The organism is Kitasatospora sp. NPDC059577 (assembly GCF_042735475.1).
Taxonomy (GTDB): Bacteria; Actinomycetota; Actinomycetes; order Streptomycetales; family Streptomycetaceae; genus Kitasatospora.
Genome location: NZ_JBHWBZ010000001.1, coordinates 59,653 through 115,631, shown reverse-complemented (window position 1 = coordinate 115,631; position 55,979 = coordinate 59,653). Strand labels below are relative to the sequence as shown.

At 70.9% G+C, this 55,979-nt stretch carries 52 protein-coding genes (2 of these 52 only partly in view); 15 read left to right on the top strand and 37 right to left on the bottom strand.

The window, feature by feature from the left end:
- A protein-coding gene (locus ACFV0O_RS00575) for a DEAD/DEAH box helicase (protein ID WP_380334278.1) crosses the window boundary here: on the bottom strand, positions 1–1,128 show its beginning. The gene continues 3,123 nt to the left of window position 1, outside the view; only the first 1,128 of its 4,251 coding nucleotides appear in the window; its start codon is at positions 1,126–1,128; its stop codon lies off the left edge, out of view.
- A gap of 328 nt (positions 1,129–1,456) precedes the next feature.
- Between ACFV0O_RS00575 and ACFV0O_RS00570 the strand changes: the two genes are divergently transcribed.
- Positions 1,457–1,837, top strand: coding sequence for a VOC family protein (locus ACFV0O_RS00570; protein ID WP_380334275.1), 381 nt, complete (start codon positions 1,457–1,459; stop codon positions 1,835–1,837).
- Positions 1,838–2,039: 202 nt separating this feature from the next.
- Here ACFV0O_RS00570 and ACFV0O_RS00565 read toward each other — a convergent pair whose 3' ends face one another.
- A complete protein-coding gene (locus tag ACFV0O_RS00565) occupies positions 2,040–3,428 on the bottom strand; it encodes a HEAT repeat domain-containing protein (RefSeq protein WP_380334272.1) in 1,389 nt (462 codons plus the stop codon).
- Between the two features lie 146 nt (positions 3,429–3,574).
- Entirely contained in the window at positions 3,575–4,063 is a 489-nt protein-coding gene (locus tag ACFV0O_RS00560; RefSeq protein WP_380334269.1) for a DUF6228 family protein, read from the bottom strand.
- Positions 4,064–4,276: 213 nt separating this feature from the next.
- On the opposite strand from ACFV0O_RS00560, the gene ACFV0O_RS00555 reads away from it, so the two are divergent.
- Positions 4,277–5,485 carry a damage-control phosphatase ARMT1 family protein gene (locus tag ACFV0O_RS00555; protein ID WP_380334266.1) on the top strand — a complete coding sequence of 403 codons (1,209 nt, stop codon included), beginning with the start codon at positions 4,277–4,279 and terminating at the stop codon, positions 5,483–5,485.
- Positions 5,486–5,514: 29 nt separating this feature from the next.
- On the opposite strand, the gene ACFV0O_RS00550 is transcribed toward ACFV0O_RS00555, so the two are convergent.
- Both ACFV0O_RS00550 and ACFV0O_RS00545 read right to left on the bottom strand, forming a co-directional pair.
- Positions 5,515–5,874, bottom strand: a complete 360-nt coding sequence (locus tag ACFV0O_RS00550) for a DoxX family protein (protein ID WP_380334264.1) — start codon at positions 5,872–5,874, stop codon at positions 5,515–5,517.
- Positions 5,875–5,898: 24 nt separating this feature from the next.
- On the bottom strand, positions 5,899–6,456 hold the full coding sequence (locus ACFV0O_RS00545) for a cupin domain-containing protein (RefSeq protein WP_380334261.1): 558 nt from the start codon (positions 6,454–6,456) through the stop codon (positions 5,899–5,901).
- Positions 6,457–6,536: 80 nt separating this feature from the next.
- Here ACFV0O_RS00545 and ACFV0O_RS00540 point away from each other — a divergent pair, with 80 nt between their 5' ends.
- Complete coding sequence (locus ACFV0O_RS00540) at positions 6,537–7,388, top strand: LysR family transcriptional regulator (RefSeq protein WP_380334258.1); 852 nt, start codon at positions 6,537–6,539, stop codon at positions 7,386–7,388.
- 126 nt (positions 7,389–7,514) lie between these two features.
- Here ACFV0O_RS00540 and ACFV0O_RS00535 read toward each other — a convergent pair whose 3' ends face one another.
- From ACFV0O_RS00535 to ACFV0O_RS00515, 5 genes are all read right to left on the bottom strand, one after another.
- The gene (locus ACFV0O_RS00535; RefSeq protein WP_380334255.1) at positions 7,515–8,639 is read right to left on the bottom strand and encodes a DUF4185 domain-containing protein; all 1,125 of its coding nucleotides are present in this window, start codon (positions 8,637–8,639) and stop codon (positions 7,515–7,517) included.
- A 323-nt stretch (positions 8,640–8,962) separates the two neighbouring features.
- Positions 8,963–9,955, bottom strand: coding sequence for an asparaginase (locus tag ACFV0O_RS00530; RefSeq protein ID WP_380334252.1), 993 nt, complete (start codon positions 9,953–9,955; stop codon positions 8,963–8,965).
- A 234-nt stretch (positions 9,956–10,189) separates the two neighbouring features.
- Complete coding sequence (locus tag ACFV0O_RS00525; RefSeq protein ID WP_380334249.1) at positions 10,190–12,274, bottom strand: transglycosylase domain-containing protein; 2,085 nt, start codon at positions 12,272–12,274, stop codon at positions 10,190–10,192.
- A gap of 898 nt (positions 12,275–13,172) precedes the next feature.
- Positions 13,173–14,078: a LysR family transcriptional regulator gene (locus ACFV0O_RS00520; protein WP_380334247.1), complete on the bottom strand. Its 906-nt coding sequence runs from the start codon at positions 14,076–14,078 to the stop codon at positions 13,173–13,175.
- A gap of 80 nt (positions 14,079–14,158) precedes the next feature.
- A complete protein-coding gene (locus ACFV0O_RS00515; protein WP_380334244.1) occupies positions 14,159–14,572 on the bottom strand; it encodes a hypothetical protein in 414 nt (137 codons plus the stop codon).
- 234 nt (positions 14,573–14,806) lie between these two features.
- On the opposite strand from ACFV0O_RS00515, the gene ACFV0O_RS00510 reads away from it, so the two are divergent.
- The gene (locus ACFV0O_RS00510; protein ID WP_380334241.1) at positions 14,807–15,559 is read left to right on the top strand and encodes a flavodoxin family protein; all 753 of its coding nucleotides are present in this window, start codon (positions 14,807–14,809) and stop codon (positions 15,557–15,559) included.
- A 98-nt stretch (positions 15,560–15,657) separates the two neighbouring features.
- Here ACFV0O_RS00510 and ACFV0O_RS00505 read toward each other — a convergent pair whose 3' ends face one another.
- Positions 15,658–16,314: a TetR/AcrR family transcriptional regulator C-terminal domain-containing protein gene (locus ACFV0O_RS00505; RefSeq protein ID WP_380334239.1), complete on the bottom strand. Its 657-nt coding sequence runs from the start codon at positions 16,312–16,314 to the stop codon at positions 15,658–15,660.
- A 109-nt stretch (positions 16,315–16,423) separates the two neighbouring features.
- On the opposite strand from ACFV0O_RS00505, the gene ACFV0O_RS00500 reads away from it, so the two are divergent.
- Entirely contained in the window at positions 16,424–16,864 is a 441-nt protein-coding gene (locus tag ACFV0O_RS00500) for an ester cyclase (protein ID WP_380334237.1), read from the top strand.
- 566 nt (positions 16,865–17,430) lie between these two features.
- Here the strand turns inward: ACFV0O_RS00500 and ACFV0O_RS00495 are convergent.
- The 4 genes from ACFV0O_RS00495 to ACFV0O_RS00480 are packed head-to-tail and all read right to left on the bottom strand — an operon-like array spanning position 17,431 to position 21,265.
- Positions 17,431–18,066: a PIG-L deacetylase family protein gene (locus ACFV0O_RS00495; protein WP_380334234.1), complete on the bottom strand. Its 636-nt coding sequence runs from the start codon at positions 18,064–18,066 to the stop codon at positions 17,431–17,433.
- The gene (locus ACFV0O_RS00490; RefSeq protein WP_380334231.1) at positions 18,050–18,688 is read right to left on the bottom strand and encodes an HAD family hydrolase; all 639 of its coding nucleotides are present in this window, start codon (positions 18,686–18,688) and stop codon (positions 18,050–18,052) included. The genes ACFV0O_RS00495 and ACFV0O_RS00490 overlap by 17 nt, the downstream gene beginning before the upstream one ends.
- On the bottom strand, positions 18,663–20,285 hold the full coding sequence (locus tag ACFV0O_RS00485; protein WP_380334228.1) for a PEP/pyruvate-binding domain-containing protein: 1,623 nt from the start codon (positions 20,283–20,285) through the stop codon (positions 18,663–18,665). The genes ACFV0O_RS00490 and ACFV0O_RS00485 overlap by 26 nt, the downstream gene beginning before the upstream one ends.
- On the bottom strand, positions 20,282–21,265 hold the full coding sequence (locus ACFV0O_RS00480; RefSeq protein ID WP_380334225.1) for a hypothetical protein: 984 nt from the start codon (positions 21,263–21,265) through the stop codon (positions 20,282–20,284). Before ACFV0O_RS00480 ends, ACFV0O_RS00485 begins: the two co-directional genes overlap by 4 nt.
- Before the next feature lie 148 nt (positions 21,266–21,413).
- On the opposite strand from ACFV0O_RS00480, the gene ACFV0O_RS00475 reads away from it, so the two are divergent.
- On the top strand, positions 21,414–21,908 hold the full coding sequence (locus ACFV0O_RS00475; RefSeq protein ID WP_380334223.1) for an NUDIX domain-containing protein: 495 nt from the start codon (positions 21,414–21,416) through the stop codon (positions 21,906–21,908).
- A gap of 8 nt (positions 21,909–21,916) precedes the next feature.
- Here the strand turns inward: ACFV0O_RS00475 and ACFV0O_RS00470 are convergent, their stop codons facing one another.
- The 9 genes from ACFV0O_RS00470 to ACFV0O_RS00430 form a co-directional block, all read right to left on the bottom strand.
- The gene (locus tag ACFV0O_RS00470) at positions 21,917–22,582 is read right to left on the bottom strand and encodes a PolC-type DNA polymerase III (protein WP_380334220.1); all 666 of its coding nucleotides are present in this window, start codon (positions 22,580–22,582) and stop codon (positions 21,917–21,919) included.
- A complete protein-coding gene (locus ACFV0O_RS00465; RefSeq protein ID WP_380334217.1) occupies positions 22,570–23,661 on the bottom strand; it encodes an aminotransferase class I/II-fold pyridoxal phosphate-dependent enzyme in 1,092 nt (363 codons plus the stop codon). Before ACFV0O_RS00465 ends, ACFV0O_RS00470 begins: the two co-directional genes overlap by 13 nt.
- Positions 23,654–24,706 carry a radical SAM protein gene (locus ACFV0O_RS00460; RefSeq protein WP_380334214.1) on the bottom strand — a complete coding sequence of 351 codons (1,053 nt, stop codon included), beginning with the start codon at positions 24,704–24,706 and terminating at the stop codon, positions 23,654–23,656. Before ACFV0O_RS00460 ends, ACFV0O_RS00465 begins: the two co-directional genes overlap by 8 nt.
- Entirely contained in the window at positions 24,703–25,374 is a 672-nt protein-coding gene (locus ACFV0O_RS00455) for a thymidylate kinase (RefSeq protein WP_380334211.1), read from the bottom strand. The genes ACFV0O_RS00460 and ACFV0O_RS00455 overlap by 4 nt, the downstream gene beginning before the upstream one ends.
- Complete coding sequence (folE, locus tag ACFV0O_RS00450; RefSeq protein ID WP_380334208.1) at positions 25,371–25,994, bottom strand: GTP cyclohydrolase I; 624 nt, start codon at positions 25,992–25,994, stop codon at positions 25,371–25,373. The genes ACFV0O_RS00455 and folE overlap by 4 nt, the downstream gene beginning before the upstream one ends.
- A gap of 88 nt (positions 25,995–26,082) precedes the next feature.
- Positions 26,083–27,189, bottom strand: a complete 1,107-nt coding sequence (locus tag ACFV0O_RS00445) for a glycosyltransferase family 4 protein (RefSeq protein WP_380334205.1) — start codon at positions 27,187–27,189, stop codon at positions 26,083–26,085.
- Positions 27,186–27,704, bottom strand: a complete 519-nt coding sequence (locus tag ACFV0O_RS00440; RefSeq protein ID WP_380334202.1) for a phosphoribosyltransferase — start codon at positions 27,702–27,704, stop codon at positions 27,186–27,188. Before ACFV0O_RS00440 ends, ACFV0O_RS00445 begins: the two co-directional genes overlap by 4 nt.
- Entirely contained in the window at positions 27,694–28,419 is a 726-nt protein-coding gene (locus ACFV0O_RS00435) for a 7-carboxy-7-deazaguanine synthase QueE (protein WP_380334199.1), read from the bottom strand. The genes ACFV0O_RS00440 and ACFV0O_RS00435 overlap by 11 nt, the downstream gene beginning before the upstream one ends.
- Positions 28,416–29,180, bottom strand: a complete 765-nt coding sequence (locus ACFV0O_RS00430) for a 6-carboxytetrahydropterin synthase (RefSeq protein WP_380334196.1) — start codon at positions 29,178–29,180, stop codon at positions 28,416–28,418. The genes ACFV0O_RS00435 and ACFV0O_RS00430 overlap by 4 nt, the downstream gene beginning before the upstream one ends.
- Positions 29,181–29,314: 134 nt before the next feature.
- On the opposite strand from ACFV0O_RS00430, the gene ACFV0O_RS00425 reads away from it, so the two are divergent.
- Entirely contained in the window at positions 29,315–30,598 is a 1,284-nt protein-coding gene (locus tag ACFV0O_RS00425) for a helix-turn-helix transcriptional regulator (RefSeq protein ID WP_380334194.1), read from the top strand.
- On the opposite strand, the gene ACFV0O_RS00420 is transcribed toward ACFV0O_RS00425, so the two are convergent.
- From ACFV0O_RS00420 to ACFV0O_RS00410, 3 genes are all read right to left on the bottom strand, one after another.
- Positions 30,581–31,216: an HAD family hydrolase gene (locus ACFV0O_RS00420; protein WP_380334191.1), complete on the bottom strand. Its 636-nt coding sequence runs from the start codon at positions 31,214–31,216 to the stop codon at positions 30,581–30,583. The genes ACFV0O_RS00425 and ACFV0O_RS00420 overlap by 18 nt on opposite strands.
- A gap of 229 nt (positions 31,217–31,445) precedes the next feature.
- Positions 31,446–31,598, bottom strand: a complete 153-nt coding sequence (locus ACFV0O_RS00415; RefSeq protein WP_380334188.1) for a hypothetical protein — start codon at positions 31,596–31,598, stop codon at positions 31,446–31,448.
- Positions 31,599–31,731: 133 nt separating this feature from the next.
- Positions 31,732–34,098, bottom strand: coding sequence for a glycosyl hydrolase family 28-related protein (locus ACFV0O_RS00410; protein ID WP_380334185.1), 2,367 nt, complete (start codon positions 34,096–34,098; stop codon positions 31,732–31,734).
- Positions 34,099–34,540: 442 nt separating this feature from the next.
- Here ACFV0O_RS00410 and ACFV0O_RS00405 point away from each other — a divergent pair, with 442 nt between their 5' ends.
- The 4 genes from ACFV0O_RS00405 (at position 34,541) to ACFV0O_RS00390 (ending at position 38,037) form a co-directional block, all read left to right on the top strand.
- A complete protein-coding gene (locus tag ACFV0O_RS00405; protein WP_380334183.1) occupies positions 34,541–34,990 on the top strand; it encodes a hypothetical protein in 450 nt (149 codons plus the stop codon).
- 159 nt (positions 34,991–35,149) lie between these two features.
- Entirely contained in the window at positions 35,150–36,250 is a 1,101-nt protein-coding gene (locus ACFV0O_RS00400; RefSeq protein ID WP_380334181.1) for a hypothetical protein, read from the top strand.
- Between the two features lie 192 nt (positions 36,251–36,442).
- Complete coding sequence (locus tag ACFV0O_RS00395; RefSeq protein ID WP_380334178.1) at positions 36,443–37,303, top strand: DUF3592 domain-containing protein; 861 nt, start codon at positions 36,443–36,445, stop codon at positions 37,301–37,303.
- A gap of 191 nt (positions 37,304–37,494) precedes the next feature.
- Positions 37,495–38,037 (top strand): hypothetical protein, encoded by a 543-nt coding sequence (locus tag ACFV0O_RS00390; protein WP_380334175.1) that lies wholly within the window; start codon positions 37,495–37,497, stop codon positions 38,035–38,037.
- Between the two features lie 127 nt (positions 38,038–38,164).
- Here the strand turns inward: ACFV0O_RS00390 and ACFV0O_RS00385 are convergent, their stop codons facing one another.
- The 3 genes from ACFV0O_RS00385 to ACFV0O_RS00375 form a co-directional block, all read right to left on the bottom strand.
- Positions 38,165–39,514 (bottom strand): nucleotidyl transferase AbiEii/AbiGii toxin family protein, encoded by a 1,350-nt coding sequence (locus tag ACFV0O_RS00385; protein ID WP_380334172.1) that lies wholly within the window; start codon positions 39,512–39,514, stop codon positions 38,165–38,167.
- Positions 39,511–40,278: a hypothetical protein gene (locus ACFV0O_RS00380; RefSeq protein WP_380334170.1), complete on the bottom strand. Its 768-nt coding sequence runs from the start codon at positions 40,276–40,278 to the stop codon at positions 39,511–39,513. The genes ACFV0O_RS00385 and ACFV0O_RS00380 overlap by 4 nt, the downstream gene beginning before the upstream one ends.
- A 153-nt stretch (positions 40,279–40,431) precedes the next feature.
- Positions 40,432–40,743: a hypothetical protein gene (locus tag ACFV0O_RS00375; RefSeq protein WP_380334167.1), complete on the bottom strand. Its 312-nt coding sequence runs from the start codon at positions 40,741–40,743 to the stop codon at positions 40,432–40,434.
- Between the two features lie 264 nt (positions 40,744–41,007).
- Between ACFV0O_RS00375 and ACFV0O_RS00370 the strand changes: the two genes are divergently transcribed.
- From ACFV0O_RS00370 to ACFV0O_RS00360, 3 genes are all read left to right on the top strand, one after another.
- Positions 41,008–41,769 (top strand): alpha/beta fold hydrolase, encoded by a 762-nt coding sequence (locus ACFV0O_RS00370; protein ID WP_380334164.1) that lies wholly within the window; start codon positions 41,008–41,010, stop codon positions 41,767–41,769.
- Positions 41,762–42,220, top strand: a complete 459-nt coding sequence (locus ACFV0O_RS00365; protein WP_380334161.1) for a MarR family winged helix-turn-helix transcriptional regulator — start codon at positions 41,762–41,764, stop codon at positions 42,218–42,220. Before ACFV0O_RS00370 ends, ACFV0O_RS00365 begins: the two co-directional genes overlap by 8 nt.
- A gap of 143 nt (positions 42,221–42,363) precedes the next feature.
- Positions 42,364–42,981, top strand: coding sequence for an Imm43 family immunity protein (locus ACFV0O_RS00360; protein ID WP_380334158.1), 618 nt, complete (start codon positions 42,364–42,366; stop codon positions 42,979–42,981).
- A gap of 130 nt (positions 42,982–43,111) precedes the next feature.
- Here ACFV0O_RS00360 and ACFV0O_RS00355 read toward each other — a convergent pair whose 3' ends face one another.
- The 3 genes from ACFV0O_RS00355 to ACFV0O_RS00345 form a co-directional block, all read right to left on the bottom strand.
- Positions 43,112–43,321, bottom strand: a complete 210-nt coding sequence (locus tag ACFV0O_RS00355) for a hypothetical protein (RefSeq protein WP_380334155.1) — start codon at positions 43,319–43,321, stop codon at positions 43,112–43,114.
- A 476-nt stretch (positions 43,322–43,797) separates the two neighbouring features.
- Positions 43,798–44,943 (bottom strand): helix-turn-helix domain-containing protein, encoded by a 1,146-nt coding sequence (locus tag ACFV0O_RS00350; protein WP_380334152.1) that lies wholly within the window; start codon positions 44,941–44,943, stop codon positions 43,798–43,800.
- A 6-nt stretch (positions 44,944–44,949) separates the two neighbouring features.
- Entirely contained in the window at positions 44,950–45,381 is a 432-nt protein-coding gene (locus ACFV0O_RS00345) for an NUDIX domain-containing protein (protein WP_380334149.1), read from the bottom strand.
- Positions 45,382–45,558: 177 nt separating this feature from the next.
- Between ACFV0O_RS00345 and ACFV0O_RS00340 the strand changes: the two genes are divergently transcribed.
- Positions 45,559–46,032, top strand: a complete 474-nt coding sequence (locus ACFV0O_RS00340) for a hypothetical protein (protein WP_380334146.1) — start codon at positions 45,559–45,561, stop codon at positions 46,030–46,032.
- Here the strand turns inward: ACFV0O_RS00340 and ACFV0O_RS00335 are convergent.
- The 4 genes from ACFV0O_RS00335 to ACFV0O_RS00320 form a co-directional block, all read right to left on the bottom strand.
- Positions 46,026–46,712 (bottom strand): hypothetical protein, encoded by a 687-nt coding sequence (locus tag ACFV0O_RS00335; protein ID WP_380334144.1) that lies wholly within the window; start codon positions 46,710–46,712, stop codon positions 46,026–46,028. The two genes, ACFV0O_RS00340 and ACFV0O_RS00335, sit on opposite strands and share 7 nt — an antisense overlap.
- Positions 46,709–50,563, bottom strand: coding sequence for a CHAT domain-containing protein (locus ACFV0O_RS00330; RefSeq protein WP_380334141.1), 3,855 nt, complete (start codon positions 50,561–50,563; stop codon positions 46,709–46,711). Before ACFV0O_RS00330 ends, ACFV0O_RS00335 begins: the two co-directional genes overlap by 4 nt.
- Positions 50,564–51,164: 601 nt before the next feature.
- The gene (locus ACFV0O_RS00325; RefSeq protein ID WP_380334138.1) at positions 51,165–55,409 is read right to left on the bottom strand and encodes a hypothetical protein; all 4,245 of its coding nucleotides are present in this window, start codon (positions 55,407–55,409) and stop codon (positions 51,165–51,167) included.
- Between the two features lie 300 nt (positions 55,410–55,709).
- Positions 55,710–55,979, bottom strand: the 3' portion of a protein-coding gene (locus tag ACFV0O_RS00320) for a peptide deformylase (RefSeq protein WP_380335354.1). It continues 9 nt past the right edge of the window; 270 of the gene's 279 nt are visible here — the last part of the coding sequence; its start codon lies off the right edge, out of view; it ends in the stop codon at positions 55,710–55,712.

The window sequence follows — 55,979 nt, the reverse complement described above, 5'->3', positions numbered from 1 at the left end:
CGGGAGGAAACTGTTCAGGAACGGCTGCGGGGCGGCGGGCTTGGCCTTCGGGTCGCGCGGGAGGCGGACCAGTCGGCTCCGGACCCGGATCACCCGCGGGTCCAGGTGCTCCTCGACGCCGCAGAGGTGGGCGATCTGGGCGGTCAGGGCGACGAGGTCGGCGAGTGCGACCGGACGCGGGCCGGTGTCGTCCGTGCTGTCGTCCACGGTCCCGTCGACGGCGTCGGCAGCAGGCTCGACGGGTGACGGCAGGTGGGCGGGTGACGGCACCTCGGCGGCCGGCCCCGGCACCGCGACCCCGTCCGTCTCCGCCCGCTGCGGACGGCGGGCCGCCGACCACTCCGCGACCCGCCGCACCAGGGGCTCCGTCGCCCCCTGCACGGCAGCCCCGGCGACCTCGCCGAACAGCGCCCCGACCGCCGCCACCGCAGCCCCGCCCAGGACCTCCGCCAGCAACTGCTGCCAGCCGGTTGCCGCATCCGACGCCTCCCGCACGAGCGGCGCGCCGCCCACCGGGCGGGACAGCACCGGGTTCGGCAGGAGGCGGGGGCCCGGCCCGTACGGGATCGGTGTGGCGGCCAGCCGCCCCACCGCCACCTCGAACGCCTCGCCCAACTCCTCGAAGCCGTCCAGCCATCCCGGCGCCGACGGCCCCGGGTCGAAGAGCCGTCCCGTCGCCCAGGCGCACGCCGAGACCACCGAGGTGTCCCCGACCGGCCGTCCGTGCTCGTCCAGGACCAGGGCGAACATCGCGCTCCGCCCGGACAGCTTCAGCTCCTCCTGCGGCACCCCCGGATCCGGGTCGGTGCCCTCGGGCAGGACGGCGATCATCGCCTGGCGCAGCAGCTCCAGCTCGAACACCCCGCCGTACACCTCGTGCCGCCACACCATCCCGCGCGGCGCCCGCAGCGCGGCCGTCTCCGGATGCTCCGGCGCCCACGGCAGCACCGGCGCCGCCCGGCCGGCGGCCGGGGTGACGTCGACGACGACCGTGTCCGAGGCCCGGGGACGGCCCGCGCGGCGCTTGCGCGGCACCTCCGGGATCGCCGGCGGGCTGAACAGCTCGATCGCCCGCCAGCAGTCCAGCAGATCCCCCGTCCGCCGGCCCTGACCGTCCCCGCTCCCCACCCGTCGCCCCCTGCGTCGAACCAGTGACACCCAGCCGCTTCGTGTGCCGATCGGCCGGCGGCCGAATCTACCGGACGTGGGGTGAGCGGGCCGAGTGCGGGCAGCGGGCCCGAGCCGCCGTCGGGCGGCACGGAGGCCTCGTCCGTACGGACGACGACCACGCCCGCCACCGAGTCATCGCGACCGCGCACTCCGACGAGCGGAACAGGACCGGGATCCCGGAAAACCCTTCGCGCCCGTTCGCCCCGCCCGGTACGGTCCCGACCGTGCTCGTCCGCCGGTGTCACGCCGGTTCGATTTGGCCCCACGCCGAGAGTAGGTCCCGTCCATGGCATGTCGTATCAGCGAACTCGTGCTCGGTTGCCACGATCCCGAGGTACTGGCGCGGTTCTGGTGCGAGGTCCTGGACTTCGTGGTGCTCGGTCGCGAGGACGACGGGAGCATCGAGATCGGGCCCCGCGAAGGCTTCGGCGGCGCGCAGCCGACGATCTTCCTCAGCCGTCGGGACGAGCCGGAGCGGGGGAAGCCCCGGCTGCACATCGACGTCAATCCCACCGACCGCGACCAGGACGCCGAACTCGAACGACTCCTGGGGCTCGGGGCCCGTCCGGCCGACATCGGCCAGACCGGTGAGGAGTCCTGGCACGTCCTCGCCGACCCGGAGGGCAACGAGTTCTGCCTGCTCAAGGCCCGCCTCAGCCCGCTCTGACGGCCCCGGTGGGGGCGGGCCGCAGCAGTGCCGGCCACCGGCGTCACGGCGGTCCTCCGCGCCCCACCGCAACCGGCCGTCCTCGACCGGGTACCGGTGGAGGCCCTCGACGTCCCCACCGTCGGGGAGCGCCCGCGCGACCGCGTGCAGGTAGCCGGCGAGGCCGGTCCGGGCGTCGCCGCAGCCGGCGGGGAGGGGTGCCTCACGCACCGCCTGCCCTCGGCCGACCGGGGCGGTGCGGGCGGGCATAGAGGTCGCGGCGCTCCGGTTCCTCGGCGGGGAGCCCGGTGTAGGCGCGCAGCGCGGGGCCGGTGTCGGGCAGCCCGAGGGCGGACAGGGCGTCACGGGTCGCCGGGCCGGAGAGCCGGGTGTCGTACCAATCGGCGGGAATCCGGTCCGCCACCGTCCGCAGGACGCACTGCAGTGCGGGCGCGAGGTCGGCGAAGGCGGCGGGGCCGACCGGTTCGAAGTCGGTGCGCAGCAGGCGCGCTGCGAGGCCGCGGACTTCGAGGACGTCCATGAACCGCAGGCAGTGCGCGACGGCGGTGAGGAGCCGGTCGTCGTCCGGGGCGAGGTCCCGGAGCGCGAGGAGCGTGCGGGCGGTGTAGCGGTGCAGGTCGTCGCCGTCGTGGTCGGTGCCGGGTTCGGGCACGGGAGCGGCCGAGGCGGCGGTGAGTTCGGTGATGACGCGGTCGAGCAGCCGGTCGTCGAAGGGCGTGCCGTCGGAGGGCGCTCCGCCGGAGGGCGCTCCGCCGGAAGGCGCGTCGCCGCCGGAAGGCGCGTCACCGTCGGGCAGGAGGAACAGGCGGGCCAGGGCGGTTGCGGCGGCCCACCGCAGCAGCGCGTGCTCGGCGTCCAGGTGCGGCAGGAGCCACGCGGCGTCGCCCCGGTTCCCGAGGAGTCCGACGGACAGCAGGACGGTGGCTGCCGCCTTCGGGTCCTGCTCGCCGGCGGAGCGGCGGACGAGCGGTGGCAGGCTCTCGGCGGAGTCCTCGGGGAACCAGGCCAGCAGGTAGGCGGTCCTGGTGCGGATCGTCGGGTCCGGATCGTCCAGGAGGGCACGCAGCCGGGGCAGTCGGGCGCGGACGGCGTCGTAGCTGCGGAGTGCGCCTTCGCGGCCGTCGACCGGGTGCCCGGCCGCCGCGTGGTCCCGGGCCTCGCGGAGCCTCCCGAGGCGCTGCTCGTCCGTCTCGGCGGCGATCTCGTCCTCGTACCAGCGCAGGCTCTCCTCGTGGGGGACGACCGCGGCCCGCCAGGCGGCGGTGTCGATGCCCAGGGGCAGGTCGTACGCGTCGTGCCAGTCGACGGCCAGCCGGGTCAGCAGCCACAGCGCGTCGACCCGTGCGGGCGGCGGGCCGTCGACGGCGATCCGGGCGAGGAACGGTACGGCGTAGGGGGAGGCCGAGTAGCGCGTCCCCTGGTGGAAGATGTTGCCGGAGAGGACCCGGAAGGCACTGTCGCGGGCCTTCTCGTCGGGCCCGCAGGCCGCGCGCAGGAGGGCGGGCACGTCCGCCGCGCTTCCGTAGGCGTGCCCCAGCGCGGCCCAGTCGATGTCGTCCAGGCCGGTCAGCAGGTCGTCGGGTCGGATCATGGTCGGCACTCAAGCACACGGCACCGACATCGCGAGGGGGCGTCAGCCGTGCGCAGGCCGGGTGAGCCGCGCAGGCGGAGGGCTCCGCGGTGCCGTCCGGCTCGCACCGCCCGTCGGCCACAGGTCGGCCCCGGATCAACCGTGGGTCAGCCCCGGGCGGCGGCTCGGGGAGTGAGGAACTCCCTCAGGTCGGCCGCGAGGGCGGACATTCCCTCGCCCGCCTCCAGCACGGTGGTCACGGACGTCTCCCACCCGTCGTCGCGCGTCATCCAGGGCGTGAGCGTCCAGGTCAGGAAGACGTGGCCGCCGGACTTGAAGGACGCCCGCAGCGCCAGGTGGTTGGTGCTCCAGGTGCGCTCGCCCTCCCAGCCGCGGAAGTCGCCGGCGAGACGGCCGAGGAAGTCGTCCAGGGAATCGAGGTCCCACACCCAGGTCTCGACCGAGTCGATGCGGGCGTGCAGCCCCGCCGCGCTGACCTCCACGGCGAAGCCGATGCCGAGTTCGTCGGGGAAGTAGCGGTCGCAGAGCCTGACCAGGGTGGCGGGGTCGTCCTGATGGCGAACGACGACGTCGGGGACATCGGGGACATCGGGGACATCGGGGACGTCGGGGTGTTCGGGGCTGCGCTCGGTCATCCCCGGAGCATAGGCGGTCGCCTCCCGGCCGCCCTTCGGTGCATGCCGACCGGGCGCGGGCCTCCGAGGTCCGCGGCCCACACGCCCGGCGTGGTCGACGGACCGGCTCCCTCCCCGGGCCGCGTAAGGTCGGCGATCGTCGGCGATCGTCGGCGATCGGCCCGCATCGGCCCCGCCCGCCCGATGGTGATGACGAGAGAGACGAGCAGCACCGTGTCGAACGCGCCCGTGATCCGCAGCGACGTCCCCGGGTCCTTCGCCTGGGGCGTCTTCCACGAACGCCACCCCGTGCTGGTACGGCAGGTCCTCGACGCCCTGCCCTACGGCCCCGCCGAGCGGGCGGCGGTCGAGCGGCTGCTCGCGGAGAGCACCACCGGCGTCCTGGTGCCGCCGCGTGCGGAATCCCCGGACCTCACGGACTCCCCGGCCGCCGCCGCGCAGTGGACGGCGTGGGGCGAGGGCCTGTGGGGACGGCCGTGGGGCGAGGCGCCGTTCCTGTGGGCGGAGAGCTACTTCTACCACCGGCTGCTCGACGCCACCGGCTACTTCCGGCCCGGCCCGTGGCAGGGCGTCGACCCGTTCGCGCCGTTCAAGGCCGCCGAGCTCGGCGGGACGGCGGTCGACGACGAACTGGCCGCGCTGGACGGGCTGGACGGACTCGATGAGCTCGACGAGCCGCCGCGGACCCGGCGCGCGGACGCCCTGCTGCAGTCGGCGTTGTGGGGCAACCGGGCGGACCTCAGTTTCCGGATGACCGCGGAGAAGGACGGAGCCTCCGGATCCGACCTGATCGCCGACGACAGCGCCCGGCTGTGGACCCTCCTGGAACGGTCCGGCGGCGGGCGGGTCTGCGTCCTCGCGGACAACGCGGGCCGGGAACTCCTGCCGGACCTCGTGCTGATCGACCACCTCCTGGGGCGCGGCCTGGCCCCGCAGGTCGTGCTATACGTGAAACCCCAGCCGTACTTCGTGTCGGACGCGACGATGACCGACGTCCTCGCCGCCCTCGAACGCCTCCGCACCGCGCCCGCACCGACCGCCGCAGCGGTCGGCGAGCGGCTGTGGCAGGCCATGGGCAGCGGCACGCTGTCGGTCCGCACCCACCCGTTCTTCTGCGCACCCCTGCCGTACCACGCCATGCCCGCCGACCTCCGGGGCGAACTCGCGGGCTCGGCACTGACGGTCGTCAAGGGAGACCTCAACTACCGCCGCCTGGTCGGCGACCGGCTCTGGCCGCCGACCACCCCGTTCGGCGAGGTGACGGGACACTTCCCGTCAGCCGTCGCGGCCCTGCGGACCCTCAAGTCGGACGTGATCGTCGGCGTCGACGCCGCCACCGTCGCCCGGCTCGACCGCACCGGCACGCCGTGGCGCACCAGCGGCCGGCTCGCCGTCATCCAGGTCGACGACGCACGACGCTAGCCGGGGACGGTGGACAGGGCCGTGCTCGCTCACAGTCCGGTGGCGAGCCAGACGGTCAGGGCCGTGGTGACGATGAGCCCGATATTGAGGCCGATCCGGCGGTCCCCGCCGGTCAGGTGGACGACGACCGCACCGAACTGGAGGAGGAGAAGGCCGACGGCCGCGGCCGTTGCCAGCGCGGGAGCGGTGCCGGTCAGCGGCGGCAGGACCAGGCCTGCCGCGCCGAGGACCTCGACCACTCCCAGTGCCCGTACGGCGGGCAGGGGCACGCGGTCGATCCAGGTCATCATCGGTCGGAGCCGGTCACGGCTGCGGACCACCTTGAGCACGCCCGCGTAGAGGTAGAAGGAGGCGAGCAGTCCTGCGGCGATCCCATAGGCGATGGTCATGATTCCCGTTCGTGGTCCGGCCCTTCAGGCCGCGTCGGTGGTGGACTCGGTCGCGCCGGTGGCGGACTCGGCCGCGCCGGTGGCGGGCACGACCGCATCGGTGGCGGGCACCGTCGCGTAGCGGCTCATCGCGTCGATGTTGGCTTCCGCGGTCAGTGGCCGGCCGGCGGTGAGCACGTCCTGGAGGTCCCGGAAGTACTGGACGTACAGGTCCGGGGTGAAGGTGCTGAGCATGACGGCGGGGTGGTCGGTCGGGTTGGCGAAGGTGTGCGGGGTGCCGGGCGGGACGACCACGAGGGTGCCGGCGGTGGCGTCGTGGTCCTCGTCGCCGACGGTGAAGCGGATGGTGCCGGCGAGGACGTAGAAGCCCTCGTCGTGGCCGGCGTGACGGTGTTGCGGCGGCCCGGCGGTGTGCGGGGCGAGGACGGATTCGGCGATCGCGAGGCGGTGCCCGGTGTGGCTGCCGTCCTCCAGGACGCGCATGCGGGTGGTGCCCAGGACGATCGTCTCGCCGTCGCCGGGGCCGACCACCGAGAGGGCTGGGGCGGGCTGCGGTGTACCGGTCTTCGTTTCTTCGGTCATGTCACGAGTGCACCGCCGGGGGGCCGCGGCTGTCCAAGACCTGTCCCGCGACGCCGATACCCGGCGGGTATCGTTGCAGCGTGGAGCTACGCACCCTGCGCTACTTCGTCGCCGTTGCCGAGGAACTCCACTTCGGCCGGGCCGCCGCACGCCTGCACATGAGCCAGCCACCGCTGAGCCGGGCGATCCGGCGGCTGGAGGCCGAGGTCGGCGCCCCGCTGTTCACCCGCTCACCCGCCGGGGTCTCGCTCACACCGGTGGGCACCGTGCTGCTCGACGAGGCGCGGGCGCTGCTCGACCACGCCGACCGCCTGCGGGAGCGCGTGGGCGCGGCGGCCGGCGCCGCGACCGTCACCGTCGGCATCCTGGGCGACGGCACCGACCCGGGACTGACCAGGCTCGCCGCCGCGTACCGGCTACGCCACCCCGGCGTCGACATCCGCGTCCGGGACACCGACCTGACCGACCCCACCTGCGGTCTGCGCGCCGGACTGGTCGACGTGGCCCTGACCCGGGCGCCGTTCGACGAGACCGGGCTGACGGTGCGCACGCTGCGGCGCGACCCGGTGGGCGTGGTCCTGCGCGCCGACGACCCGCTGGCCCGGCGTGACCGGCTGCGGCCGGACGACCTGGACGACCGCCGCTGGTTCCGCTTCCCGCCGGACACCGACCCGGTGTGGCAGGCGTACTGGCACGGCGGCAGGCCCCGCGAGGGCCCGGTGGTGCGCGCCGTCCACGAATGCCTGCAGGCCGTCCTGTGGAACGGCACGGTCGGCCTGGCCCCGCTCGGGCACGACCTGCCCGCGGAGCTGGCCGTCGTCCCGCTGACCGGCATCGCGCCGAGCCGCGTCGTCGCGGTGTGGAAGGAGGGCGACACCAACCCGTTGATCCGGTCGTTCGTCGACATCGCGGCCACCGCGTACCGGCGCTGAGCCGCACCGGACACCGCGGGCGGCTCCGGACACCGCCGACACCGCGGAGCGGCACCGGACACCGCGGACACCGCGGAGCGGCAGCTGCGCCCGGTCCGCTCCGGGCGCCACTGCCGCCGCCCGGGTTCAGGACAGCATGGCGATCCGGTACTGCATGATCCGGTAGTTCGTCGGGTCGTACCACTGGCTGACGACGATGTGGAAGTTGCCGAACGTCGAGCCCGGGATGACGAAGCCGCCGTACGGGCTGGCGACGAGGTTGCCGACCTCCTGGCCCGGGCTGCCGGGAAGGATCATGGTCTGCTCCAGCGTCCTGGTCAGGTCCGAGGTCGGGAGGGGGAAGACCATCGCCCTGATCGACAGCGGGTCCATGTTCAGCCAGGTGAGGACGTACTTGCCGTCCATGGCGCGGAAGCACATCTCGCCCCACCTGCGGGTGCCGAGGACGGTCGTCGGGGCGGGCGCGTTCCACTGCCAGCCGCCGTCGGCGAAGCCCCACGGCTCGTAGGCGTCCGGGTTGCCGAGGCTCTCCTTGCGGACCCGGTGCAGCAGCATGCCCGATTCCACGTCGCGGTTGAAGACCGTCGACAGGACGTAGCAGTAGCCGTCGTCGGCCACCGCGTACGTCTTCTGCTGGAACTGGCCGCCGTGCAGGTCCCCCGGCCACTGGCACAGGTACTCCCAGGACTCGCCGTTGTCGGTGGAGCGCCAGAAGTCGGTGTGGTGGGTGTCGTAGATGACGCCGCGCATGAGGTGCATGTACATCACGCCGTCGACGACGAACACGTCGGACGGGATCGCCGTCGTGAACTTGTCCCCGACCGGGTTGTGCGGCTCGTCGACGAGGCTGTTGGCGTGGCCGCCGCCCACGCTGCCGTCGATGCGCAGGTTGTTCAGGTCCGCGCTGCCGGAGCGCAGGCCCACCGGGGCCCGCCAGTCGGCGGCGCCCACCCGGTCACCGTCGAAGGTGTCGCCGCAGACGAAGAGCATGGTGCCGTCCGGGCACAGCACGGGGATGCCGAGGTCCGTCCACGGCGAGGCGAACGGCCCGGTCTCCAGCGGGCCGCTGAGGTTCTTCACCTTGGTCGCGATCGTCGGACCGGTCGGGTCGTTCGGGCCGCCGGCGACCGCCGCGGGTGCCCCCGAACCGATCGCCCCCGCCCCCACGGCGACCCCGATGCCGATCCTGAGGAGTGTGCGGCGGGACGGGCCGCCGGTCGTCGCGTCGTTCCCGCCCGATGAGTGGGTCATGGTGTCGATGGCCTTTCCGAGTCGACGGATCACCGGTCCCGCGGCCCCGGAGCTTCGGCGGCTTCGCGTTCCCGCTGCTTCGAACGGACCGCGCGGCGCGGTGGCGAGGGGTCGCCCCCGAGGCTACGGCGGCCGGTCGCCGTTCCGTCGATCAGTGAACAGACCTTCACTCACATGAGTTAAGCCACACGGAAGTTCACGATCCCGACGCGTGCGGACGCGCAAGTACCACGTGTGCGGACGCACCCGCGCCACGCGTGCGGACACCGCGCGACGGCTTGCTCCGCAGGGCGTGGGCGGGCCGGGTGGCCGGGTGCCGGCGGTCAGTGGGCCGCGACGGCGAAAGCGGCGGTGATCTCGGCAGGGGTGCGGCCCTGGCGGAGCAGGGTGTGCAGGAGGAGGCGGGCCTTGTGGGCGTCGAGGTGGCCGGCCCGGATCAGTCCGCGGGCCAGCAGGTCCTTCTCCGAGCCGGGGAAGCCGTACGTGCCCCGCAGGACGGGCCCGTTGCCGATGCGGCTGGCGAGGACGACGGGGATGCGCGACGCGGCCCGTTCCAGGATGCCGACGAAGCCCTCGGGGACGTGGCCGACTCCGAACGCGGCGACGACGAGTCCGTCGCAGGCCTCGGCCATCGCGGCAAGGAGGGTGCCGTCGTCTCCGAGCGTGGCGGTGTACAGGCCGACGCGAGCGGCGGCGCCGGTCGTCGGGCGGGCGAAGGTCGTGCGGGCGGCGAGCGGGGCGTGCAGGTGGACGCGTCCCTCGTGGATGCGGCCGAGGGGACCGGTGGCCGGGGAGGTGAAGGCGGCGGGGCTGGTGCTGTGGGACTTGCGGACGGTGCGGGCGGCGTGGATCTCGTCGCCGAGGACGACCACCGTGCCGGCGCCCGTCAGTTCCGGGGCGGCGGCGGCGATGACGGCCGCGTGGAGGTTCGCGGGGCCGTCCGGTCCGGGCAGGGTGGGATTGCGCATCGCCCCGGTGACGACGACGGGCTGGTCTCCGGGGAGCAGCAGGTCGAGCAGGTAGGCGGTCTCCTCGATGGTGTCGGTGCCCTGGGTGACCACGGCGCCGTCGCAGCCGGTGCGGAAGGCGTCGGCCAGGGCTTCCGTGAGCGCGTCGAGGTCGTCGAAGCCGAGGGAGGCGCTGGGCACGTTCCGGACGTCGTGGACGCGCAGGTCGACGTCGAGGTGCTGCAGGGCGGGGACGGCGGCGAGGAGGTCGTGGGCGGACAGCGCCGGGACGACGCCACCGGTGACCGGATCGGTGGTCATGGCGATGGTGCCGCCGAGGGAGAAGACCGCAACTGTCCTGGTGTCCAACGGTGTTCGCTCCTTCTCCGGGGTCCGGCTGCCGGCCTGCCGACGGGTGGCCGGGCGGCGAGGTGGCCGGGCGGCGGGGTGGCCGGGCGGCGGCCCCGGGGCAATCTACCGGGTGCCCGCACCGGCCGGGTGACGCGTGACGCCGGTCTCCGGATGCGGTTCCGGAGACCGGCGTCATCACCCCGGCCGAGGGACTCCCCGCGGGGGCGTCGCCGGGGCGTCGCAGGGGTGCGGTCAGCGCTGCTGGCCGGTCGGGGTGGTGGCCGGCGCGTCGGTGGTGTTCCCGGTGTTGGCGGGATCGGGCTTGGTGACCGGGTCCGGGATGTCGGCCATCGGCAGGGACTGCTTGGGTGCGCCGCGCAGGGCCTGGTTCATGGCGTCCCGCCAGATCGGGCCGGGGCCGTCGGCGCCGAACACCTCGGTGTGGTACTTGCCGTTGATGGTGATGTTGCGCATCTCGACGCCGCCGGCGGGGCCGCCGAGCCAGACGGCGGTGGCGAGCTGCGGGGTGTAGCCGTTGAACCAGGCGGCCCGCTTGCGGTCGGAGGTGCCGGTCTTGCCCGCGATCTGACGGTTGCCGTCGAGGCCGAGGTCCTTCCCGGTGCCGCTCTCGGTCACGCCGTTGAGGACGGTGTTGAGGGCTCGTGCCGTCTGGTCGGAGAACACCTTCTCGCAGCGGCCCGCCGGGACGGGGACGTCCTTGCCGTCGACGGTGGTGATCTTGTCGATGGCGACCGGGGCGCAGTGGGTGCCCTGCGCGGCGAAGGTCGCGTAGACGTTGGCCATGGTGAGCGGGCTCATCTCCTCGACGCCCAGGGCCATCGCGGGGACCTCCTCCAGCGGCTTGCCGCTGGCCTTGCTGGTGATGCCGAGCTTGTTGGCCATCTGCTTGACCGCGCAGAGGCCGATCTCCTGCTCCATCTGCACGAAGTAGGTGTTGACCGAGAGAGCCATCGCCATCTTCAGCTGGTAGGGGCCCTTCTCGGCGGCGGATTCGTTGGGCACCACCGTCTTGGGCCGGCCGTCGTTCTTCCAGGTCCCTTCGCAGGTCTTCATCGTCGGGTACTCGAGCTTGTTCGGGGACGAGTACTCCTGGGTCGCCGGTATGCCCGCTTCGAGTGCGGCGGCCGCGACGATCGGCTTGAACGTGGAGCCGGGCTGGAAGCCGTTGCCGCCGCCCATCACCTGGTCGACGTTGAGGTTGACGACGGTCTGGTTCTTGTTCGTGTCCAGGCCGTAGGGGCGGGTCTGGGCCATGGCGAGGATCTTGCCGCTGCCGGGCTCGATCATGGTGGCGGCGGCGGAGACGCTGTCGGTGACCTTCACGTTGCCGCTCACCGCGCTCTGGGCGGCAGCCTGCTTGTCGGGGTCCAGCGTGGTGTGGATGTTGAGGCCGCCCTGGTTCCAGAACTTCTTGCGGTCCTCGGCGGTCTTGCCGAAGGCCGGGTCCTGCTTGACGACGTGGCGGACGTAGTCGCAGAAGAAGCCCATGCCGGCCTGGGCGGTGATGCAACCGTTCTGCGGGTCCTTGTAGTTGAGGCCGAGCGGGGCGGCCTTGGCCTCCGCGGCCTGCTCCGCGGTGATGTGCTTGTTCTCCAGCATCTTGCCGATCACCACGTCGCGGCGGGCCTGCGCGTCCTGCGGGAACTGCTTCGGGTTGTACTGGTAGGGGTTCTGCACCAGGCCGGCGAGCAGGGCGGCCTCGGCGATCGTCAGGTCCTTGTTGCTCTTGCTGAAGTAGCGCTGGGACGCGGCCTCGACGCCGTAGGCGCCGTTCCCGTAGTACGTGATGTTGAGGTAGTTGGTGAGGATCTGGTCCTTCGGCAGGTCCTCCTCCAGCTTGATGGCGACCTTGAGCTCCTGGATCTTGCGGCCCAGGGTCTTGCGCTGGGCCTCCAGGACGGCGCCCTTGTCGTCGCCGGCCTGCTCCACGTTGACGTTCTTCACGTACTGCTGGGTCAACGTGGAGGCGCCCTGCGAGGTGGTGCCGGTCTCCGCGTTCTTGCTGATGGCGCGGAGGATGCCCTTGAGGTCGACGGCGCCGTGCTCGTAGAAGCGGGCGTCCTCGATGTCGACCTGGGCGTGCCGCATGAACGGCGACATCTGGTCGGCGGTGATGACGGTGCGGTCGCGCTCGTAGACCTTGGCGATCAGCCCGCCCTTGGCGTCGAAGATCTGCGTCGCCTGGGTCAGCGGCGGGGTCTTGAAGTCGTTGGGGATGTCATCGAAGTCCTCGGCCGTGCTCTTGGCGGTCAGCCCGATGCCGCCGGCGACGGGCAGGACGAGGCCCGCCAGCAGGACGCCGGAGACGACACTCACACCCAGGAAGGTCGCACCGAAGCGGGCCAGCCGAAGCGGCGACTTGCGGGACGGGCGGGGTTCCGCAGCGTCGGACGAATTCCAAATCGGGGGGAGGTTCGATTCCATTCCGAAATGCTAACCCGCAGAGGTCGCCGGTCGAACGATTTTTCGCAGGCGACTGTCACGGCTGTGCAACAGGTTCCGGAGGTCGACTCCACATGGAGAGTCGTATACGAACTGAATGGGCGCGAAGGAATTCGGTGATTGCACCGGATGTGAAGACCCCGCGCACGGCGGCGCTCCCGCAGCCTTTCCCCCGCCCCTTCCCCCGGCCCTCCCCGCGCGTCCGCTCCCGCGGCCCTCCATCAGTCTGATGCCCTGAGTCGGCAAAAGGTTGCACGCGGCCGGCCAGTCCGGCCCGCGAGAGGTCGAGCCGTCGCCCGCCCGCCCCACCCGGGCGCCCGGTTCGGCCCGTGCGGGGCAGTGGAGCGCACCCCGGCCCACGGGGCACCCCTTCCCCCGCCCGGCCGACGACGACGCCCGCCGACCGGACGCCCACCGCGGGCCCCGCCCCGGGTGGCGGAGGCTCCCCGCCACCCGGGACCCCGGCCGGGCCGGCATCCCGCACCGAGGCCGCCCGGCCCGGGCGGCCCGCCCCCACACCCCCGCAAAGCACACCTGCGACCCACGGTGAATGGCCCGGCGAATCCCCGGATTTCCACCGCGCACCCGGCAGGCAGTTGGTGGCGGAACCAGTGCCGTACATCCGGAACACGAGGAGTAGCGGCGCAGGTACGGGTCGGGATTTCCGGCGCGGTCCGGGCCGGCGCTATGGGGTTCCATTTCCTTTTTGGAGTTCCTGCCCCGATTGTCGTCGAGGCCACGGGTCAGCCGGTGAGGGATGGGGCGGATCCGTTCAACGGTCGGTGGGGGCGGGCTGCGCCGAAGCCCGCAGGAGCAGGTCACGCAGGGCCGTGGCGGCGTCCGACGGCTCGGCGGGGGTGAGGACGACCTGGTCGACGGTGGTCGACGGGCCGGTGAGGGGGATGACGCGCAGGCCGGGCGGCTGGTGGTCGACCGCGGACTCGACGGTGATGCCGATGCCGGTCCCGGCGGCAACGTGGGCGGCGATGGCGTGCACGCTGTCGGCGGTCCTGATGATGCGCAGGTCCGCCCCGCCGATCCGGAAGGCCGAGAGCAGGCGGTCGCAGAGACCGCTGTTGATCTGGTGGGGCCAGGTGAGCAGATCGGTGGTCGAGAGTTCGGCGGCGTTCAACTCGCACTGCCCGGCGAGGGGATGAGCGGCGGGGACGAGTGCCACGAACCGCTCCGTGGACAGCACCCGCGCGCGGACACCGGTGATGTCACCGGTCGCCCAGCCGACGCCCAGTCCGATCGTCCCGGCCCGCAGGGCGGTGAGCTGCGCGGTGGTGGGCATCGGCTCGGGCACGATCGTCATGTCGGGGAAGCCGTCGCGCAGTTGCGGCAGGCAGCGCAGCAGCAGCTGGTGCCCGGTGTACTCGGCGTGGCCGACGACGAGGGTGGTGCCGGTCTCGTCACCGGCGGCCAGGGCGCGTCCGCGCTGCTGGAAACGGCGCAGCTGGGCGAGGGCGGCGTGGGCGTCGGGCAGGAGCGCCTCGCCGAGGCCGGTCAGCGAGACCCGGCGGCTGGTGCGGTGGAACAGCCGTCCGCCCAGGGTGTTCTCCAGCCGCCGGACGGCTTCGCTGACGGTGGGTTGTCCCCGGTGCAGGCGTGCGGCGGCGCGGCCGAAGTGGAGTTCCTCGGCGACGGCGACGAATGCTTCGAGTTCGATCCTGTCCACGGGAGCAGGCTAGGTCCTGTCCGGCCGGACAGGACCGAGGGCTCCCCCGTGACCCGCGCGGGCCCGGGGTCCGTCCGTCGTCACACCGCTTCCGGGTCGGTGCCGACCGCGCCGGCCGAGCGGAGGGAGCGCCCGAGGTCTCCGGTGAGGATGCGGGGGTGTCGCCGCCACCACCACAGGTCCGGGCCCGGCAGCCGGTGGAATCCTTCGAGTGCCTGGCCGTCGTCGTCGACGGTGGCGGCCCGGTACCGGTCGTCCAGCGCCCTGATCCGCGGGGTCCAGATCCGGACGACGTGCTCGTCCAGCGGGAGCCACGCCTCGTGCAGCCAGTTCCTGCAGGAGAGGTCGTTGGTGTACTCGTCGATGTCGTCGTCGTAGCCGTGCTCGACGGAGGTCACCAGGGCGGCCCACGCGCCCACCATGTCGGCGACCGTGAACACCGTCCGCCAGCCGCGCCGGTGCAGCAGCTCCCCCACCTCGGTCTCCGTAGCCATTGCCGTGAGGCTTTCACATCGCGACCGGCCCGGCCACCGGCCCGGAGGATCCCGCACGTGTGCCGCCACACGGGCGCGGACCGCGATCGATCGGTGCGGCCGATCGCTGCGGTCCGGAGTTCGGCGTTGATGGTGCGGGGCGCGCGGGCTGAGATGGGTGGGCAGCCGGAACCCGGGAACCCTGGGCTCGGGCGATCCAGGGCCTTCCCCACCACCAGAAAGCAGTGAACAGTCATGGCAGTCAAGGACGTCGACCGTACGCAGGACGCGCCGGCGGTCACGGTCACCGTGGTCTACCACTCGGTGCACGGACACACCCGGGTCCTCGCCGAACACCTCGCCGACGGGGCGCGGCTGGTGCCGGGCGCCGACGTGCACCTCGTCGAGGTCCGGCCCGAGGACGTCGTCGCGGGCCGGTGGCACGACGCCGGGGCGATGGCGCTGCTGGAGCGCTCCGATGCGATCGTCTTCGGCTGCCCGACACTGATGGGCAGCGTGTCGGCGGTGTTCAAGGCGTTCATGGAGGCGGCGTTCACGCCGTTCGTCACACAGGGGTGGAAGGACAAACTGGCCGGCGCCTTCACCATGTCCGCCTCGCAGAGCGGCGACAAGCAGTCGGTCCTGGAGCAGTTGGCGGTGTTCGCCGCGCAGTTGGGCATGCAGTGGGTCGGCGTGGGCGACCTCCCGGGCAACAACTGGAGCGGCGGCTCCCGCGACGACCTGAACCGGCTCGGCTCCTGGCTGGGCCTGATGAGCCAGAGCCACGCCGACCGGGGACCGGAACAGGCCGGATCGCGCGGCGACCTGATCACCGCGCAGCGGTACGGCGAGCGGATCGCCCGGCTGACCCAGCGGTGGGTCAACGCCGTGCCGTACGAGACGCCGCGGATGACCGAGCACGAGGCCCGCGACCTGTCGGCCTCCCTCAGGGCCGGCCGGGACCGCGGCGAGACCGACGACGCACCGGCGGCACAGCCCGTCGGCTGACCGCAGGGGGCGAACGGGGCGTACGGGGCGTACGGGGCGGACGGGTTGCACCGAGCGCGAGGACGGGAGCGAGGACGGGAGCGAGGACCGCGCAAGCCCTAGCGTGATGCCTCGAAGCCGAGCAGCAGGGCTTCGAGCGCGAACGCGAACCGCTCGCCGTCGTCCGCGCCGACGCCCTCGCTCGCGGCGCGGATCAGCAGCGGGTACCGCTCCGCCTCCAGCGCGGCCAGCCAGCCGGCGCCGCCCGCCTCCTCGGCGCCGACCGCGATCTGGGCCTCCGCCGTCGCGTGGCCGATCACGAACACCGCGAGGGAGTTGAGCGCGTGCAGCGCCCGGCCCAGCGGGAAGCCGCCGGCCGTGAGCAGGCGCAGGAGCGCCTCGATGTCGTCGAGGGTCGCTGGGGTGACGGCGGGCCGGGAGGTGGCGAGCGGGAGCACGGCCGGGTGCCGCAGCAGACCCTCGCGCAGGGCGGTGGCGTACGCGCGCAGGGCCGCCCGCCAGTCGGCCGAGCCATCCATGGCAGGGGTGGCGGCCGTGAACACCTGCTCCACCAGACCGTCGAGCAGGGCGTCCTTGTTCGGCACGTAGTGGTAGAGCGTCATCGCCTCCACGCCCAGCTCCTCGCCGAGCGAGCGCATCGTCAGGCCCTTGAGCCCGTCCCGGTCCACCAGGCCGAGCGCCGCGTCGAGGATCTGCTGCCTGCTCAGCCCCACCCGCTCGCCCCGGCCGCGCCGGGCCGCCTGCCGCTGTGCCATGCCTGCTCCTCCTCGCCCCGGACGGGCTTGACTTTCTTACACGATAAGAGAACACTCTCCCTCAGTAAAACTTACAACGTAAGAAACAGCCGCAACGGGGGGAACCACCATGTCGACCACTGCCAACAAGCAGGTCATCCGCGACTTCGTCACCGCGCTCAACGACCGCGCCGGCGACGGCTGGGTGCGGCTGCTCTCCCCCTCGGTGATCGACCACAACAAGATCATCTTTGGCGAGGAAGACGCCCCCGGCGCCGCCATCGAGGGCTTCCGCCTCCAGCTGGCCGCCTTCAGCACCGAGGCCGAGGGCGACGGCTTCCACATCCAGCAGCTCATCGCCGAGGACGACGAGGTCGTGGCCCGCCTGCGGGTGGCCGGGGTGCACACGGGCTTCCACGCCCGGATGCCCGAGCCGACCAACCGTCGCTGCGACGTCGAGCAGATCTGGATCTTCACCGTCCGCGCCGGGCAGATCGTCGAAATCCGCGCCGTCAGCGACCGCCTCGGCATGTTCATCCAGCTCGGCTGGGACTGGCCGACCATGGACTGAGCCGGGGCGCCAACCAGCGGGGAGGGCACGTCAGCCACACCGTCTCCTCCGACGGGTCGACCCCGGCACACTGGGGTGCGGGCCGGAACCGGTACACGGACGTGCACCGCCTACTGGACCAGAAGTGGACGATCAGCGCCAGCACCCGCCACCTCGACCTGGACTGCAAGACCGTCCGCAGGTTCAAGACCACCCCGCTGGGCGAACTCCTCGCCTCCGCCCGGGACTTCGGAGCCAGCGGACAAGGGCTGATCTACCCGTTCAAGCCCTACCCGAACAGCAGGTTCACCGCCGGGTGCACCACCGCCCAACGACTGTTACCGCCGGGCGCGTCACGCAGGTCAGCAGGGCTCCACGGCCACGCACTGAGACGGCTGATGCGGCGGCTCCCGTCAGTCATCCGCTGGCCTCGGAAGTGGCCGGAACGCGGGCCGAACTGCCCGGGGCCTTCGGCACCTGAGCAGTGGGGATCGCGACCGGGTCCGGTCGGACACGTTGATGCAGTCCTTGAGCCTTTTGAGGTCCCGCCGCACTGCTCCCGGGAGCTGGCCACCGGAGCAGCAGCGTCACAGATGGGGGGCTGTGGGCAGGCGTCCGAGGATCGGTAGGGCGGTGAACGCTTCGGCGTAGAGGGCCCCGCTGCGTCTGCCCCACAGGACGGCGAGGTGTTCGGCCATGGGGCCGAAGTGGTCATCGATCGGCTGGGAGCGGTGCGCGCGCAGGGCCCGCATCTTGGTGTCGAAGGTGCTGGTCACGTCGACCATGACGGTGGGTGTCACGGGACCGCTGAGGGTGAGGGAGTTGTAGGTGTCGCTGGTGTAGAGGCGGCGCGGTCGGCCGGTTTCGATTTTCGCCTCGGGCAGCGCGTCGAGGACGGCTTCGCACACGCGGCGATGGGCGGTGTGGACGTCGTTGACCGGGTGAGTGATGACGACGGACGGCCGGAGCTCGACCAGTAGCTCCCGGACGGCTTCAGCGTGGAGCTCGGGCAGCTGGTGGAGCGTGGCGCCGAGGATGGCGGCACCGGCGCGGGCTTCGGCGTCGCGGATCGGGTTGTGGCAGGGCACGGCAATGCTGACGGGCGCGTGCTGGGCGTGCAGGGCGAGGGTGGCGCCGGCCCAGAGTTCGGCATCGTCGGGGTGGGCGAAGACGGCGAGCACGGACTGCGGGCCGGTGGCCTGGTCGTCAGGGTTGCGCGGCACGTGGACCTCCAGTGGACGTGGCGGGTGCGGGGACAGCGAGACGGCCGCCTCGGATGGTGAGGGTGCGCATCCCGGCGGACTGCGCCGCGGCGATCCCGTCGGCAGCGTCGTCGACGGCCAGGCACAGTGCCGGGTCGACGCCGAGCCGATGGGCGGCTTCCAGGTAGGAGTCGGGCGCGGGCTTGCCGCAGGGGACGTCGTCGGCTGTGACGATCACGGGCAAGAGTTCGGCCAAGCCGAGAAGCCGGATGCCGTGGTGAACGAGGACGGCGGCCGCGCTGGAGGAGACCGCCCGGGGAATGTCGAGGCGCCTGGCTGCGTGGAGGAGGTCGAGCGCGCAAGCGATGGGGGCGGGGGCGGGCCCGCCCAGCAGCGCGGCCCGGCTGCGCGCCACCACGTCCTCCACCGGCACGAAGCCGACGCCTGCGACGAGTGCCGCGATGACGTCGCACACGGGTAGGCCTGCGAGCCGGCGATAGCGGTCGGCGGGCACGTCGATTCCGTGAGGTGCGAGCGCGGCTTGGAGGGCGGCGTGTCGGGCGCTGGTGTTGTCGACGACGGTGCCGTCCCAGTCCACGATCAGCGCCGCGATGCCCTCAAGGTGCCGCTCTGCGGTCTGCATGGGGAACTGCCCGCTGGTGGAGGATCTGGCCTTCGGGCCCGAGGACCGCGATGGTCTTGGGCGGGGGCGGTGCTTGCGTGGGCCACAGCAGCACCCCGAGGCCCGGAAGGTCGATCATCTGGCAGCTGTCCGGCACGGTGGGGGGAACGGCGAGGTCACCGGGAATCAGCACCCCGATGGGGTGCGCGCGCCCCGTGCCAGCGGTGAGGCTGGCGGGCGCAGGGCCGTTCGGGCCGTGGAGGAGGATGGTGGCCGCGCGGCCGTCGGCGGGTTCGGTCCCGGCCAGGATGCGGGCGAGCACCCCGGTGGTAGCGAGTGAGTGGGCTCGTGCGACGCGCTGGGCGGGGACGGCGGGGGCGGGGCGGACGGTGCCGGCGCCGCCGTCGACTTCGACGACCGTGCCGGGGGCGAGATCGGTTAGGGCGGCGGTGACGTTGGTGACGCAGGGGATGCCGAGTTCACGGGTGATGATCGCGGTGTGCGACAGCTCGCCGCCGGTGCCGGCCACAACGGCGGCCGGTCCGGTGAGCAGCGCCGGGACGGCTTCGGGGCCGAGCGTGTGGCAGAGCAGAACCTGGTCGGCGATCGCGGGGTTGTCGGCGCTGGTGAGGAGGGTTGTGGGTCCGGTGCCGCGTCCGGGGGCGGCTGCGATCCCGTGCAGCACCTGGCCGTCGGTGGAGCCCGTTTGGCTGGTGGTGTGGTCGGTGAGTGGCGCGGTGAGCGGGCGGGCCTGGACCAGGTGGAGCGTGCCGTCGGCGGTGATCACCCACTCCACGTCGACGTGGTCGAGGTCGAGGGCGGCGGCGGCACGGGCGGCGGTGGCGAGCAACTGCTCACGTGCCTGGGGGGTGAGCACGGGCTCCTCGGCCAGGGTGGCCGGGGTGTGGAGGTGCAGCACGCCCGCGACGGACGTGAGGATCTTCGCCCGGGTTCCGGTGGCCGGGTCGAGGTCGACCCACTCACCCGGTGGCGTCGTCAAATCGGCGGGGCATCCCGGGAGTTGGATGGTCTCCTGTGTGGTGGACCGGACGGTGGGCCGGGGGCCGGGGCCGCTGGTGTGGATCTCGCCGGTCTGGGTGCCGCTGACGAGCGGCTCGGCGAGGCCGCGGACGGCCTCGATGCGCCAGCGGGTGCACCGGCTGTTGGTGACCTCAGCGGCCAGGACGCCCGAACAGGCCGGGCGCAGGGCGGGCTGAACGAGGACGGCGATGGCCGGCAGGACGGGGGCGGCGAGGGCCTGGCTGTAGGCGATGACGGTCGGGTGGTGGGCGGAGGCGCGGACAGCTCGGACGGCGTCCAGCAGCGCGGTGGGCTCGGCCGTGCTGATGCGGGAGGTGAACAGGCCGGCGAAGGAGGCGGTGGCGCCGTCCTCGGCGACGGCGGAGGAGCGGGCGATCAGGCCGTGAGGGGCCGGGCAGCGGGCGAGGATCTCGGCTGCGGCGGCCTCCAGGTGCTCATCGGGATGGCCGACAGGGATGACGATCCCGGGGGGAACGGGCAGGCCGGCGGCGACCAGGCGGGCCAGGGCGGCGGCCTTCGCCCCGGCGACCTGAGTCGTCAGCGCGTGGTCGAGGGCGGGCAGGGCAGTGGCGGTCATCGGGCGGCTCCTGGGGCCAGCAAGTCGGCGGTGGTGACGGTGGCGGGGTCGGTGCCGTGGCGTTCGCACCAGCGGCGGGTGGCGGCGAGGAAGCGGTGCCGCTGGACCTTGCGGCTCTCCTCGCTGCCGGCCGCCCACCGGCACACGCTGGTCAGCGCGGCCACCCGCGCGGTGGCGATGCGGTCGCCGGCGGCGGCGAGTTGGGCGGCCAGCGCCCACGCGTCGCGAAGTTGGACCGCGCGGCGGCGGGCCCCGTCGACGGCGGTGCGCTGGCCGGTGGTATCGGTGGTGGTGGCGGCGGTGAGCAGGTGGGCGGCGCGAGCGTGGTCTTCGAGGGGCATCGCGGCGGCGGCCGGGGAGCCGTCGCCGTACAGGGTCCCGGCACGCGCGGCGAGGGCGCCGGCCGCGGTGGCGAGGTCAGCACCCTCGGTGAGGGCGGCGGCGCCGTCCAGGAGCGCCAGGTGGGCGTCCAGGAGGTGGCCGGTGACGTCGGGGGTGTTCAGTGTCAGGCGGCATGCCCGGCCGTCGGCGTCACTTCCGAGCAGGTCGGCGAGCAGCTGCTGCCAGTGGTCGTCGGGCAGGAGCCAGTTGACGATGTGGGCGCTCATCACGCCGAGGAACGCCCCGGTCGCGGCGGCCAGCTGTGGCTCGGCGGCCTCGCCGTGGTCCAGCTGGTGTTCCAGGGCGAGCAGGGTGGCGTCGGCACGCTGGTGGCGCTGCTCGGCGGCGGTGACCATCGCGGTGGCGTAGGCGGGGTCGGCGAGCAGGTGGTGCCAGCGGGCGGTGAGGGCGAGGTGGTCGCTCTCGGGGATGTCGACGATGCCCGCGCGCCGCAGGCGCCCGTACGGGCGGGGGTCGTCCATGAAGACCAGCGGCCAGCGGGTGAGCGAGGTGGTGTACAGGTCGAGCTCCAGCGTGGTGCTGCCGGGTCTGGTGTGCTCGTAGTCGCAGGTGAGCAGGCCTTTCCAGACTCTCTCCACAGGTTCCTCCCTTGCCGGGGCCGGTCGGCGCGGTGGCCGGATCGGTGACGTTTGGTCATCTGGTTGGTGCGGGGTGTGAAAGGCTCGGCCCCCTGCCACCCGGGGGTGGGTCCGGGCGGCGCCGTGGGCCGGATGCCGAGGAGTTGAAGTGATCAAGGAATCGACGGCCAGCGCGTTCGTCTTCCGCACCAACGGGGACGGTGTCCCGAGGGCGGCTCTGGTGTGGCACCCGCGGCTGGAGCTGTGGCTGCCGGCCGGCGGACACGTGGAGGCGGACGAGAGTGCGGCCGAGGCCGCGCTGCGCGAAGTCGGGGAGGAGACCGGGCTGCGGGCCGAACTGCTGCCCGGCCCGTCGCTGCCTCTTCCGGCCGGTTTCCCGCACAGCGCGGTTCCCGCTCCGTGGTGGGTGGTCGAGATGGACGCCTGCGCCGACAACCACACCCGCGAGCAGCACGTCCACATCGACCACGTCTTCGTCGCCCAGGTCCACGACGGCACGGTGGACCAGGGCGCGGTGCACGAGGTGCGGTGGTTCACCGAGCAGGAGATCGCCGAGGTCGAGGGCTTGTCGGAGGACTCCCGCCTGCAGGTGAAGCAGCTCCTCGCGATGATCGCGGACGGGTCGCTGCGCCTGTCGGCGTGAGCCCGGGGTCAGAACAGGGCGCTCTGCTCCAGCACCGGCTCGGGGCTGAGGCGCTTGGGCTGCAGCCCGGCGGCCGCGTCGAGGTCGAGGAGGGTGCGCCACCGCCCGGTGGCGCAGCCGTCGGCTAGCAGCCGGGCCAGGATCCGGGCGGTGACTTCGACGTCCGGCATCGCCCGGTGCCGGTCGGCGGGCCGCGGGATGCCGTAGTAGCCGAGCAGGTTGTCCAGCCGGTAGGTACCGAGGCCGGGCAGTGCGGTCTTCGCGAGGCGCAACGTGTCCAGCAGCGGTGTGGAGGCGAGGGTCGGGCAGTGCCCGGCCTGGTGGGCGATCATTCCGGCCTCGGTCGAGGCGTGGTGGGCGACCAGCCGGTACGGGGGCAGGCTCAGGTTTGCGTCCAAGCGGGCCATCACCTCGGCTGGCGCAGGTGCGGTGGCGAGCATCTGGGCGGTGATGCCGGTCTGCGCGGTGTCCATCGGGGTGACGGGGACGTCGGCGGGCGGGCGGATCAGGGACTCGAACCGTCCGACCTCAACCAGGCGGCCGCCGTCGGCGCGCAGTGCGAGGGCGGCGATCTCGATCGGCTCGGCGGGCCGGCCGGCCGGGGTGAGTCCCTCGAAGTCGATCACGACGAAGGTCGTGCCGGTGAAGCGCTGGTCCTGCATCAACCGGTCCACGCAGCGGCCTCCTGTCGGATCGTCAACGCTCGCTGCTGGATGGTCTGTTCGGTGTCATGCGCGGTGAAGGGGACGGCGAGCAGGGCATCCACGGTAGCCTCCGCGCGGGCAAGATCGCAGGTCGCGAAACGGGCGCTTGCCGGGTGGCGGTGGGCCGCGGTCAGGCGGTGGGTGCCGACGCTGTTGGGTACGCCCGCTTCGGCCAGGCGGGTGCTGAAGGCGCGCGGTCGGGGCAGCGTCAGTCGCCACAGGGCGCTGTAGCCGTTGGGCTGTTCGTCGCCGGCTGCCGGGATCGGTTCAAGGCCGGGTGTGCCGTCGACCGCTTGGTGGAGGGCGGCGGCCTGCCGGCGGCGCAGGGCCAGGGCTTCGGGGAAGCGGGCGAGGTGGTGGCGGGCGAGGGCGGCGAGTGGCTCGGCCAGGCGGTGGTTGAGGCCGAGGCGGCTTCCGGCCGGGGCGCCGGGGGCGGGGGTCTGCCAGTGGGTGCGGTGGGCGGCTGCCCGGTCGGCGAGGGCGTCGTCGTCGGTGAGGAGGTAGCCGCCCTCGCCGCAGGAGATGATCTTCCCGTCCTTGAGGGAGAAGCAGCCGATGTCGCCGATGGTGCCGGCATTGCGGCCGCGGGTGGTGGTGCCCTGGGCCTGGCAGGCGTCCTCGACCAGGCGCAGCCCTGCGGTGCGGGTGTAGGCGGCGAGGTCGTGGATGCCGTCTGTGCGGCCGGCCAGGTGCACGGCCACCACGGCCTTGGTGTCGGGGCCGGTCTTCGCCGCGAGGTCCTTGAGGTCCATGGCCAGTCCGTCGTCGGCGGCGTCGACGAACACTGGGCGGGCGCCGGAGGCCACGACGGCTGCGACGGTCATGACGACGGTGACGGCGGGCAGCAGGACCTCGTGGCCTGCTCCGATGCCGCAGGCGGCCAGCGCGGTGGTGATCGCCGCGGTGCCGGCGGAGACGGCGACGGCTCGTCGGGCGCCGAAGACGTGGGCGAGTTCGGCCTCCAGGAGGGCGGTCTCCTGGTAGCTGGTCGGGTCTGGCATGCGGGCGACGGCGGCGGCCATCGCCCGGTGAGCGGTGTTCTCAGGCACGGGTGACCTCCGGTCCGGTCGGCGCGAGGACGGGGAAGCCGGTGAGCGGCCACATGTTGACGCAGTCCACGGAGAACAGTGCGCAGTCGCTGCCGCAGCCGGTCGGGGCGGGAAACAGCTCCCGCGCACGGGCGCCCTTGATGCTGCGGTGGCGGCCGGGCGGGGTGGCGGCGATCTTCAGGAACGACGGGCAGTCCCACACCGTGCCGTCCGGCTGGACGAAGTGGAGCGTGTCGCCGCCGAAGCAGCCCGGTACGAGGTCGGTCGGCCGGGAGACGGCGGAGGCGATGCGGCCCGCGTAGCTGCGCTCAGGCAGGATCAGCGGCAGCTCGGCGGCGTACAGGTCGTCGAACCGCTCCCGCAGCTCGGGCAGGTGCTCGGCGGTGAGGGACAGCTCGGCGGCCAGGCGGTGGTCGGAGCCGAGGGCGATCGGCTGTGGGACGGCGTAGTCGCAGCCCAAGCTCGCGGCGAGCTCGGGCGCGGCGACGATGTCCGCGAGGTTGCGGCGGGTGATGACGCTGTAGATGCCGACCTTCGGCCGGGGCCCCGGGCCGCGGGCGTCGATCAGCGCGCTGATGCCGGACACGACGGCTTCCCAGCCGTCATCGTTGCGGCGCGGGGGCCGCCACCGGTCGTTGTGGACGGGGTCGGCGCTGTCCAGCGACACCGACACGGCGTCGACGCCGAGCTCGATGAGCGGCTCGCGCAGGTCCGGGCGGTTCAGGGCGACGCCGCTGGTGCACACCGCCACCTCCAGGCCGCCTTCCTTGAGGACTTCGATCAGCCTGATGACCGGCTTCCACAGAAGCGGCTCGCCGCCGGCGAGGAACACCCGGCCGACCGGCGAGTCGTGAAGCGTCTCGGCGAAGGCCAGCACGTCGGCGGTGGTCAGGTCGTTCGGCGACAGGTGGGAGAGCACCCCGGGGGCGGTGGGCATCTGCTCGCGGTGCTCGCTGATCGTCCCGAAGTAGCAGTACAGGCAGCCGTGGGAAGCGCAGTGCGAGCGCAGCCCCCACAGCAGGCTGATCGGCTTGACCAGTTTCACGGCGTCGCCCCTTCCGGGGTCGTGGCGGCCGCGGTGCGGCACGCCTCGGTGATGGACTCAACGGCCTGGTCCTCGCCGAGGACGCGCCGGTCGAGCACGAGGTACTGCTCGGGCCGGTCGGCGGCGAGCAGGTGGTAGATGCGGCCGGCGCGGGCCATCAGCGCTCGCTCGCCGGCGCTGGCGGGCTGGCCGGTGCGCTCCTCGAACCGGGCCAGGCACACCGCGGGGTCGTCGGTGAGCAGCACGGTGGTGGTGGGCGCGGGCCGCCAGGCGGTGATGGTCTGTTCGATGGCCAGGGCCTGCTGCAGCGCCCAGGTGTCGGTGGTGTCGGCCGTCTCGGCGAGCACGGCGGCCTGGTAGACGGCGACCGAGGCGGGGCCGCGGTCTTCAAGTACCACCCGGCCGGCGGGCACCGGTGCCAGTGCCTCCCAGCGGTGGACCTGGAGCGCGGCCAGCAGCAGCGTCTCGGTGCGCGGGTGCCCGGTGCGCAGGAACCGGTCGCCGGCGCCGTGCAGCGCGGCGATCACGTGGCCGTGCAGGCCTGTGGGCGGGGAGTCGGGCAGCTCGACCAGCGCCGCGCACCGCGAGCCCAGCGCGGCGGCGGCCCGGCGGCCGAGGTGGCTCTTGCCGACCCCGTTCACCCCTTCCAGCGCCACCCAGGCGGTCACCGGCCGGCTCCGGTCATCGCCGCCGCACGGCGCAGTCGCTCGGCGAGCAGCGCGTCGCGGGCCAGGACGGGAAGCAGGTACTCGGTGGCGGTGCGTGCGCCGTGGGCGCGCACCCCGCGCACCGTCATGCACTGGTGCTCGCCCACCGCCCACACGGCGACGGCCTGGCTGCCCGTCAGCCGGGCGACCTCTTCGGCGATCTGGGCGGTGAGGCGCTCCTGCAACTGCAGGGTGTGGGCGTGCTGCTCGACGATCCGCACGATCTTCGACAGGCCCAGTACCTGCCCGGCGGGGCGGTAGGCGACGGACACCTGGACCGTGAAGGGCAGCAGGTGGTGCTCGCACATGCTGGCGGTGCGGATGCCGCCGACGGCGACGCAGTCCTCGCCCTGCACGGTGTGCTCGAAGACGGTGCCGGTGGCGCCCGGCTTGTGGTCGAGGAATTCGGCCCAGAACCGGGCGACGCGGGCGGGTGTCTCCAGCAGGCCGGGCCGGTCGACGTCCTGGCCGAGTGCGCGCAGCAGCTGGCGCACGCAGTCCTCGACGGCCGCGGTGTCGACCGGCCCGGCGCCCGCCGGGGAAGGGGCCGGCGGGGCAGGAATGGTCAGGGTGTGGGACACGGGGGTCCTCCTCTTGTTCCGTGGGAAGGAGCGGCGGGGCCGCGCGGTGCGCCCGCGCGGCAATGCGGCGGTGCTCGGGTGTGTTTCGTTACAGGCCCAGGGCGTTCAGCAGCGCGCGGGCGGAGTTCTCGGGGGTGAACCGGGTGACCTGCCGGGGCGCCGTGGTGCTCGCCTGCCGGTAGCCGACCGGGTCCGCAAGCAGGTCAGTGAGTGCCGACCACAGTGCCTGCGGGCCGGCGTCGAGCGGGACGGTGCGTCCGGCCGCGCGGGCCAGTAGCGGCACGTTGCCGAGGTCGAAGCCGACCACCGGGGTGCCGACGGACAGGGCCTCGGCCGCGGTGAAGCAGAACGTCTCGGGTACGCGGGTGGCGATGACGGTGGCCGCTGCACCGGCGAAGAAGCCGGGCACCGCGGACCAGCCGAGCGCCGGCCGGATCGACACGACGTCCGGGCGCCGGGCCGCGACCGCCCGGCAGGCAGCGAGGGTCCGGGCCTGTCCGCCGGGCTGTAGCTCGAAGCCGGCCTCGGCGAGGACCAGTTCGACGGGGCGGCCCCAGTCGTCGGGCAGGGCGTGAAGGAGTTCGGCGAGTCCCTTGGCCGGGTCGGCACGCGAGACGATGCGCACCGGCCCCGTCCCCCGCAGCTTCTCCCGCTCGCCGGCCGGTGTGGGCGGCAGCAGAGTGTGCAGGGCATTGGGGACGGTGACCCAGCGGCTGGTGTCCAGACCCGCCGCGGCACCGCCGTCCGCGAGGTAGCCGCTGGCGGGGCAAATGACGTCGGCCGCGGTCAGCGCGCGCTGCCACCGATCCTCGCCGCTGGGGCGGATCTTGTGGACCATCAGCGCCGTGGTGACACCGCCGGGTGCTGGGTCGAGGTAGCCCAGGCCCCAGAGGGTGTCGCCCCAGCAGGCGGCGTCCGCCCGGCAGTCGGTGAGGATGCCGCGGACTTCTTCCACCACCGGGCGGGGGGCGGCGAGGGCGGCGAGCACGTCGGCGTTGGTCGCCGGCTGCGGCAGGCTGACGCTCTTCAGCCGGATCACACCCGGCTCGGGCCGGCGGGGGGCTGGTCCGGCCGCCAGGACCAGCGGCGTGTGTCCGAGGCGGCGCAGGCCCTCGACCAGGGCGCCGATGGACCGGTCGATCCCCGAGGGCTGGTCGAGCCGGTAGGACAGCAGGCACAACGCGACCGTACTCACGCGCGCTCCCCCGTCCGGGTCGCGGCGCTCTCCCACGGGAAGACCACCCAGCACTGCACCGTCTCCCCGATCGAGGTCACCGTCTGGTCCGGCGGCCGGTCGCCGGACCAGTTCGCCGTGTTGACCACCAGCACCGCGCTGCGCACCCGGGCCGCACCGGCCTGCTCGACCAAGCGCGCGGCGGCGGCGAGGGTCTCGCCGGTGCCGGCCACGTCGTCGACCACCAGGATGTCGAGTTCGGCGACGTCTCCCAGCGAGGCACTGTTGCGGGTCACCGGCCGGGCGGTCTTCGCCGCGTTGGTGGAGTCGTCGACGGTGTGGGTGATCTCCAGCGCACGCACGTCGCGAACGCCGAGCCGGTGCGCGAGGATCACCGCGGGCACCAGGCCGCCGCGCACCACGCCGACAACGGTCTGCGGGAGAGGGGCTCGCAGCAGGGTGCGAGCGATCCGTTCGGTCTGCTCGGCGATGTCGTCCCAGGTCAGATGCTTGGTGCTGGTGATGTCAGCGGCCACGTTCGTCCTCCCAGATCAGGGTGTGCAGGCGCCCGGAGACGTTCCAGCCGCGGTCGATCGCGGGGGCGGCGATGGCCCGCAGGCCAGCGATGACGGCCGCGGCCGTGGTGGCCTGCGGCATGACCCACACCCGCTCCAGTCCGTGCTCGTCCTGGAGGGCGGCGACCTCGTCCACGTCGGCGGGGGTGTCGAGGACGAACTTGAACACCGCCCGGCCGGTCGCCTGGAACGCCTTGATCACGGCGGGCTTGATCCTGCGCGGGAGCGGCATGCCCATGTGCGCGAGCTTCGGCGAGACGACGTACAGCGAGACGTGCCGGTCGAATGCGGGATCGGGGGCGATGGTGCCGTTGGTCTCGATCTCGATGCGGCGCCCGGCGGCGCAGAGGCGGCGGGCGACGGGCACGAGCTGGGGCTGCTGCATCATCGGTTCGCCGCCAGTGATGATCACCAGCTTCGTCGGGTGCCGGAGAAGTGCGGCGGCGACGTCCTCGGCCGGCACGCGGCTGGTCTGCACGGCGCGGGAGTAGCGCCTCCAGTCCCACGAGTACGGGGTGTCACAGGTGTTGCAGGCGAGGTTGCAGTCGCCGATGCGCAGAAACGATGCGAGCTGTCCGGCCGACGGTCCCTCGCCCTGGATCGTGGGGCCGAACACCTCGCACACCAGCAGATCCCGCGGCCGGGTTCGGCTGAGGACCACGTCCGTCGCCGTCATGCGGGGACCCGCCCGTCCGGCGTGAACTCCGCCCAGGTGCTCTCGGTCTCCGACACCCGGACAGCGAACGGCCGGCCCTGCGCGTCCGCCAGACCGCGGCTGGCCAGCCATCCGGCGAGGTACGCGGCGAGGTGCTCCGACGTCGGGGCGACGTCGACGACCCGGTTGAGGACCTTCCCCTTAAACCCGGACTCCAGCAGAGCGCGCAGCTCGCCGGGCACCGGCAGCAGCCGGTCACTGCCCGGTGCGGACGGCAGCGTGACAAGGTAGGAATGGCCGTGCTGCCGGGCGCACTTGTGCCCGTGCGGCAGGCCGTCGAGCCAGTGCCGGGCGCTGAACTGGATGCTGTGTGCTTCGTCGGCGCGCGGGAGCCGGCCGGTGAGGACCCGGACCGCATGCAGGCGGTCGCGGGCGCCGTCGGACAGGTGCGCCGCCGCCCAGACGTGCAGGTGCTCGGCGATGCCCTGATCACTGGTGTCGGCCAGGACCTGGTCGAGGTCGTGGTGGTCGAGGACCGTGTCGATGTGGGTCCGGAACGCGGCCAGGTCGCCGAAGTCGGTGACGAACCCCGGGGCGGTGAGCTCACGCGCCGTCAACGTCACCTCCACGGTGATCAGGTCGCTCTCGTCGACTCCGCGCACCGTGCGGGCGGCGTCGAAGCCGACGAGCTTGCCGATGGTGTAAGTGCCGACCGGGCGCGGCTCCCGAAAGGGCGCGCCTGCCTGGGGCGAGGGCCGGAGCATGGGTTCGGGATTCGGCATCGTGCCCCCTTCTGGACTGGCCGACCGGCCAGCCGTCGTTGCGCTCTGTGCTGAAACGAGCACACACCGACAGCGAGTCGAGGACAATGGATTCGGGCGATCCAACAGCGATCCCAAATCCGAGGAGCGTCGCGATGTCCGAGCGACTGCGGAACGCTATGAGAGAGGCGCGCCGGGAGTCCGGTCTGTCCTGGGAGCGCTTCGCCCGGGATGTCGGCTTCAGCCCGGCGTACCTGCGCAACGTGGAGAACGGAAACCGAGCGGTGACCGCCGACGTGGCCGCCGCCTACGACCGGGTTCTGCGGTCGGGTGGAAGATTCGCCCAAACACTGGCGGCTGACGGTCCGTCGACCGCAGGCTGGGACCAGGACGCAACGGCCCTGAGCGTCCTTGCCGAACTGGTGGATGGGAGAAGAGTGGATCGCAGGAGCTTCGTCACCGCCGGTGTCGCACTGTCGGCCTCGGCCGGGCACTGGGGGAACGCCCTCGGCCGAGCCCGCTCAGATCACCCCGCCCAGGCCGACGGCGGCCCGGAGCTGCTGGCGAACATCGAAAACCGCCTGGACCACCTTCGCCGGGTCGACGACGAACTCGGAAGCGGTGAGGTCCGCAAACAAGCAGCCAGCGAACTGTCCCTTGCAGTGACCCTGCTCAAGACAGGCCGCTACCCCGGGCCCGTCTCCACACGCCTGTACCGAATCGCCTCAGAAGCCGCCCGGCAGGTGGCGTGGTGCAGCTTCGACCAAGGGCGACCCGGCACCGCCCAGTGCTACTTCGACGCCTCCCTGCGGGCTTCCGCCGAAGCCGGCGACGTCATCGGCGGCGCCTACGCGCTCTCCTTCGCCGCAGTGCAGTGCTACTCCACGCCCGGCCAAGCCCATCGTGCGGTGGCGCTCCTCGACGCAGCCCGGGCCGAGGTAAGGGGACGGAGCACCCCGCGGATGGAGGCCATGCTCGCCGCCCGCACCGCCCGCGCGCTGTCGAAGACCGGGGCGAAGACAGCAGCCGGGCACCAGCTCCACCTGGCGCACGCCGCCCTGGACAAGGGCGCCAGGGACGACGACCCCGACTTCCTGTACTGGGTGACCTACGGCGAGGTCGAGATGATCGCCGGGTCCTCCGCGCTCGACCTCGGCGACCCGGGCGAGGCGCTGCGCCGCTTCGAGGCCGGCATGCGGGCGTACCCCGGAGTTGGGGAGTTCCGCCGCAGCCACGCCATCTACCTGGCCCGTGCTGCGGAGGCCCATCTCGCGCAGGACGACCTCGACGCGGCCGTCGCCACCGCCCGCCGCGCGGCCGCCTGCCTCGGCTCCGTCGACTCCGCCCGGTCGGCCTCCCAGCTCAAGGGCCTACGCGACAAGCTCACCCCGCACACCGCTTACCGTCCCGTCCGCGACTTCCTAGAAGAGGCCGGGTAGGCACAGCAACTCGCGCAGCCGACCAGCCACCACCTTGTCGTCCAGCCCGAGCACCGGGGTGATTCCGAGCTCCGCTGCGGTGGCAAGGTTCTCCTCGCTGTCATCGACGAACAGGCACTCCGCGGCCGGCACGCCGAGCCTGTCCAGCACGAGGCGGAAGATCGCCGGATCAGGCTTGCGCAGACCAACCTCGGCCGACAGCACCACCTCGTCGAACGAGCCGGCGAGGTCGAACCCGGCGTAGGGGTCGTAGGGCTCTCGCCCGAGGCTGTTCGACAGCACCGCCGTCCTGACCCCGGCGGCCCGGGCCTGCCGTGCGACCCCGATGACCGGGTATGCAGGGAAGGCATCGTGCAGGTACCGGGCCATCAGGTTGCCCGGCGCCACGCCCAGCAGGGCCGCGAACCCGTTGTTCCAGTCGGTCTGGGAGATGCGGGCCAATTCGAGCTGACGGAAAAGGCCCTGCCCCCGAGGATCGGCCCAAGCACGAAGGAAGGTTCCACGGGCGAGCCCTTCGCGGTCCTCGAACGAGGAGATCACTTCGACCATGTTGAAGGTCACGACGCCGAAGAAGTCGAGGATCAGGCCACGGTAGGCAGACGCTTCAGCTTTCACCATCCCCAGAGCCTACGGCGCAACACGACGCCCCGGGCGGCCCCGCCGAGAAGGTCTTCTGCACCTGCGTATCGTCCAGGACCATCATCGCGGACGGATCGCCCAGGTGTTCGGCAGCATAGGCGCGCAGCCCGGCCGGCAACGCGTCCGCCGACCACGAGGCCGCGTTCAGGAACTTCTGGATCCGCGAGGGGGTGGCATGGCCCGCGGGAGCGGACATCGTCCACGCGTTCTACTTCTGCGGGTCCGACAGCAGCCCCTCCAGCAGGTCCGCGAACACCTCCCGCGGCTCGGGCCGCGCGAACAGGTTGCCGAGCCCGCCCAGGAAGATCGCTAACTCCTCGGCCCACTCACCGAGTTGCCCCTCTCCAACGAGAGCCAGCATGAACGCCCAACGACACAACCGATCAGCACTCACATGATCTGCCGCTGTAGTACGAGGAGGTCTCCGGCCTGCTGGAGCGACTACACGAGGCGCCCGACCCGGTCGGATCCATTGAGATGCAGCATCCCCGGTTTCAGGTCCCGTTCAAAAGGTTCGCATCTCTCATCTTGGCGAGAAGTGCGTTGAAATCTGCCCTCAGCTGGTCAATGTCCGTCGCTCTCGAGTCCGCCTGTCCTGTCACGCCATGAGGAAGCGGTTCAATGAGCCCTGGATTTGCATCCAAGTCATAGATCGTCTGCCATTGAAGGTGATTGTCGGAAGTCAGGCCTCCGACACTCTGCCCCGGCCCCGGCTCTTTCCAGGACCGCGGCTCCTCCGGACCGGATACCTCGTGCACCTGGGGGCCACCGGTGTAGGAGATCAGTCGATACACGAAACCATTGACCCTCGTCGGCTTGACGGTCTCCCCTATCCTGTAGTGCTTTCCGCTAGTCCAGTCAAGAGCCGCTGACCGCCTTCCACACGGAGCGTTCACCGCCCACCCGATCGGGCCTTGGCGTGCCGATGCTCCGGTGGCATTGAGAAGCAGATCACCCGGACTGTAAAAGTTGCAACTACCGGCGCGAGTATTCCCGGGAGTTCCATCATGAACAACAGTGATTCGCCGCTCACCGTAGAGGTAGTTTCCGATCCAGGCTTCCCGGAACGTCAGCGCACCGGGCACCGGACCATTTTCGTACGCGGTTTGATAGTACGTATGGAACGGTTCTGGGCTCACGAGGGACGTTTCAATCCTGCCCTTGACAGCGAGGGGAGATGTCTGAACTTGGGTACGGAAGATGGAAGTCCCCACTTCGGTCCCCTTGTTGTCCAGCGTGATAGAGCCGTAATCCTGAATGATCGTGGAATCCGTAGCATCCCCGAGCTTGTTGGACGTTGAGAACTCAGGCCTGTATTCGCCCTCACATATCCATACCAAACCCTCGAGCTCTTCGGTCTCCCCGGTCGGATTCTGGAAAGCGGGGACACCCTCGGGGTGTTCAGGAGTTATTCCAACCGTATGCCCGGCGTGGATTGCTCGATATACGTATCCGTCTCCGGGCGTCTGCCTTTCACCTTCGTCGATATCGACCCCCTCCTTGGCGATCCAATACCTACGCACGCTGGAATAATTGTTTAGCACTTTCAGTACAGAAGGCCCTTTTGTATTGTAGCCCCAGTATGTCGAGTCCGGGGTGATCTTTATGTTCCCTCCGACTACAGCGATGTTCCCGCCCTTGAACACCGACGGTGCGTCCCCTTCGGCGTAGCAGCCGACGTACACGGCGCACTGGATACCGGTGTTGTGGTCGCAGCTGAAGTTTTGGTGTCGATTCCCTGCCGTGTGACACGAAACGAAGGTGCAGCCCGAGGACGAATGGTCATGAATTCCATCGCGCCCATTAGTCGAGGCAGAAACGTTCATGATAAGCATGGTATTGGTGTTGTCGTTGCCATGGCTGCCGATGTCGAGCCCGTGTTGGCCATTGTTATCGAGAACGCAATCGCGTATCTGGGTGAGGTTGGCGTTGACTGTCGGCCCGAAAAGGCGGCCGAAGCTTGCGTATATTGTTGTTCCGTTACGCCTGAAGCCGGAAACCCCCACCGTCTCGATCATTGGGCCGTGCGCCAGAATTCGTACGCCATCCATCTGCGGGGCCTGATAGAAATCGAGGGCAGATTTCCCTTGGTCGGGTTCCGACTTGAGGGTGAACTGGCGAAGCACAGCATAGTCCGCACGATCACGATAGGGATCTACAGCAGGCGGTCCGGAGGTGAAAGGGCCCACCAGGGCAATTGCGCAGTAGACAACCTCCCCTGCGACTGGACCGACACCGGTCGCAGAGAGGTTGAAATCTCCACTTTTGACATCTGCGAGTAGGCGAGTATTTTCAGTGACACCAAGACCAGCTCCCCCGGCTCCCTCCAGAATGCAATGGTGCTTGACAACAAGAGGCTTCGTAATCCGGTAGTCTCCCGGCGGGAGGTAGACGACTTTGCCTTCGCGCACCGGCTCATCGGTTTCGAATCGCGTTGCGCAGTCCAGAGCGCTTTGAAGTGGGACCGTGTCGTCGGCAACTCCGTCCCCTGCCGCTCCGAAGTCGAGCACGTTCAGCCGGGTGTCACGGCGGGGCCGGATCGTCACCGTACCCGAAGCGTCACAGTCACCGATCCAGTTCGGAGCGCTCCTGCACTTTTCATCCGAAGCACGTACAATTCGCCCCGAGATGTCGACGCCAACCGCGCCGGCCAGACCGGAGCCGATCCGGTCGGGGAAAGCACCGCTTATTTGAACTTTGACGTCATGATCACGCTCCACCGTCTCCTGAGCAACCCCAAAGAACGGACTGGTGTGCAACTTTCCCTTCTCGTCAGCAGGGGTGACGGTGTGAAATCCTGTGGTGCGGACCGCCTGGCCGGCTGCTATTCTGAGCGCGGCTTTCATGATTTCGATGTCCATCGGAACGTCTCTTCCGTCGAGGCTTCGCCGGTCGGACGGGTAGGCGAGAGCGCGGCCGAAGCGCGCGACCACTTCGACCGCGGGGGCGAAGGCGGGAATCCTTCGATAGGGCTTTGCAACACCACCGCTCGCGCCTCTTGCGCTATCCCCTGCACCTCCACGCTAGGCGTGATCACCAGTCTGCGCAGATTGGCAAGGCCTGATGGCAATCCCCACGGCAGTCACTGTCTGCACTCATGCGCTGAAGGCATTTGGCGGAATCCAGTATTGCTCGCCGCCAGCAGTCAGTCTCCGGACCTTGACCGGCTCCGCCACCGTGCCTCCCCGTACCGGATCGGATGTTTGTCCCCGTCCAATCGGTTCGGACTCGCTGTCGCCCGCCAACCCGGGTGAACGTTGCCGGTCAGAGCACTACGGTGTGATCCCGGACGAAGGGGGTCGCATGTCGGAGCAGCAGTCGAAGCACCTGTCGGGGCACACCACCGGGGCCGGAACGGGAGCGATGCCGGCCGAGATGCCGGGGATCACCTTCCGCGCATGGCAGGGCGCCCACTACGTGACGCTGGCCGAACTGCTGGTCCGCCTCGGCAGTTTCGGCCTGGGGCTGCGGTGGCGCGTCGCGTGCGAGGAGACGTGGGACCTCACCGCCGAGTTGGAACGCCGTTCCGCAGGCGACGGGATGGACACCCTGACGCTGCTCTCCCTGGTGGCGCCCGGTGTGCAGCTGATCGACGCCGAGGCCCGCGGGTTCAGCAGGGACGACGCGACCGGCGGGGACCGGCCGACGGTGATCCTGACCGAGGTGGACAGCTCCCGCTGGGACGTCAGGGCCGCCGACGAGCACGTGCTCAGCGAACTCCGGCGCCACTACCCGGGCGCCTCCACGCTCTGAGCGGGCGCTCGGCACGGTGCGAAGCGGCGTCAGCGGTTCGTCGGTGGAGCGCCGACGAACCGCCCGCACTCCGCCGAACGTCCTTCCCCGGCGCGCCGGTCGCGGAACGGCGTGCCCGGGGTCTGTCGGCCGTCACCCGTCCCCGGCACAATCACCGGTATGACGGTCACCACGGGCGCTCCGCCCACGCACCGGACGCCGGCCGCCCGCGTCCTCGCCTTCGCCGGCGGGTTCCTGACGGGTGGTGTGATCGGGGTGTCGCTCGCCGCCTTCACCGTCGGCTGCATCCTGGAGCACGTGCCGCTGGTCGTCACGGGAGTGGCCCTGCCCGTGGCCTACGGCCTGCTCGTCCTCGCCGCCGGTGCGCCGCGGCGCGCCCGGGAGGCGGCCGTCGCGCCCCGCACGGCACTCGCGGTGATCGAGGCCCTGGAGGCCCGCACGAGCGAGTACAGCGACGTACCGGTGCGGTTCGACCTGACCGTGGCGCCGGACGACACCCCGGCGTACCGGGTGGAGATCACTCAGGACATCAACCTGGTCGACCTCCCCGACTACCGGCCGCGCGACGTCCTGGTGGTCCAGTACCCGCCGGACCGGCCATGGCGGGTGACGATCGTCAAGCGGCCGACACCCGCATGGGAGGAACGGGCAGCCGGGGCGCGCATCGACTCGGCTCCCGGGCCGGCCGTGCCGGGCGAGCCCGGGGAGGGCCGGGCCGTCGGGTTCGTCACGCTCCTCGCCCTGCTGCTCGGCGCCGCCGCCGTGGTCCTGCTCTTCCGCGCCGACCTGTTCGACCGGGACGACTCGGCGCAGCCGCCCGCCGCGGAGCCGTCCGTCTCCTCCACGGTGTCCACCTCCCTCGTGATCCCGGGCTCCGGCACGGTCACCCTCGGTCCTGGCCGGTCGATGCTCGACACGGGGGAGCTGCGCGGAGCCGTCGACTCGCTCCTCGACGGCAAGAACGCCCCGCAGGCGCTCACCCTCGTCGTGCAGGACCGCCTGCTGTCGGTCGTGTTCGCCCCCAGCGGCACCGGAGCCCCGCAGTTCGACCCGCGCTCCCTGCCCTTCGAGCGCGTCCCCGCCCTGGTCGAGGAGGCCCGCACGACGCTCGGCATCGGCGCCGCGCAGACCTGGCAGCTCGCCGCCGACCGCCTCACCGGCGCCCTCACCCTCAGGGTCTCCGTGACCGGCACCGGGGGTGCGGCCTTGCTGGAGGCGAACGCGGAGGGGACCGTGGTGCGGCGCAGCCCGGCGCACTGATCCCGCGGCCCGGCGGGGCACACCCGGGCTGCGCGGCCCGCCGGCGGCCGCGGAGCTGGCATTCCGGTGCGCGGGGCTCGGCGTTCCGGTACACGCGGGGCTCGGCGTTCCGGTGCGCGCGGGCTCGGCGGCCGGTCCACCGGCATCAGGACCCTTGGTTTCGAGGTGACGTGAGAACAGGAGGAAAGGCGCATGGACTGGCACGGCTTCGTGGCGTTGTGGTGTGCCGTGCTCGGCGCGGTGGCGCTGGTCGGCTACGGGCGGTCGCTGACCGGGATGACCAAGGCCCAGCGGGCGGTCCGGGTCAGGGGGCGGATCGAGCGGGTACGCGAGCCCCGGCACGGCGGCTCCCACCGCGACGGGATATCGGTGGTCGTCTCCTACCGGGACCCGTCCACCGGGCAGGACGTCACCGTGACCAACGACGGCGACCGCGGCGAGAGGATCACCGCCGCGTGGACGGACCGGGAGATCGAGGTCAGCTACCCGCCCCGCAGGCCGCACGCCTTCCGATTCAGCACCGACCTCCGACCGGTCGGCCGCGGGCTCGGCCGGCCGAACACCGCGCTCTTCTTCGGCTACCTCGGCCTGGTGGTCGTCGCCGCGATCGACTGGGGCTGGCCGTGGGCCCTGGTGGGCGTCTGCGGGCCGTGGGCCGTCACCATCGCCTGCCACCTCCCCGGGAACGTACGGGACGTGCACCGCCGGCGCGAGACGACGGACTCCATGGTCGCCGTTCCGGGCCGCGTCATCGCCGTCCTCAAGGACGTCAGCAGCGACGCGGAGGGCGGAACCACCACCACCATCACGCCGGTCGTGGCCTTCACCACCCGCGAGGGCACGGCCGTGACCGCCCACTGCACCGCGGGGCTCCCGAACCCCGCCGGCTCGCACCGCCGGGAACTCACCGTCCACTACTCGCCGGCCGACCCGGCCGACTTCACCCCGGACCTCGAAGCCCGACGCCGCTCCCAGCGGACGGACGTCACGGTCAACGTCCTCGGCCTCGTCGTCATCGCGGCGGCGGCCGTCGTGGGAGCGGTACTGCTCTGACGCTCCGCGCACGGGTCTGCCCCTGCGCCCGTGCGCCCCTGCCGCGGAAGCGCCGGCGCCATTCTCCCCTACGCGGCGCCCGCATGACCCTCCATCAGGATTCCCCTGACCCGGGACCGCTCGGCGCACTACGCTGCGAACGTACCGCGCTACGGACCGTAGCCGTCGGAGAGTATGGAGAAGGAGCCCCCGTGGCATCGCCCTGTGACCCCCAGTACGCTCCCGTCGGCGACGTGAGCGCCGCACTCATGGTGATCGACTCCCGGCTCAAAGCCGTCTACGACGGCAGGACCGGGACGGACGCCGAGCAACAGCGGATGATCAAGCAGGTCGCCGCGTCCCTCGGCTCCACCGGCCTCGACGAACTCGTCGACGGCACGTGCACCCTCATCTACGTCTTCATGAACTGGCTGCGAGGGTCGCTCGAACGCCAGGAGGAGGACGTCGTCGAGTACGTCGTGCCCAGCCTGGTGGCCACGATGCGGATGATGCCGAGGACCTTCCGTCCCGAGGTCGTCCCCACCATGGCCGGGCTGCTCATCGCCGCGGGCACCGGGCTGAGCCCGTCGCTGTGGCGCGCGCAGTACGGGCCCTGGACCGGCGAGGAGATGAACCCCCTGGAGGCCTTGGCCGTGATGCTCGCGGAGCACATCAACCGGGTCGCGGGGAACAACGACCACGAGTTCGCCATCCGTCTGGTCGCCGACGCCCTGGCCGGGCTGGAACAGGACTGACGAACGGCCGGCCGCCGCCCGGGGAGCCGCGGGGGGCGGCACCGGGACCGGGACCGGCCGCGGCACCGGGACCGGCCGCGACCCCGCGAACGGCCGCCGCCTCCCCGGTCGGCGGCTCGCGCCGGCGTCAGCCGTCGGCGGCGGTGCCGCCCGCCGAACCGTCACCGGCCCGCTCAGCGGCGTAGCGGGCGGCGGCTTCGGCCAGCTTGCGGGTGTGCCGCTCCGACCGGATGTCGGGGTGGCCGGTGGCGGCACGCCGGGCACCGTCGAGGTCGCCGCCGAGCAGCTCGCTGGTGACCACCAGGATGTTGTCCGGGCCCAAGTGGCTCTGGGCGATGCGCTGTTGGACCTCGTCCATGCCCTCGCCCGCCAGGACGTCCGCAAGCTCCTCGGTCAGCGGGGCCAGCCACCGGGCGCGTAGCGCGTACTCGCCGTGGTCGCCGAAGGTCGGGTGGAGCGCGGCGAGCAGCTGTGCCGGGTACTCCTCGACGGGCGCGGCGAACTGCGGGTAGTCCTTGGCGAATTCGTCCCAGTCGACGTAGAGCCCGCTGATCTGCTGCGGGAGGAGGGGCCAGCGCGACCAGCTCTCCTCGGACCGGGTGAAGACCTCCCGCAGCAGGTCGTAGGGCACCTCGGCGGTGCGCGAGAGCAGGATCGCGTCGTAGAGGTCCTTGCCCTGCGGGTGGTTGTCGGAGACCAGCCAGAGGACCTTCCACGCAAGGGAGAGCTGCGGCGTGGCGCCGAGCAGCGGGCCGGTCACGCCGGGGAGCCGGTAGGACTCCGGCGGAACGGGCAGGTGCTCGGTGAAGACGAAGTCCAGCTGGACCGTCCCGCCCGGAACGCCCGGTGCGGACCACGGCAGGACGAGCCGGCGCCCGGGAATCCGGCTGTACGTCCAGATCTCGTCGCTGACCGCCTGGTCGGCGTGCAGCCGCACCGTACCCGAGAGGCGTTCGGCACCGGCGGCGAGCTCCTCGAACATGCGGTCCGTGCGCTCGTCCTCCAGTTGCCACTCCACCGGACGGACCACGAAGTCCAGGTCCCCCGGCTCCCGTGCCTCGTCCCCGTACCAGGCCCGCAGCAGGATGCTTCCGCGCAGCACCAGGTGGTCGGCCCACCGCGAGCCGGCGACGGCGGACAGCACGGTGTTCAGCGCCTCGCGCCGCGCGACGAGCCAGCGGTCGGCGACCTGCGGGTCCGCGAAGGCCGGTTCGCTGGGCCGGAGGGCGCGGCCGTACCCGGCGAGCGCGGGGTCGAAGACCGGCTGCTGGGTCACCGCCTCGTCGTCGATCGGCCGGATGCTCCTGGGCAGGTCCTGCCCCTCGCGGACGTCCTCCGACGGCGGCTGCCCGGGCAGCACGACGTCCTGCCACGGCCCGTACTCCAGCTCCTCCCACGCCACGGGCGTCCGGTCCCGGGGCCGGGCGTGGGGCTCGGGCTGGTCCTGGGCCTCCGGCCGGACCTGGTCGTCGGTCATCTCGGGTCTCCCTCTCCGTACGGACCGGCACGGTGCCGCCCGTGCTCGGTTATCCACCCCGCGTCCAGGGTCTCGTCGCTGTCCACGACGACGAACTCGCGTTCCACCGACACCACGTCGCGGCCGTCGGCGGCGAGGTCGTCGGCGGCAAGGTCGTGCAGCAGCGCGTCCAGCCGGTCTCCCGCGGTGGCCAGGCCGACCAGGCGGCATCGCTGGGTCACGAACCACTCGCGCCGGCCGTCCTCGCGCACCCGGCGCGGGTTGCGCGACAGGTGCGCGTCGTGCCGCTCCACGAGTGCGGCCAGACCGTCGCGGCGGGCACGGTCGGCCGCCGGATCCGGATCCGGGGCCGGCAGCAGCAGCTTGACGTGGTGCTCGAAGTACCGGCCGACCCCGTGCCGCGCGGCGGCCTCGTCCGAGGCCGGGACGCCCTGCGCCCACGGCGTCGCCTCGATCTTCGCCCGCAGCACGGTGAACCCGTCCGCCGCCAGCCGCCCCGCGGTCCGGGCGGTCACCGCCGCGACCTCCTGCACCGTCCCGGCGGCCCGCAGGGTGAGCATCGGCTGTGACGGCGACGCACCGCGCTCCAGCAGGATGTGCGTGAACTTCAGGCCGTGGCCGCCGGCCCACGCGGCCAGTGCCTCGGCGGCACCGGGCCCCACGGTCAGGTGCACCTCGAAGTCGCCCCGGACGTCGGGCGGATCGGGCTGGGCGAACTCGCCGGGCAGGCCGGCGAGTCGCTGGTCAGGACGAGTGGCGAGCATGGGGAGCATCCTGCCAAGCCCCTCTGACAACGGCCCGCCCGCGCCCGGCCGTACGGCGGCGACGATCCCGCCCGGGGCCCACGGCGATGCCGCCGGCCCAGCCGCCGAGGCATTCAGGCGCTCAGGCGCTCAGGCGCTCAGGCGTTCAGCCGTTCAGACGGCGGAGAGGCGCAGCTTGAACGGCGCGCCGTCGGCGTCGGGCGTCCAGCCGTTCGACCGCGCGGCCCGGATGCCCGCGGCGACCTCGCGCGGCAGGACGAGTTCGGCCGGCACCGGGTTCGGTTCGGCGACGGCCGGCCGCCCGGTCTCCACGACGAGCGTCGTTCCGGGGCGGGCCGCGTCCTCGACCGCGTACCCGAGGGTGCTGCCGTCGTAGTCGCAGCACCAGTGCCTGCTGCTCACCCGCCAGCGGTACTCCACGCCGTCGACGACGATGCGGCGGGAGCCCTTCTTCGTCAGTGCCACGCTCTGCCCTTCACTTCCGACTGCCGGTGACCGTCCGTCGCCCAGTCTCCCGTCCCGGCGCGCGCGTGTCACCGGGTTTGCCCGGAGCCCCGGCGCGTCCGCCCGGTGCCCGCCCGGCGTCCGCCCGGTGCCCGCCCGCGGATCACACCCGCCCCTGCCCGGAACGCCAACCGGGAACGCCGACCGGGACCGGCGACCCGGACGGTCCGGCGTGTGACCCGGATTACTTGTGTCATGACACATGTGTCGCGTAATGTATTCGATATGAACACGAACGAAACAGAGAGCAGTCCGACCCTCGTCTTCATCCCCTGCTTCTCCGGCGCCCCGTGGAGCGCCGAGCAGCTCGCCCCCTACGGCGAGGCACCCAAGCGCACCCTGCGCCTGCCCGAAGGCGTCGACGACATCGAGCGCTACGCCGACCACGTCGAGACCGCGATCGCGGACCTGGACGACTACGTGCTGGTCGGCGACTCGTTCGGCGCGAACATCGCGCTCGCGCTCGCCACCCGCCGCCCCCGGGGCCTGCGCGCCCTGGTCCTGTCCGGCGGATTCGCGGCCAACCCGGTCGACTCCAAGCCGTGGAAGGCCCTGATGCGGGTGGTCGGCAAGGCCCGCGGCCCGCTCTACCGGCAGCTGACGCTGCGGGCCCACGCCCACCGCCTCGCCTCCCCGTTCGACGACAACGGACAGGTGCCCTGGAGCGAGGCGCGCAGCCGCGACCTGTTCCTCGCGAACACCCCGGCCACCTCCTTCGACGCCCGCCTGCGGGCCGTCCTCACTGCCGACTACGTCGACGCGCTCGGCCGGGTCCGGGTCCCGACCCTGCTGCTGACCCCCTCGCACGACGTGCTGATCGGCGAGAACGCCTCCAAGGTCATGCTCGCGGGCATCCCCGACGCCCGCGAGGTCGTGCTGCCGAACACCGGCCACATGTTCCGTTTCTCCCACCCGGCCACCTACGCCAGCGCGGTCAAGGACTTCCTCGACGCGCTGCCGACCACCCGACAGGGCGCCGATGCGTAAGGCCGAGCACCTGCGGTTCGCGATCCTGGCAGCCCAGCGCGAGGGCAACCGGTTGCTGATCCAGGCGCTCAAACCCCACGGCATCACCCCGTCGCAGGCCGAGGTGCTGCGGCTGCTCCAGCAGCACGGCACCCTGACCCTCAACGGGCTCGGACAGCTCCTGGTGTGCGAGAGCGGCACCAACCCCAGCCGGCTGGTCGAACGCGTCGTCGCGGCCGGGCTGGTCGAGCGCCGCACCGACGCCGCGGACCGCCGGTACCTCCGGCTCAGCCTCACCCCTGAGGGCGAACGCCTGGCCACCGCGGTCGCCGGGATCGAGGAGTTCCTCTACAGCTCGATGGACGCCGCCGCCGAGGGCCTGGACACCGACGCGATGCTCGACTTCCTGCACAGGTTCATCGACACCCTGCCCTCGGGCGAAGCCCTCAACAAGCGCCTCGCCCTCGACTGACACCACGACCCCCACGGGACCCGCACGGGACCCGTCGACCGCGCGCCGAGGAAGGAGCGACCCCTGCACCCCCTGGCTGCCCGCGCGCACGGCCGGTCGGCGAAGGTGGGGGACGACAGGTCGGCGAACGGAAGGCGGAGGCCTTGCAGCACTTCACATTGGCGTCCAAGCAGGAGGCCCGCTGCCCCGTGTTCCTGAACGGGGTGATCCACGAAGAGTTCTCGGACGACGGCTACGACCGGCCGATGCACTACGCCTGGCACTACGCCACGGGCGGCGCACCGACGGCCGACCTGCCGCCCGAGCTGTGGCTGATCACGAAGGACCGGGCCTACGACTTCGACTTCCACACGTCGTTCGGCGGGCACGTCGTCAGCGGCGACTTCCTCTCGCTGATGCGGTCCACCGACACCGGCCGGTGGCAGGCCGCGAGGCTGCACCCGGTGTCCACCACCGGCCGACGGATCGCGCGCAAGGACTACTTCTTCGTGAAGTTCCCCCCGGCCGAGCTGCTGAAAGTCGAGGACGTGGTCGACCTGGAGAACTCGAAGATCGACTTCCGTCGTGACGGACAGATCAAGAAGGTCTGGGAACTCCGCTTCAGCAGGCCGCCGGAGCGCGACCTGTTCCTCCTCGACTGCATCCCGCTGCTCGGTGTCGCCTTCTGCTCGAAGCGGTTCGCCGACGGCGCGCAGGAGTTCGGGCCCAAGGGCGTCGACTTCGTCGCGCTACCCGACATCGGAACCGTCCAGAGCGCCTGAGCGGCCGCCGTTCAGCACACCACCGGGACGGGCCGTCGGGAGTTCGGCACCGCTCCGGCCGCACGCCCGGCCCTCCTCGCCATGGTCGACCGGGTCGCGAACCGCCTGGCCGAGTCAGACGCCGGCTGAGTCAACCGAGGTACGGGGCTGCCTCGTTCCGGAACCCGTGGTCGAGCCGAAGCCGGGTCGTCGGGGCGATGTCCAGTCCTTCGAGTTCCACTCGCTGCACCCAACGGACCTCGAAGGACTCGGAGCCGGCGGCGAGCCGACCGCCGACCGGCCTCGCGTGAAAGCACAGCGAGAACTCCTGGCGCACCTCACCGTCGGAGAACTCGCTCATCTGCGGAGACCGCCATGAACCCGCAAATCGCCAACGACATCGTCCGCACCGCTGGTGTCCTGACCGCCATCCACGTCAGCCCCGAGGGCCGACGGCGAACTCACCCTGGGGAGGTGGCGTGAACGCGACCGCCCCCTCGAACCTCGACGGGAACCCCAGCGGCCTCCTCTCCTCCGTCCAGCCGGGTAGTACGAGCGTTGTCGTGGCGCGGCAGCCGCACCCATTGCCGCGGCCGTCGCCGTGCTCACCGGCATCGTCACCCTGCCTCCCGCCCTCGGGAGCGTTCCCGCCACCGGGAGCCCTTCGGTCCGGACCGTTTGGGCCCAGTGATCGATGCGGGGTGCCGTTCTCCACACCGAGCGTGAGCGGCACCCGCTCCACCGGCTGGGGCAGTTCCTCCCAACCGACCGCCACCCATCGTCCCGGGGGAGTGTGAGTTCGCCGTGTTCATCGCCGTCCAACCGTCGGCCCGGAGGTCAGGCGGCTAGCTCCGCCCGCAGCCGCGCGAGAGCCTCGTCCGCCTGCTCCCGGACCTCGGGCAAACGGCGGCCCGCCCGCACAGCTCGTTGCAGCTGGTGCGGCAGCCGGTGGAGCGTCGCACCGTCGATCGCGCTACCGAGCTGCTGCGTTGCTCCGACCGGATCTCCTTTCCTCAACAGCACCTCGCCTGCGGTGATCGCCGCGATGATCCGCCACTGGGAGGTCGCTGCCGGCCCGGCCGCCGGCGCCCGGTCGAGTCGGTGAACCGCTTCAGCAACGCGGTCGGTCCCCATGAGGCCACGGAGTCGGACTTCGTGCAGCGTGAACTCGGAGAACAGGGCAGTGGGCGCTGCCTCCACCAGGAGTCGGCCGGCCTCCTCGATCGCGGCGTCGAAGACGGCGGCGTTCCCAGCGGTTCCGGCGGCGCGGGCGAGCAGGACGACCGCCTCGGCGCGTTCGGTGCTGGTGCGGGCGGTGTCGCGGGCCTGGCCGAGCCGGTCCAGCGCGCGAAGGTGGAAGCCGGCCTTGCGCAGCTCGTTGCCGTGGTGGCGCAGCGCGTGGGCGTGAAGGCCCGGGTCGCCGAGGCGCCGGGCGACGTTCAGGCCCTTTCCGGTCCAACGGGCCGCGGTGGCCAGGCGCTCCTCCGGCAGCACGTGGCCGAGGGCGACGCCGAGACCGACCTGGGCTCGGGCGAGCAGGCGCAGGGTGTCGAGGTCGGCGTGACCGTCGGCGGTGCGTACCTCCAGACGGGCGACCAGCGGCCACAGCTCGGCGACCGCGGTGGTGGCCTGACCGGCCTGGCGTGCGATCTCGGCCAGGCGCAGCACCGAGTCGGCGAGCTGGATCACGAGTTGGTGGTCTCCGTCGGCTTCGTCGGTGATGCCGAGGCAGTGCGGTGGCAGGCCGAGGCGCTCGGCGATGTGGCGCAGGGCCCCGATGTCGGTGATGGTGCGAGAGCCGGTCTCGATGCGGGAGACGTAGCTGGTGGAGTAGCCGAGGTGGTAGGCGAGTTCCTGCTGCGAGAGTTCGTGGATCTCGCGGTGGAGCTGGAGGATCTCGGGCAGGGCGCGGCGGCGCAGGATGTCCTGGGCCCCGGGGGTGGTCCAGTGCCAGCGGATGCCGCCGTAGGGGTCGGTCCGCACCGCTGGTCAGGCCCGGTCGCGCAGTTCGTACCAGCGGGCGACGGAGTCCTTGTAGCCCTGCGGCATGACCAGGCCGGGCACCTCGTCGCGGTGGAAGAGGCCGGCCTCCTTGTGTTCGTGGCTGACGACCGGGGACCGATCGGCGTCGGTGGCAGTGCAGCCGTAGGTGACGATGAAGACCTTGCGGCCGGGGACCGGCTCGTACATCCACACGTCCAGCAGTGGACCGGCGGTCGCCGTCCAGCCGCTCTCCTCCTGGATCTCCGTGACCACCCGCTCCTCGGGTGTCTCCGTGCCCTCAAGCTTCCCGCCGGGCAGCTCCCACTCCCGGCGCTCGTTCTTCAGCAGCAGCACCCGTTGCTGCGGGTCGAGCACGACGCCCTTGATGGAGATCGGGAAAGCCATTGGCACGTAGGGCTGTTCAGTCTGTCCGGTCATCGCTTCTTCCGGGGCGCACGGGCGGGTTCGGGCCCGTCGAAGGTAGCAGTTGCGCGGCCGCGCGAGGCCTCACAGCCCGGTGATCCCTCTTTGACAATCTGTCACTTTCCATCGGGGTGGTGGGGCGTGGAAAGTATGTCGCCTCCCACCAACTCGGTCCCACGAGGGAGCTTCACCATGCCGTCTTCCGATTCCAACAGTGAGGAGTTCACCGCGGGCCTGCTGGCCGGAGCCGCGCACGAGCACGCCGGCGAGGTGCTGCGCGAGCACGGGATGCTGCGGCTCGCCAGGCTGGGCAGGCGCGACGACGTGCTCCTCGCGGCCGACCGGCTGATGTCCTCGTTGTGGAATCACCGGGATGCCGACCCGGACGGGCTGACCGTCATCCGCGACACCGGCCGCCACGACGGACGGCCGGGCTTCGCCGGCCTGGGGCACAGTGCCCTGGCTCTGCACACCGAGCCCGAGAGTGATCATGATGGCTGCTGCCAGCATCGACCACTTGGTGATGAACCCACAGGTCAGAGCACTACGCCGCGCTCCATGATCCCGCCCGGACCGCCACGTGCTACCCCGTCCGCTCACGCACTCCGTTGCTCACATCGCTGCGGCGGTGCATCAGCGGCACTACTCAGGTTGGTAGCTCATTGAAGATCGATTGTCCGTAGCGCGGGAGGCAGATCCGCGCGGTAGGGGATCAGGCCCAGGCGCCGCTGCCTGACGGTGGCGGCGACGGAGACGTGCGCTCGCACGGCCGCGCCAGCTGGAGCTTTGACCACAATGGTCAGTGTCTCGTCCCCAATCAACGGGGCCGCGCTCGTCGCCTTGAATCGCCACTCAGGGTCGCTGTCGCGCTCGCCCATACCCACCAGGAACAGGTGCTCGTGCTGCTGATTGGGAGTGACATCCAGAGTGGACTCGACGATGGCCAGCTTGGCGGTCAACGCGATCCGTCCCACTCGTCCGGCAGGACTGGCCCGCTTCTTCGGGGCGATGGACCAGGCGATCGGTTGTCGGTCCTCGGGCTCGTCGGGAGCCTCCAACTGGATCCCGACACCTGCATCGACGAATTCGTCCTCGTTGTCGGCTGGCCGAAAAGCGCAGACCAGGCTGAGCAGCAGGTAGTCGCTGTGGGCGGACTCCGACTCAAGGTAGCCGAGCCACTCCTCATCTCCCTGGGACGCCTGCTCGGCCGTGAGCCGCTGCACCGCGGCCACCCCCAGGGAGACCCGTCCGCGCAACGGGGCTGACGGAGTCGGGGTATGGAGCCGCGGCACCGGAGACAGCTCGACGTCCATGAGGACAGGTGCGTCGATGATGATTTGGTTCACTGCACTACTCCTCGAGATGTGTGCGGCGCGCGCCAGTCGCCGATGAAACAGAACGCACCCCAGTCCCGGTACGCGGGGTGCTTGATACGCGTGTGGCACTGGGCGGCACGGAACGCGGCCCGCCGGTCATCATTGCCAGCCAGCTGTCCGTACAACTCGGCGAAGAAGTCGGTGGCCACGTCGGGATGGACCGGCCACAGGCAGCCGACGACGGCCGAGGCCCCGGCAGCCAGAAAGGCCGCCGGCAGGCCGCGCAAGTTGTCGTTCACGTCGTAGCGGCCCAGCGCCGACTCGCACGAGCTCATGGTGACGAGTTCGACGCCACGCAGGTCGGTTCTGAGGATGTCGTGCGCGAAGACCCGGCCGTCGTTGTCGGGATCGGGCGACAGGAAGAGGCACTGGTACCAGGAGGCCCACTCGTTGTGCGCGCCGTGCGCCGCCACGTGCACGTAGCGCGAGGTGCCGAGCTCGCGTAGGAAGCGGCTGGGCGTGGCGGCGGCTCCGAGCACGGCTCGGCCACCCATCGACGCCGCGACCGAGGAAGCATGGTACTCCAATGCCGTCTCGGCAACCAGGCCGTGCCGCACACCGCCGCTGGCCGACCCGAACGCCACGAGCTCATGGCGTGCTGCGGGCGGCGTCAGCTCTCCGGCGGTGGTGCGGAGCGAGGCAAGGCTCGAAAGCTGCGTCACGGTCCAGTCGTCCGCCACCAGCCCGTCTACGACAGGAAGCAGCGGAAAGGGGACGAAGTGGAGTGGCCCGTTCGGCCAGATGCACAGATGCCGCTTGCCCTCGTCCGGCCAGCGCCCCATCAGCTCCGTGAAACCGGCCAGGCATTGTGCGCCAGCGTGGTCCAGAGCGGTGCCCGCCTCCCGGCTCACCGGGCGGTGCAGCGGATCGGCAGTAACGGCTTGTCGCAGCACGGAAACGGGGCTGGCCACCGGGTGGATCAGCATCGTGTGGAGACCGCGGGTGAGGCGAAGCAGATCGCCGCCGACATCGTTGAACGCGACGGTCCGCAGGCGGACTTCCTCGCGAGTCACCGCCAGGCCAACCGTCCCGGTACGGAGGCCGGTCGCATTCGGTCCCGGGAACTGCCCGAGGAACAACGACAGCAGCACCGTGTCCTCCGGGAGCAGCGCCTGGACTTCGTCCAGATCCAGGAGGGCGTTACGCGGAAGATTCCGGCTCAGGTGGAGTTCCATGCTGATCCGGCGGTCGACGGCCCGCTGCAGGTTGCGCTGCCAGGCGTCAGGATCGCTCTCGGGTTCGGCCTCGCCAGTTCCGACGTAACAGAGGATGGCGTCGTCCGGGCTCAGCGCGCCTTCCGCAGGCGGAGGTTGGGCGGCGTCGAGGCTCGCCCGGTCGATCGCGGCGGCGAGCGCACGTGATGGTGTGAACGGACCAGAGCGTTCGGTTGCGATCGAGAAGTCCATGCCCTTGGCCACCTGGTGCAGCAGGAGAACAGTGCTCGCATCGACCCGGGCATGCGCAGACAGGAGGTTGCCGAGGGTGAGGCACAGCTCTCGGAGCTTCCAGGCGATTCCCTCGTCGGTGCTCGCTCGGAGTGAAGTCATTCTGCTGAGCAGTGCGTTGGCAGCACCGCTCGCCGCCGGATGGTCACAGCGCCCGACGCTGGCCAACCCGGCTTCGAATGCGTCCAGCGCCAGATCCTCCTGGTCGGCCATCGTGTACTGCGCGCCGGCCACGGCGAAGCACTCGGCCGCCGTCACCCAGTCCCCCGCGCGGTCGGCGCGCACGGCCAAGTCGTAGGACAAACGGCCGTACAGGTGCGCCACCATCTCGACGTGCTGGTCCACCCAGTCCGGAGCCGATCGGGCGGCCTCCAAAAGCAGGGTTCGGCCCAGGGCCTGCTCGTCGTCCTCACCGCAATGCGCGGCGAGGTGGACCAGTGCCGCTGCCCGCTCGGCCGGCTTCCGGGAAGGTTCTGTGGTGAGCTCCTCCGTCGCGGCCCGGACCCCGCCCGGCACCGGGCAGTCGAGCGTGTCCTCATGGAGCAGGTGTACCTCGCTGGCCCAGCGCACCCGCTGCTGGTCGGGCTTCCGGAGCCGGAGACCCGCCCCGTCAGCGGCCTCAATGAGTGCGACCTCCAGATCCCGGTGCCCCGTTTCGGTGGCGAGGACCAGTGCCTCGGTGAAGAGGCTCGCCGCCTCGTGCTCGCCTTGGCGCTCGCGGACTTCGTCGAGCGGGACTGGCAGCAGGCCGTCCAGCTCGTGGGGCAGGACCAGTTCACCAAGCAAGACGAGGATCTTCAGCAGGTACAGGTAGCCGAGCGGATCGCGGAACGGGTCCAGGGTCCCGACTGCCTCCCGGGCCGCCGCCCTCGCCTCCTGGTCGTACGAGGTCCCGGTCAGACCGGCGAGCATGGAGAGGGCCTCGACCAGGGCCTTGAGCGTTCGGCCGCGCTGGTGGCCGGTGGCAAGCGCCGCCGCTTCCCCGAGCCGGGCCACGGCCTCCTCGACCGCATGCCGCGGGTCCGGCATGGTGACGCCCTCCCACCGCACGGTGTGGACGCCCATGTACCGGGCCTCGCGGTCGCGCCGGAGTTTCTGGGCTGAGGCGAATGACAGGTCCACCAACCCCCCGGTGTAAGGGGTCAGGCACAACAGGCCGTCTGCGAACAGGGTCTCGGCGAGTTCGGCGACGTCCTGAATGGCATCGCGGCCACGTAGTTCGTCGATCTGTCGGCCGGCCACCTCACGCGCGTGCTGGAACAGCACCGCGTCCGACTGCTCAGCCAGGGTCAGCCGGGCCGCCTCGACGAAGGTGTCCGCCACCCACCACCATGGGCCGTCCCTGTCGGTCCCCCAACGCTGCTCGGCCGCCGCCAAGGTCAGGGCCAGCACGGCAACCGCCCGCCGTGGCGTGCCAATCCTGACCAAGTCGACGGCCACCGCCACCACGATCCGTACGGCGGCCTCCGACAGTTCGCTGCCCGACTCGCTGACCCGCCGCAGTGCCTCCTGCTCGGCGACAACCCGTTGGTCCACCTCGTCACCGAGGGCGATCAGGCGACGTGCTTGCGCTGCCTCGGCCTCGGTCGGTGGCGGTGCTGGAGCTGGCGCGTCCTGTGTGCCCCGGTCGGTGACGGCGTCGCCGTCGCGCCCCAGTCGGAGTGTGTGCTCCAGCAACAGCCCGGTCGCCTTGGCCAGGTTCGTACGGTCGGACCGCCGGCCGTGCTCCAGGTCGAGGTCCGCTGCCCGACGCAGCCAGTCGACTGCCTCCCGCAACTGGGCGACGACGTCGCTCCGCTCGGTGCCCGGCAACTCGGCCCGGCGGCCGAACCCCGTCCCCACGCCGATCATCGCTGACACCTGCTCGGTAGACCCCGGTTGTGCCAGCTCCAGGGCGCGACGGTACGAGCGTTCGGCATCAGCCAGATCCGCCGGGAGTCCAGTCAGCTCGTAGCGGCCGACGTGGGCGCTGCCGAGGGTCAACAGACGCGTGGCGGTGCGCGAAGCCGACTGCGCCGGCAGCGCCGCCACAGCACTCAACAGCTCAACGGCCTGGTCCACGTCGGCTAGCCGTGCCCGGTCGTCCCGAGCTAGCGCTGTCGCACGGTACTGGTACGCCAGACCCAGCAGGGTGTCCTGGTACGCACAGTCGCTACCCCGGGGAATGCGCTGTAGCAGCCCAAGAGCCTCGTCCAGAGCAGCCCAGTCCTGTTGTTCCTCGAAGTCCACCACCAGGTCAGCCGCATGCTCAAGCGGATCGGCCCACGGGTCGTGCCTGGTCTCCTGCACCAGCCTGGGCCAGAGCTCACGCGGGACCTTCCTGCGGTCCGCGAGGAATAGCAGACCGAAGAGATGGATCGCCATCTCGTGCTCCATCTGCGCACGGTCACCATCGCCAAGCACAACTGCTCGCGCCCAGTGGAACGCAGCCGCTGTGTACAGAGCCTTGGTGTCAACGTGGCGTGACCCCTGAACCTCCTCGGCGAGGAGGGCCACGAGTCTCATGGCAGACTCGCGCCCCGCTTCGTCGAGTAGCGCTTCTGTCTCCGACCGGTAGGCGTACTCGGCAAGCCGAGCATCCAAGTCCTCGACAAGTGCGTCCCGCATGGCTCCCCCGTGGTGACCGACCGCCATCGTGACACGATCCGACCCACATGGCGGCGGAATGCCAGCACCTGTTCCCCTCCCCTAGGCCGACTCGGGCTCCCTACAGACGCGACGTTGGGCTCAGGCCAGGTAGGAAGGTCCGGACTCGCGAGGGGTTACCTCAACACGCTTTCCAATTCTGCGCAGGGGTGTTCGATGAGGTCCGCACAGGTTCTGACCTGCTGGTCTCTGGTTGTTGGAGCGGAGGTTGAACCCGCATGCACGGCAATGAATGAGACCAAGACTGAGACCAGGGATGCTCCCGTGGTGAGCGCGCGGAGGCGTGAAGTGCAGCCTCTCACTTTGTACGGAGAAGCTTGAACGGATCGGCCTACCGGCTGGCCGCGTCCACAGCCGAGAGGTCTGCGGTGAGTGCCAAGCGGTCGATGATGTCCAGGCAGCGTTCGCGGTCACCTCGACTGGTTTGCCGGTACAGGCGCAGGACGAGCGGGATGACGTAGTGGCCGGCCAGCTCTCGGTCAGCCACTCGCTCACATGCTTCGAGAGCGCTCTGGGGCAGTCGAGTGGTCTGCCGGTTGAGGGTGATAAGGAGGTTCCTGCTGTTCTTCGGGAAGGACGTGCTGTGGGTGAATGCCTTGACGAAATCGTTGAGAGCGGTTCCGTCCAGTTGGTCGATGTTGGCTGTGGCCCTTGACGCACTTTCGCGGACGGTAGCGTCGGCGTCATCGAAGAGGGGGGAAAGCCATGGGAGAGAGCGCCCCGGGTACTGGGCAAAGAGCTGCGCGGCGCCGCTTCGTGCGGGCTCGCTCAATTCTTGGACGGTCTGGGGGAGTTCTGGTGTGAGGACTTCCCAGATCGCAAGGATGGCCCAAATCTGGCCGGAGTTGCTGCCGGAATCCGCTGGGAGCTTCAGGGCTTCAGAGAGGTAGTGGCTGAAGCGTGCCATGTCCTGTTGCAGCGCCAAGACCAGAAGGTCGCGCACAGTGTAAGCGCTGTAGAGGTTCGCAGTGGGGTGGGCCAGCAGTTCGTCAGCGAGGTCCAGGGCCGTGTTGGGGTCGTGCTTGTGGAGGACGTGCACCGCCAATGCCGCGCAGGTCCGTACGGCGGGTGACGGGTCGCTGGCAAGGCGCCGCACAATCTGGGTGAGCGCTGGCAGGTGCTGGTCGCTCTGTGAGAGTAGTGCTCCGGCCGTCCAGACGGCGTGCCCTCGACTGGTGTTGGTTCCCGCAGTGACCAGGTCGTCAGTCGCGCTGTAGCCGGGGGCGGCCGTCTGGTCTTGGGAGAACCTGTCGAGGAGTTCAACAAGGGCCTGGTTGGTTTTAGTGCGGTTCGAGTCAATGGTGCGACAGATATCCGGGATGCTGGATGGACCAACGCATTGGTAGACGTGCACGCATAGGTCGGTGAAGTGATCTGCGTCCAGGGACGGCGCGACAGCGCGGAGGATAGCAGCGAAATAGACCAGGGGCGAGGCGCTGTCGAGCGTCAGGGCCATGCGAGCGAAGCGCTGAGGCTCGCGCTCTGCTCGGCGGCCCAGCGTCTGCGAGAGTTCGAACGCCCCTCCTTGCGTGCTCCATTGATCATTGTGCTCAGGCTTGGCGTAGATGGCCAAGGCGTTCAGCCAGTGGCTGTCCTTCATTCGTGCACCAGCCTCATCGCTGATCGGCGGTGCGACAGGGCGCACCTCCGACGCCGGCGCGGGAGCAAGAACACCCGGTGCCTCGAACTTCCTCTCCCATTCGCCAAGTCGCCGACGCGCCAGATCCGTGAGGCGGGTCGGGTCTACCGCTGACAGGAGCCGGTACTGGGTAATCCCGAGCAGGCCCAAGCCAAAGCCTCGGTGTTCGGGGCGACGACGCTCCCAGGAGGGGTAGAGCTCCAGGAGCGCCGTGAGAAGGGAATTGAACGTTTCGCTTGAGCACCGGCGGGATACGAATTTGATCATGTCCCGGGTGGCCCACAGGACGGCATCCCAGATTCCCTGCCGGAGGGCGTCGTCAGCAAGCAGCCATCTCACGGCCTCATCAGTCCGGTCGGCGGTTGTGTGCACCCGGGCCACGATGTAGTTGGTTTCGGGCCCATTGATCGCCATGAGCTGCCGCAGGGCGTCATCAACGATGCCGGGTTGGCTTGCAGCAAGTGCGCCAAGCGCCTGTTCGAGGCCTCGGATGAGGAGGGATCCTACGTCGTACGCGCCCAGATACATGTGAGCCCAGGGGCTCTGGCCAGTGTCTTTTCCGCGAGCTTCCTTAGCGGCGGCGATCTTGAGGACGAAAGGCAGCACCTCGGTGACGAACGCTGCGGGTGCCCCGGCGGCGCATGGAGTGATCACATCGCGGGCAGAGGGCGTGTAGTCGGTGAGGAGGCCGGCTTTGAACGGGTCCTCGTGCCCGTCTTGAGCAGCGCGCACCGCCGTCCGACGTAGGTATGCGCCCAGAATGCGAGTAGCGCTCTGTGGATCTTGGCTTGTAAGGGATTGCAGATTGCTGAGAAGAGCGATGCCACCAGCCTCACGCCCGTGGGGGTCATCGAGTTCCCCCCGGTCGATCAGTTCCGTCACGAGCGACTCGAGGCCAGCGCTCATTGCCCAGAAGACCAGGCGCTGCAGCCGTTCACGCCAGACATCTGATACACCGGCATAGGGGTGCACCAAGGCGGAAACCCGCTGTGGTCGATAGCTGACAACACTGACAAGAGAGTTGAATGGCTCTGCTGCCGTGGCAGGATCCGCCAGCAGGCGTTCCCAGAAACCATCGTGGTCGGCAGCATCGAACCACACGGGGTGCCCCAGCAGGGACCGGATCTTGGGCGCCAGGGGCGAGGAGCTCCAGGCCAGATCCTCCAGTAGCTGCCAGTCAGCGGAGGTGGCCTTGAGTTGGCGCAGCACGGTGATGACTACGTCGTTGATGTGCGGGCGGATAGCATGCGATTCGAGTAGATCGCGGACATCGGCGCGGAGACGGCTGGGGTCGATCGCCTCCGTGTATTCCAGGATCTGCCGGGTTTGGGCGCGGCGGAATAGGGCCTGTCCGGAACCGGCGAGGAAGTCGTGGAGCGATGTGGTGCCGGCCATGAAAGCGCGAGCGAAGAGGTAGTCGAAATAAGACTCGTGGAAGAATCCGATGCGGTCGTCGGTCTCCATCGCGAGGATGCCCTCGGATTCGAGGACCTGGACATCGGCCTGGTTGAAGCGGTCGAGAACCGGGCGGGGTGCGCTTAGGGTCTCGTGGTCGCTCAGATGTTGAACAAGGGCCGTGGTGATCCGGTGCCATGCCTCGGGGGTGAGTTTGCGCTCCACCGCGTTGCGGCGCTCCTTCGTGAACTGCGTGTACAGCTGCTGGAGGGTGCGATAGGTGCCTGTGCGGGCGTCGGCGGAGAGGCGGCTGAAAACCGACAGGTGTAGAGGGACCTTAAGCAAGCGCAGCGTCTCAGGGCTGAGGGCAGAGGGGTCGGTACCGTACTCCGCCAAGGCTGTCCGAAGCGATTCGTCGGTGAGTTCGTCCAAAACCAGCCTCGCGACACGGTCGCTGGTGGCCAGTGCCCGTAGTCGGGAGTCCTCCTCGACATCGACCTTGCGGGCAACCAGCACCACTTTGACTGAGGGCTCGTACCGCAGTTGCTCGATCACCTCGGCCACGGCGCCGTACACCTCGGACATTCGACCGCTGTAGGTGCTAACGGCGTCCAACTGGTCGATCACCAACAGCGAGGGCTGGCCACCAGCGGCGTTTGCCAGCACGACGGCCGGGGAGTCGGAGAGTTCCATTACACGGCCAAGGGCAGCAGCGCTCTGCACGTTAGGGCTGGCTGCGCTCATTCTGACCGCAGCCGCGTACCAGCCGCGCTCTTGCAACAGCTGTACCACATCGCTGACAACCGTCGATTTGCCCATCCCGGCGCGGCCTTCGCAGAGCACGATCTGAGGACCGTCCGGTTGCAGGAGCCGCTCCATCAGCTCTTCTGTATAGGGCCGAACCGCTAGCCCCAGCGTGGGCCGATTCTCGCCTGCATGCCGGGTGAAGCGGCCGACCGAGTCGGAAAGCGCGAGCGCGGTGGTCTCGTCGCCGATGAGGTAGCGGCGCTTGACCTTCTTCTCCGCCAGGTAAGACCAGATCTGAGGTGCGGTCACCACTTGGTGCAGGTGATCGTCGCAGAAATCCCGCAGGAGGGAGACCACGGTCTCCGCGTCATCCCGCACAAGGAACGAGTAGCTCAAGACCACCTCGCGGCGCAGGCTCTCCCCTGGCTGGTGCCACACCTTGATCTGCTGCAGGTACCGCCATGCGTTCTCTTCCGTCGCCTCTGGCCAGTTCGAACGCACCGCTGCGAACTCGGTGGCCTGGTCCTTCGTTCGGATCTCTTCAAACTCGGCGAATGTTTGGGCAGCAACAGCTCGTTCGCAGAGCGATTCCAGTTCCCCAGCATCCGTTGACAGGATCAGGCGGACGGTCTTGCCTCCAGCAAGATGCCTCGCCACCTTTTCCAGCACCGGGGCCAGCCGTAGCAGCGTCCAGCGTGTGCCGCTGTCTTTGACCTGGTCACAGCACGGCCCATCCGGGAACTGGATCTCGAACTCGATGCCCTCCCCCGCATCGCCCGGCGGCTCCAATCGCATGCTCGACGCCTTGCCCCGCAACAGCTGGCCGATCTGGAGGGCTGTCCACCAGTGCTCGTACCTGTTAGGGAGCTTGTCCGCGGCCCCGCCTGCCATCGCCATTCAGTACCCCGCACAGCACCGTGATATCCGAGCCCAACCACCCGGAAGTTAAACGCTACCTGCCACTACCGACTAACGCCGCCAGGAAGATTCAGACCGTGATCGAGACGGCCGCTAGCTCGGCCGTGCGGAGCAACCCCTCGAAGGGATCAGTACGAAGCGGTCCGCTGAAGGTGCCCCGCGGCCCCATTTCGCTGATTAGCACGTCCAGGTCGAGCCCGTGCCTCGGTACTCCTCGACCGGGATCGGGTGGATGTCGGGGCGCATGCGGGCGGTGTAGAGCAGGCCGTCGAGGCGGTCGATCTCGTGGGCGATGAGGCGGGCCAAGCCGAACTCGTAGGTGACCGTGGTGATGGTGCCGTCGAGGCTGGTCGCGGTGACGCTAATGCGGAGGGGACGGGGGACCAGGCCGCGGACGTCGAAGAAGCTGAGGCATCCATCGTACTTCTCGTCGGTCTCGCCGGAGGC

Excerpts from the sequence above, each read along its gene's own strand:
- ACFV0O_RS00505 (WP_380334239.1), bottom strand. The coding sequence starts at position 16,314 with ATGGCACAGCGGCAGGCGGCCCGGCGCGGCCGGGGCGAGCGGGTGGGG.
- ACFV0O_RS00515 (WP_380334244.1), bottom strand. The coding sequence starts at position 14,572 with ATGGCTACGGAGACCGAGGTGGGGGAGCTGCTGCACCGGCGCGGCTGG.
- ACFV0O_RS00490 (WP_380334231.1), bottom strand. The coding sequence starts at position 18,688 with ATGCAGACCGCAGAGCGGCACCTTGAGGGCATCGCGGCGCTGATCGTG.
- ACFV0O_RS00545 (WP_380334261.1), bottom strand. The coding sequence starts at position 6,456 with ATGACCGAAGAAACGAAGACCGGTACACCGCAGCCCGCCCCAGCCCTC.
- ACFV0O_RS00395 (WP_380334178.1), top strand. The coding sequence starts at position 36,443 with ATGGACTGGCACGGCTTCGTGGCGTTGTGGTGTGCCGTGCTCGGCGCG.
- ACFV0O_RS00340 (WP_380334146.1), top strand. The coding sequence starts at position 45,559 with ATGCCGTCTTCCGATTCCAACAGTGAGGAGTTCACCGCGGGCCTGCTG.
- ACFV0O_RS00570 (WP_380334275.1), top strand. The coding sequence starts at position 1,457 with ATGGCATGTCGTATCAGCGAACTCGTGCTCGGTTGCCACGATCCCGAG.
- ACFV0O_RS00550 (WP_380334264.1), bottom strand. The coding sequence starts at position 5,874 with ATGACCATCGCCTATGGGATCGCCGCAGGACTGCTCGCCTCCTTCTAC.
- ACFV0O_RS00500 (WP_380334237.1), top strand. The coding sequence starts at position 16,424 with ATGTCGACCACTGCCAACAAGCAGGTCATCCGCGACTTCGTCACCGCG.
- ACFV0O_RS00565 (WP_380334272.1), bottom strand. The coding sequence starts at position 3,428 with ATGATCCGACCCGACGACCTGCTGACCGGCCTGGACGACATCGACTGG.
- ACFV0O_RS00400 (WP_380334181.1), top strand. The coding sequence starts at position 35,150 with ATGACGGTCACCACGGGCGCTCCGCCCACGCACCGGACGCCGGCCGCC.
- ACFV0O_RS00330 (WP_380334141.1), bottom strand. The coding sequence starts at position 50,563 with ATGGAGCACGAGATGGCGATCCATCTCTTCGGTCTGCTATTCCTCGCG.
- ACFV0O_RS00355 (WP_380334155.1), bottom strand. The coding sequence starts at position 43,321 with ATGAGCGAGTTCTCCGACGGTGAGGTGCGCCAGGAGTTCTCGCTGTGC.
- ACFV0O_RS00345 (WP_380334149.1), bottom strand. The coding sequence starts at position 45,381 with ATGACCGGACAGACTGAACAGCCCTACGTGCCAATGGCTTTCCCGATC.
- ACFV0O_RS00370 (WP_380334164.1), top strand. The coding sequence starts at position 41,008 with ATGAACACGAACGAAACAGAGAGCAGTCCGACCCTCGTCTTCATCCCC.
- ACFV0O_RS00535 (WP_380334255.1), bottom strand. The coding sequence starts at position 8,639 with ATGACCCACTCATCGGGCGGGAACGACGCGACGACCGGCGGCCCGTCC.
- ACFV0O_RS00380 (WP_380334170.1), bottom strand. The coding sequence starts at position 40,278 with ATGCTCGCCACTCGTCCTGACCAGCGACTCGCCGGCCTGCCCGGCGAG.
- ACFV0O_RS00430 (WP_380334196.1), bottom strand. The coding sequence starts at position 29,180 with ATGCCGAATCCCGAACCCATGCTCCGGCCCTCGCCCCAGGCAGGCGCG.
- ACFV0O_RS00405 (WP_380334183.1), top strand. The coding sequence starts at position 34,541 with ATGTCGGAGCAGCAGTCGAAGCACCTGTCGGGGCACACCACCGGGGCC.
- ACFV0O_RS00435 (WP_380334199.1), bottom strand. The coding sequence starts at position 28,419 with ATGACGGCGACGGACGTGGTCCTCAGCCGAACCCGGCCGCGGGATCTG.
- ACFV0O_RS00420 (WP_380334191.1), bottom strand. The coding sequence starts at position 31,216 with ATGGTGAAAGCTGAAGCGTCTGCCTACCGTGGCCTGATCCTCGACTTC.
- ACFV0O_RS00485 (WP_380334228.1), bottom strand. The coding sequence starts at position 20,285 with ATGACCGCCACTGCCCTGCCCGCCCTCGACCACGCGCTGACGACTCAG.
- ACFV0O_RS00385 (WP_380334172.1), bottom strand. The coding sequence starts at position 39,514 with ATGACCGACGACCAGGTCCGGCCGGAGGCCCAGGACCAGCCCGAGCCC.
- ACFV0O_RS00510 (WP_380334241.1), top strand. The coding sequence starts at position 14,807 with ATGGCAGTCAAGGACGTCGACCGTACGCAGGACGCGCCGGCGGTCACG.
- ACFV0O_RS00425 (WP_380334194.1), top strand. The coding sequence starts at position 29,315 with ATGTCCGAGCGACTGCGGAACGCTATGAGAGAGGCGCGCCGGGAGTCC.
- ACFV0O_RS00560 (WP_380334269.1), bottom strand. The coding sequence starts at position 4,063 with ATGACCGAGCGCAGCCCCGAACACCCCGACGTCCCCGATGTCCCCGAT.
- ACFV0O_RS00415 (WP_380334188.1), bottom strand. The coding sequence starts at position 31,598 with ATGCTGGCTCTCGTTGGAGAGGGGCAACTCGGTGAGTGGGCCGAGGAG.
- ACFV0O_RS00365 (WP_380334161.1), top strand. The coding sequence starts at position 41,762 with ATGCGTAAGGCCGAGCACCTGCGGTTCGCGATCCTGGCAGCCCAGCGC.
- ACFV0O_RS00325 (WP_380334138.1), bottom strand. The coding sequence starts at position 55,409 with ATGCGATTGGAGCCGCCGGGCGATGCGGGGGAGGGCATCGAGTTCGAG.
- ACFV0O_RS00410 (WP_380334185.1), bottom strand. The coding sequence starts at position 34,098 with ATGGACATCGAAATCATGAAAGCCGCGCTCAGAATAGCAGCCGGCCAG.